The organism is Staphylococcus ratti, assembly GCF_020883535.1.
Classification (GTDB): Bacteria; Bacillota; Bacilli; order Staphylococcales; family Staphylococcaceae; genus Staphylococcus; species Staphylococcus ratti.
Genome location: NZ_CP086654.1, coordinates 2,191,517 through 2,249,187, shown reverse-complemented (window position 1 = coordinate 2,249,187; position 57,671 = coordinate 2,191,517). Strand labels below are relative to the sequence as shown.

Below are 57,671 nucleotides of genomic sequence, written 5' to 3'. Positions count from 1 at the left end.
TTTTTGAATATAATAATGATGCACTTACTATCAAAAGTTTGGGTCAGAGAGGTCTTATAACTGTAACAATGGCGGTGTAACGTTAATATGCGTTTTACCTATAAGTATTTACGATAGCCTATTCATTTAAAGTGATGCTGGATATTGGGAAATTGTTTTCATCATAAACTTTAATGTTATGACGCGCTAACATTGCTGTAAATAGACCGACGCCACTTTTTTTGTTCCCATTGAATTCTCCTGAGTAGATGGTGGTCGATCCGCATGTAGGGCTGTTTGACTTCAATATTAAAGTAGTACAATTCAGTGCTTTACAAGTTTTTAGAGCTAATGCAGCACCTTTCAAATAGTCTTGAGTAACATCGTTGCCTTTAATGTCTATAATTTTAGCTTTATGATTTAAAACATCATGGCCATCTCCGCCGACGATTTCTACAGGTTCTCGTGGAATAGAAAGACCACCTAAAATTTCTGGGCATATCGTTTGAGCTAAACCACTATCCACGAGTTTTTTTAATTCTAAATTAAAGGTATTACCACCGTCATAACGTACATTTTCTCCAGCTAAACACGCGCTAATTAAAATCATAAGGCACCTCCAATTTTTGAAATTCTAACGGTTTATTTTCTTAATCATATCATTAAAGTGAATTTTAAAGACATAGTGTACAAAGATGGATTTAAATATAATGAATCACACTAGTCTCATGCATAAAGGTTGAAAAATACCAATTTGCATAAAGTCAGGTTATTTCTTTACAAAACCAATGATTACTATATAATTGAGAATGAATATCAATTAAAAATTTGAAAGAAACTGGATACATAAATGTTGGTACGTGATGATGCTCAAGTGCCAATACGATACATTGAAGAAGCGGAAAATATACGCATGAAATATTGTGATTATACGAATTAAGAAAGAAAAAAACATTTCTAAGTTGTGTAAAGGAGAGATGAGATATGTTTATGGCAGAAAATTGTTTGAAATTAAAAAAAGGAAGTTCAGAAAAAATTGCGAAACGTTTTCAGAAAAGACAAGGTATTGAAAGTATTAACGGATTTAAAGATATGCTCGTTACGATAACGAATCAAACTGAGGATTACGATGAAGTTAAAATACTTACAATTTGGGAGGCAGAATCGGCTTTTAAAGATTGGCTAAATTCCGATGTTTTTAAAGAAGCGCATCAAAATGTGAAACGAAGTAATGAAGATGAAGAGAGTCCAATACTTAACAACAAAGTTTCAACGTATACGATCGCTTACAAATATGTACAGTAGTTAGATAAATAATAATAAAAACAAATGAAAAGGCTAGAAACGATGTTAAAACGTTTCTAGCTTTGTTGTGTGAAATCACATCTAAATATATCAATATCGGCGATTTTTGATGGCGTTGTGTTATATCAGCGTTCGACATATTTGTATGGCTGTTACCAAGTCTGATTTTAATTTCTGTTACAATAGGTCTAAATGCTTTTGAAATAGGAGTGGCAATAATGGGGTACAAAGTAGTTCTACTTGATTTTGATGATACACTAGTAGATTTTCATGATGCAGAAGTGAAAGCGTATGCTTATTTAATGAATCGGTACAACGTCCCAGAGGAAAAACGCAATTATGAAATGTTTAAAAAGATTAATCAAGCACATTGGGAAGCATTCCAACGTGGCGAAATTACTAAAGCTGAGGTGTTAAGTCATCGCTTCATAGAAACATTTCATCACTACGGCATGGCCATTAATGGGCACGAAGCGGACGTGACATTTCGCGATGGGTTGGCGACAGCTAAAATTAAATGGTTAGAAGGCGTTGGAGCAGCGTTAGACTATTTAAAGTCTAAGTATACATTGGCGATTGTGATAAATGGTGTAACAGATACACAAAAGCGCCGAATTGCGCAAACGAACCTTATGTCCTATATTGAGCATCTTTTTGTCTCAGACGAAATGGGAGCACAAAAGCCGAGTCATCAATTTTTTGATATTGTATATGAAACCATGCCCAATTATGAAAAAGATGATTTTGTGATTATTGGCGATTCGCTCACTTCAGATATACAAGGTGGTATAAATGGGGGAATAGATACGATTTGGTATAATCATCGCCAACTTGAAAATAACACGCCTATCACACCGACCTATACTTTAAAATCGATGAAAGCGATCGATCAAATATTATAAAAAAGTGGCAAGAGACTCAATTAGAGCCTCTTGCCATTTTTTTGTAGTAGATAAGTCTGAATATTGAATTAAAATTACCAACTGTCCATTGAATAAAGCACTAAGAATGAATTTTGTCATGAAAGGTTCACACATTGTTGACGTATTTCAATGTACTATTAAAAATGTTCAGTTTTTATAATTTCTATTTTTTATACTAGTCCAGTTCGGTATAAAGTCTTTTTATTTAATAGCCATTTTCTCTATTTATTATTTTAGAAACTTGATCATTATACTCTTTTTGTGAAAGGCCTTGGAAGTCTTTTTGATAAGTGAGGTCTCGAATTTCTTGCTGTGCTTGAGGTGACATGCCATCTGTTGAGAAGTCAGTACCTGGCATTTGATTTAAATCGATTTTTCCATTGTTTGGTGTTTCATTTACGTTACCGTTAGGTTGATGTACAGGCGCTTGTTGTGCGTTGGTTGTTTGATTTTGTGAGATATTGTTATTTTGAAGGTTGGCTGTATTGGCATTAGCTACAGGTTGCTCTGTTGAAGTAGCCTCGGCTGTGTTCGGTTCTTTTTTCTTAGTCTTCGCTTCCTTCTTTTCAGTTGTTTCAGTTTTAGGTTTTTTCTCTTTTTCTGAATCTTTTTCATGTGATTGACCACAAGCAGCAAGCGTAAACAATAACGTCATGGATAAAGCACCTATAATAGTACGTTTCAAAAAAATCCCTCCTTTTTACTTTATTTTACACCTCTTTTATCATTATTAAAACATATTTAACGCATTTTATAAATTTTAGAAAAGGTCTTTTAATTACATAAGCGCACACACAAAATTTTTAATTGACAATGATTATCACTATTGACAGAAAGATTTAAAATAAGTATTATGTTTTTAAATCGTCATCATTACGATTTGTATATTGAACAATCGCTTTTCAAAGGAGATTAGTTAATGAAAGATATTGTTCATTTTTCTAAATTTAATCCGTCTGGAAATATGACGGTGTTAGTAGATTCAGAACATCGAAGGTCTGACTATGTGACCATTGCCAATCAATTGATGCAAACGACGCATGTATGTTGTGAGCAAGTAGGATTTGTGATTAAGCCTCAAACACATACGGAGCGCTATACGTTACATATGAGTGGTAATGAGTTTTGTGGCAATGCGACTTTATCGATGTTGCATTACTTGAAAGAAAGGGACTTAGTCGAAAATACACAGTTGTTGCTTCAAGTTTCGGGGGTAATGGAACCGACACCTTGTGTGATTCACGGTTTGGGAGATTATGAAGCGACGTTACCGCCTCATGAATCACATGCGTGGACGACTGTAAGGATGGGTGAAGATACGCTTCAAGCGTTGAAAATATGTTATGCGTCTTATTGCCATTATGTTATTCCGATTACGTCTTACGATGACAGTAGGCGTGAAGATGTCGAGACGTTTGTGCGTTCAGAAACATGGGCGAATCATTTTAAAACGATTGGCATACTATTGTATGACGAACAGCAACATCAATTGTATCCGCTTATTTATGTGCCGGAGCTTGGAAGTCTAATCTGGGAACAAAGCTGTGGTTCAGGAACGGGTTCCATTGGTGTTTTTGAAGCGCTTAAATCAAATGGAAAAGCTGATGTACGGGTTTATCAACCAGGGGGCGCGTTGCGTGTATGTGCAACGCTTAATAAGAAGTCACAAATTTCAATAAGGGGTCATGTAAAAACAGTAGCAACTGGATTAGCTTATTTAGAATAGGAGAATATTATGAAGCAAAATATCCAAATCGAGACAGAAATGGAACTGGAATTGGAATTGGCGACATTTTATCGTAATTTTGTTGCCCATTATCAAAAAGTAGCCCTCAACTTTGAATCTATTTCAGAGCTAGAAAATGAAGTAGATCGGTTCAGTCGATACATACTTAATGAAAGCAATACTTTACGTTTTCATGACTGGCAAACTACACAAATGCGTCCGCCTAGTATCGTCCCGGCACTCGCTGATATTACAGCTAAATGTGTAAAATTAATGGAAGTGCTGCGTGCGAAGCGTTTAATTTTGGGAGAACAGACAGATACGACGTATTTCCAAAACATTGAGCATTGTATTCAAGAAGAATTTGGACAATTCGAAATTACGTCGAATGACACTGTATTGTTAGTCGGTTCAGGAGCTTATCCTATGACGCCGATTCAAATTGCTAAAGAAACTGGCGCAAAAGTGGTTGGAATTGATATCGATGCTGAGGCGATTGATTATGGTCGTCAAGTGATTGAAGCGTTAGCGCCAAACGAGCCGATTGAATTATATCAAACGACGGTGGATCAACTCCCGCAAATTAAAGACGTCACACACGTTATTTTTAGTTCAACCGTCCCAGTGAAATATGACATTTTAGCGCAACTTTATGCGTTAACAGGACCAAATACAGTCGTTGCGATGCGTTATGGGAACGATTTAAAATCTATTTTTAATTATCCTAAACGAGATACTAATCCGAAGCAATGGGTGTGTGTAGATGAAGTGATTCAACCGGATCAAATTTTTGACATTGCTGTGTATCAAAAAGCGGATATTGCGAGAGGTAGCTAATGATGCCACAGCGTATATTAATGTTAGGAACAGGTCCTGTAGCAGTACAACTCGCAGTTTTATTTCATCGCTACAACCAAGCAGAGGTGACATTTGTAAGTCGAAGTCACGTTTCAGAGCGCTCACAACAATTTGTTGACGCTTTAGCGCGCGATGGTTTTGTCAAAGCATCCGTTCAAAATGCTAGCCATCATAGTTTAGAAGGCAGCATTTCCAATTGTAAAGTTTTTGAATCTTATGACGTTGTAGAAGGCACATACGACTTTCTCGTATTAGCTTGTACGGCAGATGCGTATATTGACACGTTAAAACAATTGCCGGAAGCCGTTTTAAAATCGGTAAAAGGGGTTTTACTCGTTTCTCCAACGCTTGGATCCAATTTAATTGTAAAGGCACAATTGGAGGCGATACAGCCGCATATAGAAGTGGTTAGTTGCTCAACGTATTTGGGAGATACACGTGTGACGGAGCACAGTCAGCCGAATTGCGTTACAACGATGGGTGTTAAAAAGCATTTGTATTTTGGATACTCTCATCCATCTTCTATTTTGAAGTCACTTTTAGAACGTTTATTCACACAAGTGGGTCTTCCTGTCACCTATGTTTCAACACCGATAGAAGCCGAGTCGCGCAACAGTTCGTTATACGTACATCCTGCGTTGTTTATGAATACGCATGCGCTTAAAGCTATTTTTTATGGCACGGACGTTCCTTTTTACGTTTATAAATTGTTTCCTGAAGGGCCTATTACGATGGACTTAATTCATGAAATGAGGTGCATGTGGCAGGAAATTTCAAATATTTTAAAAGTGTTAAACGTCACGCCATTAAACCTTCTGCGTTTTATGGTAGAAGAAAATTATCCTTTGCGCGCTGAGACGATTTCGAAACAACATATTGAGCAATTTGAATCGCTTTCTGAGATAGAGCAAGAATATTTATTGTACGTGCGTTACACGGGTATTTTAATCGATCCGTTTTCACAACCCGATGATAAAGGATTTTACGAAGACTTTTCTGCAGTTCCTTTTAGAAAGATTTATCAAAATCAAAAAGGTGTGTGGGAAATTCCGCGTATGCCTCACGAAGACTATTATCGAACTAAAATTATTCAAGGGCTCGGACAAGCGCTCAATGTAGAAACACCGATGATTGACACACTACTGACACGCTATGAAACTACGCTTCAACATTTTCACAAAGCACATCCGAACTTAAAGAAATCACAGCAATTTTTCCCTAAAACATTTGATGAAGAGATGATTTGTATACACCAAGGACTTCAAGGACGTTAAGGAAAAGTGGAATGAAAGGAAAAAGATTATGAAAAAGACATTTAAATGGTTTATTTTAGCATTAACAGCACTCGTCGTATTAGCCGCTTGTGGGAACTCAAAAGCATTAGAGCAAAAGAAAGAGGAGAAAAATCTTACGTATGCCACTTCTAAAGATATTGGGGATATGAATCCACATGTTTATGGAGGTTCTATGTCTGCGCAAGGTATGGTTTACGAATCTTTAGTCGATAATACGCAAAAAGGGATTCAACCATTACTTGCGAAATCATGGGATGTTTCTGAAGACGGTAAAACGTACACATTTCATTTAAGAGAAGGCGTTAAGTTTCACGACGGTACACCATTTAACGCTGAGGCTGTGAAAAAGAATTTTGATGCGGTTCAAGCCAATCAATCACTCCATTCATGGATTAAGCTTTCAACGATTATTGATAAAACTGAAGCTAAAGATGACCATACGTTTGTATTAAAATTAAAAGAGCCTTATAACGCGACGCTAGAAGAGCTTGCGATGACACGTCCATATGTCTTTGTCTCACCAAAAGCCTTTAAAAATGGTGGTACGAAAGATGGGTTGAAAGCATTTAGTGGAACGGGCCCATACCAACTTAAAGATCATCAAAAAGACGAAAGTGCCACGTTTGAACGTAATGAAGATTACTGGGGTGGCAAACCAAAACTTAAAAGCATTGTAGCGAAAGTCTTACCAGCTGGTGAAACGTCTTTCTTAGCATTACAAAAAGGTGAAGTGAACTTTGCTTTTACGGATGACCGTGGAACAGACAATGTCGACAACGAAGCAGTGAAAAAATTGACAGATTCAAACGATTATCAGTTAAAACGCAGTCAGCCAATGAATACGAAAATGATTGTAGCGAACTCAGGTAAAAAAGGAAGTCCAGCAGCGGACAAAGCAGTACGTGTAGCGCTTTGGCAAAGTGTGGACCAAAAGAGTATTTCTGACAAGATTTTAGATAAAACAGAAAAACCTGCCCATACGTTATTCTCAAAAAATGTACCGCATGCGAATGTGGCATTAACTCCACGTCACTTTGATTTGAAACAAGCTGCTAAAACGTTAGATGAAGCAGGATGGAAGCAGAAAAAACAAGGTGAATTGCGCGAAAAAGACGGTAAAAAGTTAGAAATGAAATTGTATTATGACAATAACTCAAGCTCACAAAAGCAAGAAGCGGAATTTATCCAAGCAAAAGCTGAAGAAATTGGTATGAAGTTACACATCGTAGGTGAAACGTCAGATAAAGTGGCAGAGCGTCGTACATCAGGTGATTACGATTTACTATTCAACCAAACGTGGGGCTTACAATACGATCCACAAAGTACCATTTCAGCATTTAAAACAGATACAGGATATAAATCTGCAACATCAGGTGTTGAAAATAAAGCGGCATTATATGCCAACATTGATTCAGCTTTAAAAACACAAGATGCGAAAGAGCAAGATGCAAAGTATCAAGATATTTTATCGACTGTTCATGATGAAGCCATCTTTATACCGATTTCACATGGTGGTATGACAGTCATCGCACCGAAAGATTTAAAAGGTATTTCATTTAAGCAATCACAATATGAGTTGCCATTTGAACAAATGGATTATAAATAAGGAGTGACATGATGGGATACAGTATCGTTAAACGTTTATTACTGACCCTGCCGCTTCTCATAGTCATTAGCTTTTTAACTTTTGCATTGACGCGACTCTCTGATGAAGATCCAGCCGTTGTTATTTTGCATGCGCAAGAAGTTCCGAATATTACACAGAGCTTGATTGAAGAAACGCGAGCAAAATATGGCTTAGACGCGCCATTTCTTGTGCAATATTGGGAGTGGTTAAAACAAGCACTACAATTTAAGTTTGGGCAAAGTTTCGTCACAGGGGATGAAGTGAGCACACGTATGTGGCCAGCATTTTTTAACACATTAAAATTGACGCTAGTATCGAGCGTTGTCATTATTACGATGTCAATTGTATTAGGCACTTTAACAGCACTGTTTCGTGGCACATGGTTTGACCGTGTGACACGAAGCACTGCTTTCGTATTAACAGCAATTCCTTCTTATTGGTTAGCGGCGATCTTGATGATTTATGTTTCGGTAAACATGAATTTATTACCGACATCGGGTCTAACCGGTCCTGAAAGTTATGTGCTCCCGGTTTTAACCATCTCATTAGGTTATATTGGCATTTATTTTAGAAATGTGAGAAGTGCGATGATTCAACAATTAGATCAAGATTATGTACTTTATGCGCGTGCTATGGGTGTAAGTTTTCCAACAATCGTGATACAAGTGATTCGCAATGCGATGCAAGTTGTTGTTTCTATCTTCTGTATGTCTATTCCTCTGATATTAGGTGGCTCTGTGGTGATTGAAAATATTTTCGCATGGCCGGGAATGGGACAGTTAAGTGTAAAAGCAGTCATGGAACAAGACTTTCCAATTATTCAAGCTTACGTGTTAATTATTTCAGTGCTATTTATTTTATTGAATACACTTGCCGACATCATTAATATGTGGCTCAACCCAAAATTAAGGGAGGGCGATTAAATGGTAGTACTTCAACGATTATGGCAAGACCGTGGTGCAAAAGTTGCACTATTTGTAATTGGTCTGTATTTAGTGTTAGGTATTTGTGCACCGTTAATAACGCCTTATACGCCTACTGCTGTAGATATTCAAAATAAATTTGCTGGTATGTCTTGGGCACATTGGTTAGGTACAGATCACTTAGGCAGAGATATTTTGACGCGCTTAATTTTTGCGATACGTCCGAGTTTAATGCTAGTACTTGTCGCTTTGTTATGCGCTGTGTGCATCGGAATGTTGTTAGGCTTTATAGCAGGATACTTTGGAAAATGGATTGATAAATGCTTAATGCGCGCATGCGACGTTATGTTATCTTTTCCGACATATGTGATGACGTTAGCATTAATCGGTGTACTAGGTATCGGCTTAAAAAGTATTTTTGTCGCATTCATTATTACGCGTTGGGCGTGGTTTTGCCGTATTATCCGCACTAGCGTAATGCAATATAGAGACTCTGATGATGTAAAGTTTGCGCGTGCGATAGGGTTATCACACACACGAATTATTTTGACGCATATTTTACCGTTAACTTTAGCGGATATTGCAGTCATTTCGTCTAGCTCAATGGTGTCGATGATATTACAAATATCAGGATTCTCATTTTTAGGATTGGGTGTTAAAGCGCCAACTGCAGAATGGGGCATGATGATGAATGAAGCACGAAAAGTCATGTTCAGTCATCCTGAACTTATGTTTGCGCCAGGAATTGCGATTATTATTATTGTACTTGCGTTTAACTTTTTATCAGATGCCATTCAAATTGCGGTAGATCCTAAATTGTCAAAACAACAAGCAAGACAACGCATGAAACGAGGAGTGATCTCATGAGTCAGCCACTTTTAGATGTTCAAAAATTAACGTTAATCGACAGCAATACGAATCATGTCCTCGTCCATCATTGTTCATTTCAACTTGAAAAAGGCAAAATTTTAGCCATCATCGGGGAAAGCGGTAGCGGTAAATCGATCACGTGTAAAGCGTTACTCGGTTTAAATGACCATAATATTCAAATGAGCGGGCAAGCGCGTTTTAATGAAGTGTCACTGTTAGAACAATCAGAAGCACAGTTGCGACATATTCGTGGTAATGATATTGCGATGATTATGCAACAAGGGGGTACAGCCTTTAATCCGTCATTTACTTTAGGGCATCAAATGCGGACGATTTTAAAACATCATGATATTAAAGATAAAAAAACACAACATACGTTGATAAAGTCTTATTTTGATATGTTAGGCTTGCATGATTTTGAGCGAATTATGCGCGCTTATCCACACGAATTGTCCGGAGGCATGCTACAACGTTTGATGATTGTAATGGCACTCGCTTTAAAACCTGAACTTATCATTGCGGACGAGCCTACGACAGCGCTCGACGTAATCACACAATATGAAGTTTTAAAAGAATTTCAACATATTAAAGAAACGATTGGCTGTGCAATGATTTTTATTTCGCATGATTTGGCTGTCGTAAAACATATTGCAGATGAAGTTTTAGTGATGAAAAATGGCGATGTGATTGAATATGGCCCGGTTGCCGAAGTACTTGATCGTCCGAAACATGCGTACACACAATATCTTGTGAATGCCCGAAGTCAACTGACAACTTATTTTCAAAAAGTAAGAGGTGACACATCATGCTCGTCGTAAAAAATGTAAAAAAATCTTATCGTGATCAAGGGCGTCGACGATATCGAGAAGTCGTCAAAGGTGTCAGTTTTACTTGTACTAAAGGTGAGAGCCTTGGCATTATTGGAGAGAGTGGAAGTGGGAAATCCACACTCGGACGTATGGTTTTAGGCATCGAAAAACCTGATAGTGGACGAGTTGAAATTGATGAACAGTGCGTTTGCAAACGTGATGTAAGAAAAGGTCGGTTGAGTGCGGTATTTCAAAATTACAAGTCGTCATTACATCCGTACTTTAACGTCGAGCAACTATTAAAAGAACCTTTACAACAGTTGAAGTTAACTAAGCAAGAGCGACATCAAGAAATGGTGAGGTTACTTGAGGCGGTTGGGTTAGATGAAAGTTTCTTAAAACGCTACCCGCAAATGATGTCCGGTGGTGAAGCGCAACGTGTTGCTATTGCAAGGGCAATTAGTACGAAGCCAGATTATTTAGTATTAGACGAAGCAATTAGTGCTTTAGACATGTCCATTCAAACACAAATATTAGATTTATTAGTCCGTTTACGTGACGAATACAAGTTGAGTTATATTTTTATAACGCATGATATTCAAGCGGCTACTTACCTTTGTGATCGCCTATTTATTTTTAAAGATGGCGAGATTCAAGAAACTTTAGACAAACATCAAATTCATGATGCAAAACATGAGTATACGCGTGCGTTACTCGAAAAACAACTTATATATTAGGAGGCGACGTAATGAAAGGAGCGCTCGCATGGCCTTTTTTAAGGCTATATATTTTAGCGCTATTTTTCTTTAGTGCAAATGCGATTCTTAACGTTATGATTCCGTTAAGAGGGCACGATTTAGGTGCAACCAATACAACGATTGGTATTGTCATGGGCGCGTACATGTTGACGGCAATGTTATTTCGTCCGTGGGCAGGTCATGTTATTGCGAATATCGGGCCAATCAAAATATTGCGCTGGATATTAGTGATCAATGGGATTGCACTCATCATGTATGGCTTTACGGGATTAGAAGGTTACTTCATTTCCCGGGTAATGCAAGGGGTGTGTACAGCATTTTTCTCTATGTCACTACAAATTGGTATTATCGATGCCTTGCCTGAGGAAGACCGTGCTCAAGGTATTTCCCTATACTCTCTATTCTCATACATACCTGGAATCATCGGACCACTTATCGCTGTTGGCATATGGCAATTAGACCAAATGAGCTATTTTGCGATTGCTATGATTGTGATTGCGATTACAACGGGCGTCTTTGGTTTTAGTGCGACGTTAGATACAAATGTTCAAAATGACACGCCAACGCGTGAAAAAGAAACATTACCATTCGGTCCGGTGACAGTGTTTGTACAGTTTTTCAAAAACGAATTTTTATTTAAAGCAGGCCTAGTTATGTTAGTAGCTTCCATCGGTTTTGGTGCAGTCGCGACTTTCATCGTGCTTTACACACAAACGTATGGCGTAGGTCACGCAGGTATTTTTCTCGCCATTCAAGCAATTACTGTCGTTTTAGCGCGATTTTATTTGCGACAATATATTCCTTCTGATGGACGTTGGCATGTAGGATTCATGTTGAAAGTGATGAGTTTATTAACTATTGCAGTGTTAGGGATAAGTGTAGGTCATATTGTTGGGGCATTTGTGTTATATATAAGTGCAGTGCTGATTGGTATTGCTCAAGCGCTCATTTATCCGACACTCACGTCGTTTTTAAGTTTTAAATTACCGAAGCACGGGCGTAATATGTTGCTCGGTTTATTTATCGCAACGGCAGATTTAGGTGTTTCACTTGGATCAGCGTTAATGGGACCGATTGCTGACTTAACAAACTATGCAATGATGTATCTCATTTGTGGTATTTTACTTGTTGCGACGACACTTTTTTGTATAGAGCGTCGAACACGTTTTATAGAGAAATAAATCCAATAAATAAAAAAATAGCGGTGAAGCCATTCTATAATGATAGAGTGCTTCATCGCTATTTTTTATAGCTTTATAACTAATCAATTTCTGGTTTTTGCCAGTCACTGTATGGTTTACATAACAAACATTGTTGTTTTTTCTATAAAGTTATATTTTATGTTATTTTAGCTTTTGTTTCACTAAAAAAACCAAAAAATAAGATAAAAAATAAAAAAGCATAGAGAAAGATTGAAAAACTGCACATAAACAATGTATATTAGTAAGGCGAGCTTATTAAAAAAAGACCGGAAGTGGGGTTCCGGCCTACACTAATAGCACGTGCTAAGAGGGTTTATTGCTGTTAGAAATTGAAATAATTAGGATTGTCTGTATCAAAACTTGGAAAATGATAGACATTCGAACAACTTTCAATTTCTAACATGTAATAATTATAAAACATGAACATTAGAAACAAATTAAAAATGCTCAAATTATTTAACTTTTTCTCTGTATGTAAAAAGTAATTTTAAGAATAACAATTAGGCATCTAGAGCGTTCGCATACTTTGAGGGTGCAAAACTTCTTTTTTGAAAAATTTCCTTTCGTTTACACTTTAAATTAAGTATGTTAACATGATGAACGTTGAAAGTTAAAGTGAATGATAGGGAAGTACAAATTGTGTTTTCTAGGGTTCCGTATTCGTTAGTTGAACGAATAGACTGGTCCGAGAGAAAACCCATGTGAATGTGAGTTCGCATGACACGGAAGGACAAAAGCCTGGGAGATTTATGTATACATAAGTCTCTCAGGTTCTTTTTTTGAAGGAGGTAGGAGGATGAATTGGATCAAACTCATTATAGGTGCATGTTTTGAAGTGGCTTGGGTAATCGGACTCACACATGCGACACACCTTTGGGAATGGGCACTGACAGTCATCGCCATTACATTCAGCTTTATATTATTGCTGAATGTGACCAAACAGATTCCAGTAGGTACAGCATATGCTACGTTTGTTGGTTTAGGAACCTCAGGTGTGACATTGGTAGATTTTCTAGTTTTTGGTGAACCTTTCAATGTAATGAAGCTGATGCTCATTTTTGTATTGTTATTAGGTGTCATTGGATTGAAATTAGCAACGACTGAAACTGAGGAGGCGAAGTAAATGGCATGGCTAATTTTAATTTTAGCGGGTGTATTTGAAATGTTAGGCGTGGTATTTATGAATATTTACGCCAAAACCCAGAAAAAAATTGCAATTTTAGGAATAGCTGTGACATTTGTATTAAGTTTTTCAACTTTGTCACTAGCATTGCATACAATTCCAATGAGCACAGGTTATGCCGTTTGGACAGGTATTGGTGCAGTTGGAGGAGCACTGATCGGCATCGTATTTTATGGAGAAAGCAAAAATATATTCCGTCTCGTATGTATATTTGTCATTCTTGCGAGCACAATAGGTTTGAAATTATTAAGTTAAGCATTTGGATGATTTATTGATAAAGGAAGGGAAAAAATGAAATTTATTATTAGTTGGTTATGTATGAGTATTTTAGGGTTTCTTGGGTTAATGTTACTTTCGATTGTGGGTCATCATTTTGATTGGATGAACACCGTTTTAGGGGCGGTTTTATTTGGCTTATTAATAACGTGGACATGTCATCCGATTAAGCCTAAAGATTTTTTAGGTCAACATAGAGTGTGATTTGACGTTTTGATTATACGTTCATAAGGAATAATTATCATATAGATGTTAATCACATATGAAGGGTGGGAGAAGATGAATCTTATTAATTTACTTTCTGCCATTGGTTCTATTGGGACATTTATTATGGCATTATTCTATTTTGTTTCAGTGTCGATACAGCTGTATCAAATGAAAATGAGTTTTCTGCCTGCGTTAGGTTTTAACCAAATCTTAATGACGCATCAAGGCGAACATCTTACGATTAGAAATATGACGACTACCGAGTACCATCAGCAAGGTGATGGCTTTTTAAAGCTTTATAATATGGGAGCTGGAGCGGCAAAACAGTTAAAGATCGATATTTATATCGATAAAGGTCATGTGTTACAAGAGAAATATGTCAGTATTCTTCCGAGTAAAGAAGGCTATATGTTGCCGATGAATGATGAAGTATTTAAAGAATTAAAACGAACAGTTCAAAATAATGATTATGAATCTAATTTAAAAATTAAAATTCAATTTAAGCATAACGTGAGTCGCAAAGCACAGACGATGTATTTAAAAGGGAAAATAAACTACTTTAATCGTCATGAAGATTGCGACGTTTATGAGTTACAATTCATTCAAACAGATGAAAAAGATAAAATGTAAAAAGCACAAACGCCAAGGTAGTTATGACGTTTGTGCTTTTTCATGTTCATATAGAAGTAAGGCTAAGGCGGTGTCTAAATGAGGTGTAGCAATGTGATGAACTTGGGCGCGCTTTTGAATGTACCCTTGTATCGCATCAATTTCTAATGGTTTTTGATGGGTAAGGTCGTAATACATACTCGTTCCCATATCTTCGGGATAGCCTTTGTAAATTGTCATGATATCATCTGTTAGTGATGGTTCGAATTGTAAGCCGTCTGCTTGAGCAACACGAAGGCCTTCATCTATTAAGTTACGGCAAAGTTGTGCCATTGAGGGATACTTTAATACTTTTGAAGTATCGCGTCCTAAAGCGGTCACAGTATTAATACCAAGATTGACAAGGAGCTTATACCATATGTTATGTTCAATGTTACGTTCGAGTGTCAGTTCAAGTTTTGATGAAGTTAATATTTGTGCAAGCGCGCGCGTATGAGGATCCTCTTGAACGTGAAGACGATAGTCTCGAAAATGTGTCACGTGGGGATGTGTTTTTTGTCCGCTAATGTAGACGACAGCAGGATAAACGTAAGGATGCGCGATTTTATCATGTTGACCGTAACCATTTTGCGCTAAAATGATGCGCGTCTCTTTGTGACACAAGCGTTCTATATCAGCTAAAATCGCATCTAATTGTGTTGTTTTTACAGCAACAATAAGCCAATCATAATGTGTGTTTGTATGTTTTAAAGCTTTGACAGAAACAGCATGTTGTTCAGACGTAGCATACTCATGAAAGGTCAGTGTTTCATCACGCTTTCCTAAAAGATCAACCTGAACAGAAGTGTTGGCCAATGCCATTGCTATCGATGTGCCCACGGCTCCTGGGCCGATAACCGCTAAAGTAATCATTTTAGTTGCTCCTTTTGTTGAATTAGATATACTTAGTATGAAGTATATCAAAAAAGGGTGAGAAGTGTTGAAAACATTAAGTCAATTACAACAATTGAAACGCGATAAAGAGAAAATTACGATGGTCACTGCTTACGACTATCCAAGTGCAAAACAAGCTGAAGCAGCTGAAATTGATATGATCCTTGTAGGTGACTCACTTGGTATGACGGTCTTAGGCTACGAGAGTACTGTTGAAGTTACTTTAGACGATATGTTACATCATGGACGAGCAGTAAGACGCGGTGCACCAAATACATTTGTTGTAGTGGATATGCCATTCGGTTCAGTAGGTATCGATGCGACTACAGATATACAAAATGCGATACGTTTGTATCAACAAAGCCAATGTAACGCATTAAAAGTAGAAGGCGCACATTTAACACAATTTATTAAGCAAGCTTCACAAATGGGCATTCCGATTGTGGCACATTTAGGTTTAACACCGCAAAGTGTAGGGATTTCAGGATATAAATTGCAAGGTGCGACGAAAGATGCAGCCGAACAACTGATTCAAGATGCAAAAGCGGTTGAAGCAGCAGGGGCAGTGGCAATGGTACTTGAGGCAATTCCAAGTGATCTTGCGAAAGTCGTTTCTGAACAATTGACGATTCCGACCATCGGTATAGGTGCAGGTAAAGATACGGATGGCCAAGTGCTCGTTTATCACGATATGTTAAGTTATGGTGTAGAACGCTATGCAAAATTTGTAAAACGATATGGCGATTTTTCAGTAGGGATTGATGCATTAAAAGCATACCATCAAGAAGTTAAATCAGGTGCGTTTCCTTCTGAAGAATACATGTATAAAAAGCAAATTATGGGTGAATTGAATGACTGAAGTAATTACAACGATTCAAGAGATGCAACACCTTACTTCAAGGTTTAGATTAGAAGGTAAAAGTATTGGTTTTGTACCAACGATGGGCGCCTTACATGAAGGCCATTTAACGATGATACGTCAATCTATTGAATACAATGACATTACAGTGATTAGTGTGTTTGTGAATCCACTTCAATTTGGCCCTAATGAAGATTTCGACGCGTATCCAAGACAAATCGAAACTGATGTGGAAGCAGCACGAATGATCGGTGTCGACTATGTATTTTACCCGACTGTTGAAGAAATGTACCCGCATACGTTAGACATTACGTTAAAAGTGGGACGATTAGCATCTGTTTTAGAGGGGGCAAAACGTCCTGGTCATTTTGACGGTGTGGTTACGGTAGTGAATAAGCTATTTAATATTGTACAGCCGCATGTTGCTTACTTTGGGAAAAAAGATGCTCAACAACTTGCGATTGTTCAAAAAATGGTGGAAACGTTTAATCATCCCGTTGTTATTCAAGGTGTTGATATTGTTCGTGAGAGCGATGGACTTGCGAGAAGCTCACGGAATGTTTATTTGACTGAGGAAGAGCGTCAACAAGCGCCACACTTGTACCAAAGTTTACAACTTGCGAAAGCGATGTATGATCATGGAGAGCGACAGAGTGCGGCGATTATTGAAAAAGTGACAGCATATCTTAAAGCGCATACGTGCGGCAAAATTGAAGAGGTTGCCGTATACAGTTACCCAGAATTAGTACAACAAAATACCATTTCTGGACAGATATTTATTTCGTTAGCGGTAAAATTTTCGAAAGCACGATTAATTGATAATATTATTATTGGAGATGAAGTTAAATGATAAGAACGATGATGAATAGTAAAATTCATCGCGCACGTGTGACAGAATCAAATTTGAATTATGTAGGGAGTATCACGATTGATCAGGATATTTTAGATGCTGTAGATATTCTTCCAAATGAAAAAGTGGCGATTGTTAACAATAACAATGGTGCACGTTTTGAAACGTATGTGATTGCTGGAGAAAGAGGAAGCGGTAAGATTTGCTTGAATGGTGCGGCTTCAAGACTTGTAGAAGTGGATGATGTTGTGATTATTATGACGTATGTCCAGTTAAACGAACAAGAGCTTATCCATCATGCCCCTAAAGTAGCAGTGATGAATGAGAAAAACCAAATAGAACAAATGATTTTGGAAAAAGAAAATACGGCTTTAGTATAAGCCGAAAAATAACAGAGGTCCCATGAAAGTTGTGTCAAAAGCACAATTTTCATGGGCTTTTTTAATTTAATGAATGTAATTGTGTGAACGGACGGCGCTTGCAGGAATAGTACGTGTTGATGTGATGTATGGCGCAATGTAGTTCATCTCTGAAATTAAAATACTGCCATCTAAGTTGACGCGTTCGACGTAAGCGACGTGGCCATAAGGCCCTTCATAATTTTGCATGATAGCGCCGACTTTAGGTGTTTTGTCGACGGTAAATCCTTCGCTTGCAGCTTTAGCCGCCCAATGACGCGCATCACCCCAGAAAGTACTTATCGTTTTACCTGCTTGAGCACGTTTGCTAAATACATACCAAGTACATTGTCCAGCGGTATAGAGATTATTTTTATTTGTATAAATCGGCTGGTCAATGATTTTCCCATTACCTAACGCAAGGGGTTTCCCATCTTCTGTTCGTGCTTCTTCGTTAAAGTTAAGAATTTGTAATTCGTCGTATAACGTATCTGTATTAATGGACGTAATAAGTCCGCGTGCATCTCTTTTAAAAGCTTTCTTGCTCGGTGCTTCGGATGGCGCCGCTGCATTTTCGCTAGGTAAAGAAGGTGGTGGTGCTATTGTAGTAGGGATGTTTTGAGATGTGGCGCTCCTTGCTGGCGTTGAAGGGGCATCGCTATTCCAATATTTATCCGTCGCATGTCCTTGTTGTCTATAAGGCGTGTGTGGTGTAGTTTGCGTGCTGTTTGAATTTTTAAATGAATTAGCATTGGAGTCGTGAGTACCGTAATGATAAGTGTATGTACCATCTTGGCGCACATTAAAAGTGGCGTTAGGATGGCTTTTTTGATCTTCTTTCAATGATGCGTCTGCTGACGTATCAAGCATTGTTGTTCCCAGTAATGTAAGTGTCGAAAAAGTTGTGATACATTTATAAAAATAATTACTCATGTTGTAACGCAGTTCCTTCTCTATGAATTTAATGTTAGTATACACAAAAATAATAAAAAGTGGAATGGTAATTTATATATTAAGTAGAAAATGAAGTTAGACACGCTACTTTTACGTAATTATAGGATGAGTTACATTTTCAAACTGAAAAGATTAAAGTAAGTTAAAACAAACTATTTACATCAAGAATAGATTTTTGTATTCTAAATAGGAAGATTGAGTATAAAAAAAATAATCAATTTTTTTACGTCTAATTTTCAACAATGTAATTCAACCAAAACATCTAGGAGGTTATTTATTATGGCAATGATTAAAATGAGTCCTGAGGAAATCAGAGCAAAGTCACAAGCTTATGGGAACGGGTCTGAACAAATTCAACAAATTTTATCTGAATTGACACGTGCTCAAGGTGAAATTGCTTCAAACTGGGAAGGTCAAGCATTTAATCGCTTTGAAGAGCAATTCCAACAATTAACACCTAAAGTTGAAAAGTTTGCTCAATTATTAGAAGAAATCAAGCAACAATTAAATAGCACAGCTGATGCTGTACAAGAGCAAGACCAACAATTATCAAACAACTTTGGCTTACACTAATTACGTTAAGACATCGTTGATGGTGTGTATATGACTGCAATAGATTTTGCATCATATCGCACTTTGTGCCTTTAAAAATTCATAATAATGGAAAAGGATTAAAAGGCTTTTTACAGTGAGACATAGATCAAATAAAACATTTGAAATTTGTCTCACTTTTTATTTTATTAAGCGGGAAAAATGAGAGGATCAACAAGAATGAAAAAGAAGAAATGGATTATTGGTGCATTAACAGTTTTTCTATTAGTATCAGTCATTTTAGCCTTAGTCATTATGACGCAAAATAAAGAAACTAAAGAAAACATAGACCAAGCAAATAAGAGTAAAGAAAATAAAAATGTCAAAATTGCTATTGTTAATGAGGATCAAACGACGATGTATAACGGCAGCAAAGTCGAGCTCGGGAAACCTTTTGTGAAGATGCTTTCTCATGAGGATTCGCATGATTTTGAAACGGTATCACGTCACGTTGCAGAAAACGGTTTGAAAAACGGACAATACCAAGTGATGATTGTGATTCCAAAGGACTTTTCAAAATTAGCCATGCAACTTGATGAAAAATCACCTTCTCAAATGACAATACAATATAAAACTGCTGTCGGCCAAAATGAAAGTGTTGCACGAGAAACTGAAAAAGTAGTGGGACATCTTTTAAGTCAATTCAACGAACGTTTAATTCAAATTTATTTATCTAGTATTATCGACAACTTACATAATGCGCAAAAAAATGTAGATGACATTATGACACGTCAAGGCAATGTGGATCAAAGATTTACTAACTTTTTAGTGAATCCATTAAATGATTTTCCAAAGCTTTTTACCGATTTAATGGTACATTCCATTTCGGCAAATAATGATATTACACAATGGATTCAAGAATATAATCGCTCATTATTAAGCTCAGATGCTAAAACGTTTCAACTACCTTCTAACGAAGGGGTATCCAAACTTGTAAATGATCAACAAGAAACGTTTGCCCAATATCTGTCAGATTTTGAAAAAACGTTAGATACGTACCAGTCACAAAAAGACAGTGTGGATTTAGAGAGCTATATTCAGCAATTGCAATCTACAGATGAAGGATTAAAACAATATCAAGATGCTAGTAAAACTTCAAAAGACACTTATGAAGAGGCATTTAAATCACATCTGGACGAAGTGAAAAAAGACGTGGCGTCTCAAGAGTCACCATTTACAGATGATATGCTTAAAGAATATAAAGAGAAGCTAACGGAATCTATGAAAAAGCAACTTTCAGAAAACGAAGAACTTAATGATGCGATTTCACAGATTAAAGATCAAAATAAACAACTGCGTAATGAATTAGTTCAAAGTATGTTGTCTACGATACAAAAAGATCCAGCACAACAAAATGATATGTATATCGCGGATATGTCTCCTAGCGATTTAACACGAATCGGTTTGAGCGATGCAAAAGTAGAAGAATATCAGAAAATCTTAAAGCAATTAAATCGTTTCAAGCGTAGTTATAATCGTAAACATCCTGACAATCCAATTGTATAAGAAGCTTACAACGATGATTTAAAAGCAGAAGATACGTCATCATTAAAGACTAAAGGCGTGGATATTGAACGTAAAGAAACAATCAAAAGTAAAGACATTAACCAACTCTCAGTGGCGCTTGATAAAAACTTTACTTTTGAAGGTACGATTAAAGTAAACGGAAAGAACTATGATATTAAAGATCAAGACGTTAAACTCGATACAACGAAAAAGACTTTTGATGTCGAAGTGAAAGGTACAGCTAAATTAAAATCGGGAGAATCGCATGAAAAAGCGTTTCTTAAAGATAAAATGATGCATTTACAACTTGTATTTGGCGCTGCGGATCAAACAGGAGACCATGGTACGACATCAGACAAACATAGCGGTGTGAGCGTTGTCGATATCTCAATGCACCATCATTTAGACGGCCGTTTAATTCATGCAGATGTTAATGAACAGTTACGAGCATTAGATCGTTTTGCAAACCATTACCAAATTTATCAAAGTCAGCATTTATCACCAGACGCACCAGAAATTAACAGTGATGCGATTATCGAAATGCTAGTCGATGAAGTGATTCAGGACATGAAAGACTTTAAAACAGACAAATCTGCCTTGCTAGAACAAATCGATAATTTAGATAAAACGTCTAGTGACCTTATTTCTGAAATGATGAAAGGCCAAGAAGGCTTGCTTGATAATCAAAAAGATATAAGTAAATTAATTCAAACTTTAGATGAAACGCATCAAAAGGTAAAAGAAAATCCTGAAAAACCTGAAGTGGATAAAGCGCAACAAGACGGGTTTGTCACACTTTCAACAAAATTAGATGATGATATTCAAACACTTTCTGAAAAGAGTACACAATTATTAAGCGATAGCCAAAAATCTCAGGCGACAGCGAACACTGTAAGTTCTGAGTTGAACCAATTAGATCGAAATGTAGCTCAGTTACATGCGAGTGGACGTGCACTTGGAGATCGCGCGAATGCGATTAATAGAAATATGACAAACAACGCGAAACAAAATAAATTGTTTGCAGATCACTTTGCGAAAGTATTAAAGAATTCTAAAGAAGGCGATAGACAAAATGAAGCGTTAAAAGCGTTTATGAGTCACCCAATTCAAAAGAAAAACCTTGAAAATGTACTGGCAAGTAGTGATGAGAAAAATACGATTTCACCAAGTATTTTAGTATTGTTGATGTATTTATTATCGATGATGACAGCGTATTTCATATACAGTTATGAAAATACAAAAGGTGCATTGCAATTCATCAAAAATGATTTCGGAAAGCACAACACAGTATGGAATAGTGTGGTTAACACAGCTTTAATTTCAGCTATAGCTGCTGTTGAAGGCATTATAATTGGTCTTGTTGCAATGAATCAATTCGATATTTTAGACGGGTATCGTTTGAAATTTATATTAATGGTTCTCGTAACGATGGGCGCGTTTGTGCTAATGAATACGTACTTGTTTAGACAACTGCGCACGATAGGTATGTTCATCATGCTCGCATTCTTAGCCATTTATTTCGTTGCGATGAATCAAGTTGGCATAAGCCCAACTCAAACGACAATCGGAAAAGTATCACCATTATCGTATATCGATGCAGCATTCTTTAATTTCTTGAACGGCGAACAATCTGTTGTATTCGTCATGGTATTACTTGGCGTCATTGCCATTACAGCATTTTTACTCAATCTCGTCATTAAACCTATAACGAAAGTGAGATTATTCTAATGTTGCTAGAAAGTTTGTTGGCGCTGTCTATCATTGGTAATACAGCACATAATGGGGGATTAGAAATTCATGTCGAAGAAGAAACTAAAGAACGGGTTAATAAAGATTTAGATCAGTATAATACCCCATTGTTTAATCAAGAAAGTAAAGCATTGAATGATGAAATTAAAAAAAAGAAAGACCAACATCAACAACATATTAAACAATCTATGTTTGATAAGCATCAGCGACCGCCTTCTCACGTTGCTGATACAAAACGAACATTATTCGAAAAACAAGAAGAGACCTCAACTACAAAAGCCCCATACATTCAACAAGATCAAGAGAAAAACATCTTGCCCTACTTTTTGATGAGTGTAGGGGCTCTTTTTACTGTAGGGTTTGCATTATTAACTATATCTAAATGGAGAAAGCGTGAGAAACATGATACAACATAAACGCGTGACGGTTGATTTTACTCATTACAACAAAGGGTCATATGATTTAGCCTTACCAGTGTTAGTACCAATAAAGACATTAGTCCCTTTAATCATGGAAAGCTTAGATATTACACTCACGACACCACCAAAGTATGTCAAAGTGACAACAAAACATCACTTACTCGTTGAAAACGATCGATTAATCGATTTTCAAATCGCTGATGGTGACATTTTAAAAATGATTTAGGAGGTTACACTAGTGTCGGAAAAGAATTTAAACGAATTTACATCTATAGAACCGGATTTAACAACAAAACAGGACACACGCGCATATATTAGGGATATACCAAAATCTGCCGTAAAACCTGAACATTATCATTTAATGTATTTATTAGGACAACGGGCGACGCACTTTTTAGATGGAGAAGTGACTGAACTTCAAGACTGTTTTCAAATCAATTATCATGTTCACGAAAATGTAGTGACTTACGATGCAATTAAGACGTTATCGACTAATGAAAAACTACGTTATTTGTTGAACATTGCAAAGTTAGAAGAATTACAACAAACAAGGTATACCTATCAATTAGAGCCGAATGAACTGCACTTTACGAAAAATGGTTTGCCGCTATTAAAGACAAGAGGTCTACGCAATGTTATTGAACCGCTACCATACTCAGAAGAGGAATTTTTAACACGTTATAAAGCGTTAATTATCGAGGTTTTTAATGATAAGGTTCAATTTGAAAGCTTAGTAGAAGGCAATTTAGACCTTTATAAAGGAACGCCATTTGAACAGCAAATCATACAAGCTAAAACGTTGAAAGCATTAAAAGAGGTGTTGCAGCAACACTATAATAAGCAACAAACGATTCATCAAAATCAATATACGTATGTCCAAAAGAAATACCACGCATTATTCAAATGGGGCGGCATTGTTGCAACAGCGCTCACGTTAGCCTTAATCGCATTTTTATTGTATTTGTATTTTTCAGTAATGAAGCACGATGCTCAAGTTGAAGCGGGGTACCAATCTTTTATAAAAGAAGACTATACGCAAGTGCTGAATGACTATGAAAATGTCGATGCTAAAAAGTTAGATAAAGAAGCACTTTATGCATATGCTAAAAGTTATGTTGAAACGAATAAACAAGGCCTTGAGAAAGACAAAAAGAGCAATGTATTAAATCATATTACGCCATCTGCGAACAAAGATTACTTATTGTATTGGGTTGTGTTAGGACAAGGGGATATTGATGAGGCCCTTAATATTAGCACTTACCTTGAAGATAACGATTTAACAAAACTCGCGTTAATCAACAAGTTAAACGATATTAAAAATAATCCAAAACTATCATCTGAAAAGCGAAGCGAAGAAACGAAAAAATACAACGATCGTCTTCAAGCCATTTTAGATAAAGAAAAAGAAGTGAAAGACGAGAAAGCAAAAGAACAAGAAGCATCAGCTAAAAAGAATGACGAACGTCTCAAACAACAAGAAGAAAATGAAAAGAAACAAAAAGAACAAGCACAAGAAGACCGTAAAAAGCGTCAAGAAGCTGAGAGAAAAAACTAACACATAAGAACTGAGGAACTTCTATGAATAAGTTGATAATACGATTCAATAATCAGTTGAGATGTCTCAACTTACAATCACGGAAAACCTATACGATTAGTAGTCATCCCGATGCCAACATTACTTTTAAAGGTATGCAATCAGAAATCGTGTTGAAGCAAACCCAATCTGGGACATGGTATGCGAATGACTACCCTTTACAATCACATGTTTCATTGAATCAAATTGACATGACGCTATTTACAGATAACGATATTCACGCATTTTACTATAAGTCTGAACCAATTATAACGATAGGTCCGAACCCTTACGATGATGTATATATGCTTGAGATGCAAAATACGTTGATTGTGAAAGGAGCAGATACTTTTAAAGAAACACAATCCGTACAACTCGTGTATGACACAGATAGCGAATTGTTTATCAATTACGATCTTCAAACGATAGGGCCTTATCAGCTCGAAATAGGTGACCATCTTTATTTAGAAGGCATGATGATTGAGTTAAGAGAAGAAGGGTTTCATCTTATCACGAAACATCGCGTTGAAAGCCAGTTAATGCGTATGGATGTGGCATATCCAAATGCTTCAGAGCCACACTATCATGACTATCAACGTTCGCCGCGCATTATTCATCGTGAACCAAAAGAACCTATCAAAATTGAGCGACCACCACAACCTATACAAAAGAACAATACGGCGATATGGCGCTCAATTATTCCACCACTAGTGATGATCGCATTAACAGTTGTTATCTTTTTAGTGCGTCCTATCGGCATTTACATCATTATGATGATCGGAATGAGTTTGGTTACGATTGTATTCGGAATTACCTCTTATTTTTCTGAACGTAAACGCTACAAAAAAGAGGTTAAAGAAAGGGAACAAACCTATCTTAACTATTTAAGAGAAAAGACTTCCCAAATTCATAAATCGATGAATCAACAACGTTTTAGTTTGAATTTTCATTTTCCAACATTACATGAAATTCAAGAGATTGTAGAGGCAAAAGCGCCAAGAATTTACGAAAAAACCGTACATCATCACGATTTCTTACATTATCGTTTAGGTGTTGCAGATATTGAAAAGTCTTTCGAAGTAGATTACCACGAAGAAGAATTTAACCAACGCCGAGATTTTCTATTTGATGAAGCTAAAAAGTTGAATGATTTTTATCAAAAACTTGAACAAGCGCCATTAGTTAACGACTTAACTCATGGTCCAGTAGCTTATGTTGGAGAACGTCGCCATATTATTGCCCAACTAGAACAAACATTATTACAACTTGCGACGTTCCATAGTTACCATGAAATTGAATTTTTAATCGTTATGGATGAGCACGAGTATCCGTCGTTTAAGTGGACGAGATGGTTACCGCATATGAATTTACGTCAACAAAATATTCGTAGCTTTGTGTATAACCAACGTACGCGTGATCAAATTTTAACGTCTGTTTATACGATGATTAAAGCACGCGTGCAACTTGTTAGAGAGCAACAACAAGGGGAACAAACTTTGTTTACGCCACATTTAGTGTTTGTGATTACCGATATGGCACGGGTATTAGACCATGTCATTTTAGAATACATTAATCAAGATTTAACGCCTTATGGTATTTCGCTTATTTTTGTAGAAGATGTCGTGGAAAGTCTTCCGGAACATGTTAAAACGATTGTTGACATTAAGAGTGCAAATGAAGGCGAATTGTTGATGAAAAAAGGTGAGCTCGTCCAAATTCCATTCACACCGGTTGCGTCGAATGGTGTTGATAAAGGGTATATTGCACGTCGCTTAGCTAATTTAAATCACGTCGAACAAATGAAAAATGCTATTCCTGAAAGCATTACATTTTTACAAATGTATCAAGTGGAAGCTGTAGAAGAACTTAACGTTCAAAAACGTTGGCGTGAAAACGAAACTTACAAAACAATGGCAGTACCACTAGGGGTAAGAGGGAAAGATGATATTTTATATTTGAACTTACACGAGAAAGCACATGGTCCGCACGGGCTAGTTGCAGGGACGACCGGTTCAGGTAAGTCTGAAATTATTCAATCTTATATCTTATCTTTGGCAGTTAACTTTCATCCACATGAAGTCGCATTTTTACTTATCGACTACAAAGGTGGAGGTATGGCGAACTTATTTAAAGATTTAGCGCATCTTGTAGGGACGATTACGAACCTTGATGGAGATGAAGCCATGCGTGCATTGACATCAATTAAAGCCGAACTTCGACGACGTCAACGTTTGTTTGGTGAGCATGATGTCAATCATATTAATCATTATCACAAACTATTTAAAGAAGGTATCGCAAAGGACCCCATGCCACATTTATTCATTATTTCGGATGAGTTTGCGGAATTGAAATCGGAACAACCAGAGTTTATGAAAGAGTTAGTTTCTACGGCGCGTATCGGTCGTTCACTCGGCATACATTTGATTCTTGCTACACAAAAACCATCCGGGGTCGTAGACGATCAAATTTGGTCGAACTCCAAATTTAAATTGGCGTTGAAAGTACAAGACAAGCAAGACAGTAATGAAATTTTAAAAACACCGGATGCTGCGGACATTACATTACCAGGCCGTGCCTACCTACAGGTTGGTAATAATGAAATCTATGAATTGTTCCAATCAGCTTATAGTGGTGGCACTTATGATCAAACAGGAGCGCACGCTGAATCAGAAGATCAAACCGTTTATTTGATTAATGACTATGGACAGCTCGAAGCGATTAATAAAGATTTGAGTGGATTAGAAGAAGTGGTGGCTACATCAAATGAGACAGAGCTCGAAGCGGTCATTCGCCATTTGCAAGATGTCACAGATACTTTAAAAGTACCGCGTGTCAAACGACCTTGGCTTCCGCCGCTACCTAGCAATGTCTATCAGAGTGAGCTAACAGAGACCGCATTCCAGCAACTATGGTCAGAAACGTTAAAACCTGTCACGCTCACACTTGGGTTAAAAGATGTTCCAGAAGACCAATATCAAGGGCCACTAGAACTTAAATTAAATCAAGCAGGTCATGTTGCAGTAATTGGTAGCCCAGGGTATGGACGTTCGACATTTTTACACAATGTTATTTTCGATATTGCACGTCACTATCGACCAGACCAAGCGCACATGTATTTATTTGACTTTGGGACGAACGGCCTAATGCCTATGGTAGATGTGCCACATGTAGCAGATTACTTTACGGCAGATCAAGAACAAAAAATCGAAAAAGCACTTAAACGTATTCATGAAGCGATTAGTGAACGTAAAAAGCTATTAAGTGAGCATCGTGTCGTCAACATTGATCAGTATCATCAGTACACAGGCAACACGGTACCAAACATATTTATCATGATTGACAACTATGACACGATTAAAGAAACAGCATATCAAGAAAGCTTTGAAGCAATGATGATGAAATTGACACGTGAAGGTCTTGCCTTAGGTATTTACCTTGTATTAACAGGTTCTAATACGAGCAGTATTCGTACTCCTATCTACACGAACATTAAAACTAAAATCGCACTATATCTTTTTGAGAACAGTGAGATTACCAACGTTATTGGTTCGTATAAAAAGGGCGTGAAAGATGTTAAAGGACGCGCAGTGATTAACGATGATAATACGACGCAATTCCAAATCGCAATGCCATTTAAACCTGAAGACGATCTGTCTTATAACGATCAAATTCAAAATGAAATTGCAGTGATGAAAGAAAACTTTGTAGGTGAGACACCAGAAGGCATTCCAATGATGCCTGAAAAAGTATTGCGTACAGAATTAGAAAAAGCATATAATTTAGAAGATATTGTAACGAAATCACATCAAATTCCATTAGGATTGGATTTTGAAAATGTCAAACTTGTAAGCTTAGATTTAAATATGCCAAGTATCGTGACGGCGATTAAGCCTATTGAACAAGATTATTTAAACGAATTAATCATTGATTATTTAGAGCTATATAAAAAGCAAGAAACCGTTATTTTAGTAGATGCAGACGAAAATATGGAAAAATTCTCTAATAAAGTGACATCTTATTATTCTAGTGCATCCGATTTGGCTATGATTCGTAGTGGATTTAATCAAGAAATCGAGGCCAGAAAATCCGGACAACGCTCGAGCGAAGATAAAAAGGTTGTATTTATTAACAATATTAAACGTTTCGTTCAGTCTACTGGAGTTACAGAGGATGAAATTCGTCGACTGTTTAATGAAGCACCTACTTATAACATCATCATTATCGCAAGTGGTTTATACACAGATACTATCGGTGCTTTTGATAAACAAAGCAAAATGATGACACGTATTGTTAACCAAGCTATTATAAGTCACAAAATTTCCGAGCAAGAGTTTTTACCTGTGAAAAACCAATATGGAGAACCTGAACTTAAATCAAAAGAAAGTTATTTAGTGAAAAATCAAGAGTATCAAAAACTAATGCTAATGGAGTGAAGCATATGGTAATAAAGTTGGGCGAGACAGACGTCACAGCGTTAATTAATAATATGAAAACAAAAGCCAACAGTTTGACTGTTTCTGATAGTGAAGTGAATTTAAGTAAAACAAACTTGATTACATTTACAGAATATAAGGATATGTTTACAAACTATAAGGCAGCTTTTGATAACTATAAAAGTATTGTCACACAAGATGCAGAGGCGATGTTGGGGGCAGTGCAAGCTATTGTAAAAAATGACCAAGATAATGCCAATCAAATTAACAAGCTAGATTAGGGGTGAAAGGATGGGAAAAGCTGACATTCTCGGACAATTGTCGTTGAAAAAAACCCTTTTAGGTACTTTAGATGGTAAAATTAATAAATTAAAAAAGGATTTAAGTACTTTAGAATGGGTTTTGGAAAAGGTACAAGAACATCATAAAGATTTTAAAACAACTATGGATGATTGTAATAAAACAGAAATATCGACAAGCCATTGGAAGGGACAAACGAAAAATAAAAGTGATAAACATCGTGAAGACTTAGAGAAAACCGCTGAAGAAATTGATAAAAAATTTCAAGACGCAATAGATCGATTAGAAGAAGATATTATGAATAAAAAATTTGAAATTCAAGTAGCCAATGCTGAAAGGACAATGGTAAGCGGTATAATTGCAACGTTAGAATCAGCGTTAGTATAGGGGGTGGAAAAATGAGCGTCAAGGTAGATATGAGAGAAGTTCATAATATGAAAGATGCAATTACGAAAGAATTGAGTAAAACGAACAGTGATTTAGAGTCTTTAAAAGGTAGTATGTCTAAATTGATAGAAACAAAGCAATTTGAAGGGGCTACCGCAACAAACATCAAAGATTACACAAATACGTTTCACAATCAAACAATTGAAAAGTTTAAGAATACAAACCAAAATTTTGTCCAAGATATCTCGAAATCCATTAATAAATTCAGTGAATCCGTAGATAACCACGAAGAAGCAATATTGGTTGAAGATGAAATAGAAAAATATAAAACCGATATCATTAAAAAAGTTGCCAGTATGAAAGAAAGTGTTGAGTATGCCAATGTTAATATTGAATATGCGGGAGGGTTAACGACAGCTAAAAAGATAAGCTATGAAAATTTAATAAATGATAAAAATACTTTTAAAGACTATATCAACACCACACTTGAGAAGTTGGAAGATTTTGATGCGCTGAATTCGATTGATGGTGACATTACCAATAATGCTATTACAGAACTTAAAGGCTTAACATCGTACGTTAAAAAAGGCTTGCCGGCCAATCGTTCGACAATAAAGAGTACTTCTAAAAAGATAGAACGTGCCATACTACACCATAAAACAAGAGAAGAACTCGTCAAATTTCAAGAATTTCTAGAAAAAAATAGTGATTATATGAATAGGGTACCATCTAAATCTAGAAAGGCCGTAAAAGCATTCAAACAAGCTGGACGAGAATTATTGGCTTTGAAAGCAATAGGTAATGGAGACGTAATTGCTGGCTACAATAAGTTTATGAGTGTAAGAAACGTTGATAAATTAATAGATAGTATGTCTCATAAACAATTACAAAAAATGGCCTTGTTTATGCATACAGATGCAGATAATATTAAACTTAAGAATTTGTTAAAAAGTTCCGGAGAATTTGTAAAAAATAATCCTTTTAAAAAAGGTAATCTTGTTAATTGGATGACGAATGTCCAAAATTATAAAAGTAAAAGTTCCGAACTCTTAAAAAATGAGTTGAAAGATAAAAACTTCCAATATAAGTTTGGCGATTCAAGGAAATTTTTTGATACTGCAGAAATGAAAAAAGCAGCTTCGACAGAATTTAAAAATACATTTTCTTCGCAAAACTTTAGAGATCATATTCTAAAAAAAGAAAACCTAAAATTTAATAAAACGCCACTTACAAACGTAAAGAATTATCTTGGAGAAGGCGTAAAAGGATTGAAAGGCGATTTCTCATCGAAAAACATTTTAGGGAAATTCCAACTCTCCATGAAACTAGGAGGGAAAGTACTCAAACCGCTAGGTGTGGCAGCAGCAATTACGGATAATTTAGATGAAAAATCCACTCAGGAAAAGCTAGTAGGTATGGGTGTGGACCTAGGTGCTATAGGTGCGAGTGCTGCTGCAGGAGCCGCAATAGGAACCGCCATACCGATACCTGTTGTGGGAACACTTTTAGGCGCTGGAGCAGGCATTTTGGTTGGAGTAGCCATGGAGGCTAAGCTTCCAGGTTTTGATAAATCCGCAACAGAGTTAGCCAAAGAAGGTATTAATAAAAGTATTGATGCCCAAGTGAATACTTTTAAATCGGGATGGAATTTAGCATCGAAAGGACTAAAAACAATTTTTAATTAGAGGTGCAATAATGTTAGAAACGTATATTACAAATTTAAAAAAGTCTTATATGAAACCGTTCGTAATATTTTTAATGATTTATATTATTTCTTTAAATGGATTGGCCCTCATGGGAACACAAGCGTGGGCAAAAGTACCTATCATTATTTACATTGTACTGGCAATATGGTTTGTTTCATGCTTAGTTATTATAAAACAAGACAGTTTTAATAATATAAAAGTTGATGAACCTTCAGCGTTAAGATATTTAGTAGTCAATGTATTTGTAGGGTATATACAAGTGGTGGCACTCTCAGCAGGATATGTGATATGGAGTGCGCATACGCATTGGAACGTATTAAGCCATTGGCTAGAAATGCAGGTTGCCATTTTCATGTCACTTTTAGGTTTAATCATCTTTTCGCTTAATGAGTTCCATATCGCAGTAAAAAGCGCTAAAAGATGGCTAAATATGATAGCTATTTTATTAAAGTTGGGTAGTTTTGGTATCTTGATTTATCTTAATTTCACGTTACCAAGAGCTGGTGATGAGAATTTGTTTATTTGGACGCTTGTTATACTTATTATTTGCATAGACGCTCTACTAGTAAGATCTTTCTTTAATTATGCATTATATGTAAGAACACTTAGTGGTGAACTCAAAGCGCCAGACATTGAAGCTTCAAATGAAGATGAGTTGGAAAAAGGTGAAGCGTAATGGATGTAGGAATGCTAGTAATGCCACATTGCGCAAAAATCACCTTTGAAATGGATGAAGACGGCGATTGGTTAGAAGGGTTAGATACTGTAAATGCATTCTTTATGGATGAGGATGTTTATCCAACAGGACCGATTATTTTTAAAAGAGAGACGGTAGGTTTGGGTGAAATTCAGTACACAGCATATCTTGCATTGAACCAACCGATTAATGATATACCTGAATTCAATATTGAATATGTAGATATGCTTGAAGTTGCACCTACGATTTCAGAACGTTGTTTTGAAGAAGAGGAATTTGATTTTGTTTATAAGAAAATTGAATTCTTTTCTGAAGAACATGGTTTTCATCTTGTGAATCAACCATACTATCATGTCATGATTGATTATCCAGGAGGTAAAGTATTTGAAATTCATGCAGAAATTGCATCAATAGAGGACTTGGACGATGAATAAAACAAGTTATAGTTCAATAATGTTAAAGAATGTAGCGTATAAAACCTATGTGGACGTATCGGTTAATGATTTAGAAGCTTTGTTTCAGGATTTTCTTAAATGTTGTATAGATAGAGAAGCTGAACCAGCAGGGGATTTAACTTATTCGGTAACACACGTGGATGCAGAAAAGCGTATGAATATCTATATCTTTATGCCAGTTACTAGAGGCTTTAAATCCGATGGAGAACTAGGGTTTCGTAGTTATTTTATGTTAAATCAACTATTACATGGAAGAATTACTTCGGATAATTTTATTGAAGATGAAATCGCCTTATTAGAAGAAATGAATACTTTTGCTAAAGAAAATAATCTCACGTTTGTCTCTCCATATTATCATACGCTAAAAACAAATTATAAAGGCACTTATGCATGGATAGATGTAAAAGCCAAAGTATACGAAAATGAATCGTTAATCGATGATGCGCTATCAAAAGGTAACATCATATTTGGTGATGATGCACCATAAGAATAACAACAGATAAGGAGAAAAAATAATGGAAAAAAACGGTAATGCTTTAAAAACTTGGGCATGGGTATTTATTGTACTTACAGTAATTACGCCACTTTTTGCGATTGGAAGTATTATTTGTAGTATTAAATATAAAGCGTACGATCCTGAAAAAGGTGCCAAATTGTTAAAAATCTCAATTATCGTAGCTATTGTTGTAGTAGCGCTTACCCTTTATATGACTTTACGAATGATGTAATACTTAGACATAGGAATGGCTAGCCGTTTACTACATACGAGAAATTGAAAAAGCATATAAGTAGTCCAAATTGAAAGGAAATTTTCATGTTTTTCAATACTAGCCATCCTTTGGGGTGGGACGATGAAATCTAATTGATTTCTGTCCTACTCTAATTTTTGAAATGAAACTATAACGTGATAAATATAATTCAGGAGAAATATTATGATATATATTGTATTGATTGGTTTATTTGTTGTTTTTTATGCCGTTTTCACTACGAGTTATTTTAAAGTTGACGGGTTACCTTTATTAAGTTTAATTATTGATTTAGGAATTATCGTTGCATTCATCATTTTTTATTTTATAGGTGGGTATCTAGAGTTAAACGATTTGCATAATTATCTTATGTTTACTTACTTTGGGTCATTTGTGTATATGTATTTCGCAATTAAAACATTTTGGATAAAACCAAGTTTATTAAAATATATGGTTGAAAAAGACAATAATCCAGATGAAGAACAATTAGAAACTCAAGAATTAGATTTACGTACAGCACGAATTCGAGCGATATACTATTTTATTATCGCTATCTTATTAATGGGTTTAACACATATTCACATGCACCCTGAACTTCAAGAAGATTTAACTTCGATGAATCCACTTTTTGTATTTATAGGACTTATTATCATTATCATTTGGTTGATTTTAGATGTATATCGAAAAATAAAGTATGGTGTATTTCTATTTAAGACGATAGTACCTCTTGTAGTAACTATCTATATTTTTATAAATACTATCACTATGTAAGAAAGCAGTGTGGTATATATGCTAGAAACGTATATTACAAATTTAAAAAAGTCGTATCTGAAGCCATTCGTAATATTTTTAATGATATTTATTATTTTTTTAAATGGTTTAGGACTTATAGCAACGCAAGCATGGGCAGAAGTACCTATCATTATTTACATTGTACTGGCAATATGGTTTGTTTCATGCTTAGTTATTATGAAACAAGATAGTTTTAATAATATAAAAGTTGATAAATCTTCAGCATTAAGATATTTAGTAGTTAATGTGTTTGTAGGATATATACAATTGGTGGCAATCTCAGCAGGATACGTAATAGGGAATGCATATATGCATTGGAATGTAATAAGTTATTGGCTAGAAATGCAGGTCGCTATTTTCATGTCATTGTTGGGTTTAGTGATATTTTCACTTAATGAGTTCCATATTGCGGTAAAAAGCGCTAAAAGATGGTTGAATATGATAGCCGTTTTATTAAAGCTAGGAAGCTTTGGAGTCTTAATTTATCTTAATTTCACAGCGCCAAGAGCTGGCGATGAGAATATGTTTATTTGGTTATCTGCTCTATTTATTATTGGAATAGACGGCCTATTAGTAAGATCTTTCTTTAATTACGCATTATATGTAAGAACACTTAGTGGTGAACTCAAAGTGCCAGACATTGAAGCTTCAAATGAAGATGAGTTGGTGGAGTAATCATGTTAGAAACGTATATTACAAATTTAAAAAAGTCTTATATGAAACCATTTATAATACTTTTGATGATTATTACTATTTTTTGTAACACATTAGCACTTATAGTAACGAAAGCGTGGGCAGAAGTGCCAATAATTATTTACATTGTATTGGCGATATGGTTTGTTTCGTGCTTAGTTATTATGAAACAAGATAGTTTTAATAATATAAAAGTTGATGAACTATCAGCGTTAAGGTATTTAATAGTGAATGTATTTGTAGGGTATATACAAGTGGTGGCACTCTCAGCAGGATATGTGATAGGAAATGCGTATTTGTATTGGGATGTATTAAGCTATTGGCTAGAAATGCAGGTTGCCATTTTCATGTCGCTTTTAGGTTTAATCATCTTTTCACTTAATGAGTTCCATATCGCAGTAAAAAGCGCTAAAAGATGGCTAAATATGATAGCTATTTTATTAAAACTGGGAAGCTTTGGTATCTTGATTTATCTTAATTTTACGGCGCCAAGAGCTGGAGATGAGAATTTGTTTATTTGGGGGCTTGTTATAGTTATTATTTGCATAGACGCTCTTTTGTTAAGATCTTTTCTTAATTATGCACTCTTTACGGACGAATTACGTAATGGCCCGACAAAGTTTGAGAATAAGGATTCGGCCAAAGAACCATTGGAATGAGAGTACTAATGTTAGAAAGCTGCTGCACGAATGCATAACTATAAATATATGGAGCAACGCGTTAATAAAAATAATGGAGGTTGAAACAATGGATTGTTTCAATCTCCATTATTTTTATTTTCAAATGTATTTGTTGGAAGGTGACTTTTTCAATTTCTAATATGTTTACTGTTCTCCAACGATGTTTATGAATCATATGTTACCAAAACATGTTTTTTTAGGGTGTTCAGTATAACTTTAATAAATTTCTCATTTTAATTTATAAAACTTCTTAAATTAAAAAGTCTTGTTGCTATAAAATGAACAATTTGGTGTCGTTCTTTCTTAATTTTTTTATGATTTATGTATTTTTCGTTGCCTTTTCAAAAATAATGTGACATACTCATATTTATTAGTATGACATATTAAAAATTTTGAGGTGAATCAGTATGACAAAATACATTTATGCTTTTGATGAAGGTCAAAAAGACATGAAGGATTTGCTTGGTGGTAAAGGGGCCAATTTGTCAGAGATGAAGCGTCTGGGGTTACCTGTTCCAGATGGTTTTACAATTACGACAGAAGCATGTATTGAATACTTAAAACAAGGTGAAACACTTCCAGAAGCGGTAATGACGCAATTGAAAGAACAATTAGCGGCTTTTTCAAAACGCACCAATAAAGCTTTTTCTGATGATCAAAATTTGTTGTTGGTCTCTGTTCGAAGTGGAGCGAAAATTTCGATGCCAGGTATGATGGATACGATTTTAAACTTGGGATTAAATGATGAAAATGTTGAAAAATTAGCGCATAAGACGAACGATGCACGTTTTTCTTACGATTGTTATCGTCGTTTACTTCAAATGTTTGGGGAAGTTGTATATAACATTCCTATGCATGCCTTTCATACATATTTTGACGGCTATAAAAAAGAACATGGTTATGAGACTGATGCAGATATTCCAGCAGAAGGCTTAAAAGCCATTTGTGAAAAGTACAAAGAGGTTTATTTAGAAGAAGTGTATAAACCATTCCCTCAAGCACCTCTAGATCAACTTTCTGAAGCGATTGAAGCGGTATTTAAATCTTGGGACAACGATCGTGCTCGTGTATATCGTGATTTGAACGACATTCCACATGATATTGGGACGGCCGTGAATGTTCAAGAAATGGTATTCGGTAATAGTGGCGATCAAAGTGGTACTGGTGTCGCATTTACACGTAATCCAGTTACAGGAGAGGCGAAATTATTTGGTGAATATTTACTGAATGCACAAGGTGAAGATGTTGTTGCTGGCATTCGTACACCAAAAGACATCCAAACGTTAAAAGATCAAATGCCTCACGTACATCAAGAATTTGTAGAGGTTTCGGAACAATTAGAAGCGCATTATAAAGATATGCAAGATATTGAATTTACCATAGAAAATGAGAAGTTGTATATTTTACAAACACGAAATGGTAAACGTACTGCAAAAGCAGCAATGAAAATTGCGGTAGATCTTGTCGAAGAAGGTGTGATTTCTAAAGAAGACGCGATGACGAAAGTTGACGTAAAATCAATCGATACGTTACTACACTCAACTTTTGAAGCACATGCATTGGCACATGCTGAAGTGGTTTCTCAAGCAGGGTTGCCTGCGAGTCCGGGTGCTGCGGTAGGTCACATTGTGTTTACGGCTGAAGAAGCGAAGGTACGAGCTGAACAAGGTGAGAAAGTCGTTTTAATGCGTCCGGAAACGTCTCCAGAAGATATCGAAGGTATGATTGCGAGTGAAGCGATTGTAACGACACATGGTGGGATGACTTCGCATGCAGCTGTTGTCGCTCGCGGTATGGGTAAATGTTGTGTGACAGGTTGTTCTGACTTGGAAATTAATACGACTGATAAAATTATTACGTATCCAGGTGGTACTTTACATGAAGGAGATAAGGTTTCAGTAGATGGAGCGAACGGTGATATCTATGCGGGAGAAGTAGAAACGACAAGTGCAGAGCATAGCGAGGAATTTGAACAATTTATGCAATGGGCTGAAAGCATTGCGCGTTTGAATGTGCGCATGAATGCTGAAACGACAGTGGACATTGAAGCAGGCTATCAATTTAATGCGAAAGGTATCGGTCTCGTACGTACGGAGCATATGTTCTTCGGTGCGGAGCGTCTTGTTGAAATGCGTCGCTTCATTTTATCTTCTGATGAAGCAACACGTATTCAAGCATTAAACCAAATTCGTGAATATCAAACAGAAGATTTTGAACAAATTTTCCGCTTGTCAGGAGATCGTCCAACGATTGTCCGTTTATTAGATCCGCCACTACATGAATTTTTACCTAAAGCAGGTGAAGAAGTTACTCATGTGGCACAGCAACTTGGTATTTCAGAAGCAAAGTTAAACAAACGTATTGCAGAACTGCATGAAACGAATCCTATGTTAGGTCATCGAGGCTGCCGTTTAGCAATCACGTACCCAGAACTTTATGTTATGCAGGCGGAAGCGATTATGAAGAGTGTCGTACGTCTTAAAGAAGAAGGGATTCATTGCCAACCTGAAATTATGATTCCGCTCGTATCGACAGTAGAGGAATTTACAACATTAAAAACGCAAATTGTTCAATGTATCGATAATATTGAGCAACAGTCAGGTCATAAACTGAACTATTTAATAGGAACAATGATTGAAACACCACGTGCTTGTATGGTTGCAGGTGCACTTGCGAAAGAATGTGATTTCTTTAGCTTCGGTACGAATGACTTAACACAGCTCACGTACGGTTTCTCCAGAGATGATGCAGGTAAGTTCATTAATGACTACATTGCAAATGGCATTTTGGAAGTAGATCCATTCCAAACACTTGATGTCCACGGTGTTGGCGCAATGATTCAAACTGCGGTAGATCAAGCTAAACGAGCCAAACCAGCTATTAAAATTGGAGTTTGTGGTGAGCTTGGCGGTGACCCTAAATCTATTCATCATTTTAATGGTATGAATATTGATTATGTTTCATGTTCACCTTTCCGCGTTCCAGGAGCTATTTTAGCGACGGCGCAAAGTGTTGTTGAAAGCGGGCGATAATGTGACACAACATCAGCTTACAATTTTTGTCGTGTCGGATTCAATCGGCGAGACGGCACAGCGTATGATACATGCAGTGATTAGTCAGTTTCCGGATTTAAGAGACATTGAAGTGAAAAAGTTTTCGTTTATTAAAAATGAAGAAGATTTGCTTAATGTGTTAAAGCTAGCAAAGACAAAAGGCGCTATCGTCGTTACGACGCTTGTCACTGAAGAATACAATGCGGCAGGCCAAGACTATTCGAAAGCGCATGGTATTCCTTATGTCGATTATATGTCTCCCCTCATGGCATTAATCGAAAACAAAACAGGGTTAGACCCTGCGAAAGAAACAGGTCGTATTCGCAAACTCGATGATGATTATTTTAAACGTATCGAGGCGATTGAATATTCCGTGAAGTACGATGACGGGAAACATTTTACGGACATCGGAGAAGCGGACGCGCTGATTGTGGGGGTATCTCGTACCTCCAAAACACCGCTCAGCATGTACTTAGCCAATAAAGGATATAAAATTGCCAATCTTCCTCTCGTTCCGGAAGTAGGCATACCGGAAGATGTATTTAAACATCAAAATTTGAAAGTATTTGGTTTAACGGCGAGTCCTCAATACATCATGAATATTCGCACAGAACGCGTAAAAGTATTAGGCATGACTGGTAAAGCAAATTATAATGATCTCGAACGTATAAAAAAAGAACTCGCTTATGCGGAAGAAGTTTTTAAAAGGTTGAATGCAACGGTAATCAATACCGAATATCGTTCAATTGAAGAGTCTGCTTTTTATATTGAAAAATTTCTACAATAACCTACAAGACAACGTTCTAAGTGCCTCCACGCTTAGGACGTTGTTTTTAATGGGTTGAGCTTTAAAGACTAAGAAGAGTGGTGCATCAACATACGTTGTAACAGAACTTAAATTTTTTAAGAATGATTGCTAATTGCATAATATTATGGTATATTTTCAACAATTCGTCTAAAAAACTTTACCGCTTTAAAGTGAAAGGGAGGTTATTCAGTGTCTAAACAGTCACAGTGGAAGTCGTCGACGGGATTTATACTTGCTAGCGCGGGTTCTGCGATTGGCCTTGGGGCAATGTGGAAGTTTCCATACATGGCAGGAATGTATGGTGGCGGCGCATTTTTATTGATGTTTCTTATTTTTACTGTTTTAGTAGGATTGCCATTATTAGTAATGGAATTTACAGTAGGGAAACTGGGACGTACCTATACGACAGAAATCTACGGTAAATTAACAGGAAAAAAATGGCTCAATATTATCGGATGGAACGGAAATTTAGCTGTATTTGTATTGTTTGGTTTTTATAGTGTCATTGGTGGATGGATTATTATTTATATTGGTATTGTATTATTACAGCTACTTCATATTCTTCCAACAAGCCTCCATGATATTCAATTTGAAACGATTATTAGTAATCCGGTGTATACATTACTTGGGCAATTTATATTTATTGGACTGACGTGTATCATTGTGATGCTAGGTGTCGAGAAAGGTTTAGAAAAAGCGTCAAAATTGATGATGCCATTATTGTTCATTTTTTTACTGGTTATTGTCATTAAAGCACTTTCATTAGATGGTGCGATGGAAGGCGTACGTTATTTATTACAACCGCGTGTTGAAGACATTACGATGGAATCGATGTTATTCGCTTTAGGGCAATCCTTTTTTGCGCTTTCATTAGGAACGACAGGGATGATTACGTACGCAAGTTATGCACCTAAAGCAATGACGATTAAAACATCAGCTTTAACAATAGTAATCATGAATATTGTGATTTCAGTGCTTGCGGGCTTAGCGATTTTTCCAGCCTTGCAAACGTTTGGTTACAAACCGGAAGAAGGACCGGGATTACTTTTTAAAGTATTACCGCTTGTATTTGAAAGTATGCAATGGGGTGCGTTTTTCTATATTGTCTTTTTAATTTTATTTTTATTTGCAGCGCTTACCTCTTCTATTTCGTTACTTGAGTTAAATGTATCTAATTTTACACGCAATGATAATCGGAAACGCTGTAAGGTAGCATTTATGTTTAGTGTGGCTGTTTTCGTAATCAGTATCCCAGCAATGTTATCTTTTGGGACGTTGAGCCATGTAAAATTTGGTGCAGGTACGATTTTTGACAATATGGACTTTTTAGTGTCGAATTTATTAATGCCTCTAGGCGCATTGGCAACGACGTTAGTTGTAGGCTATGTCATTGATCTAAAGTCTCTCAAAGAAGGCTTTGGACCTGACCGCTTCAAACTTATTTATCCATGGTACGCTTTAGTGAGGTATGTCTTACCTTTCGTGATCTTAATCGTATTCATATTACAATTGATATAACCCAACAAACCCATGCGGCACTCAAGCGCGCATGGGTTTATTTGTATATTTTAGTCTTTTGCCACGAACACGTACCTGTAGCTGCAAAATAACATAAGTCATGTATCATTTGGTGGCTGAGTTGATACTCATGATGAGTAAGTGACAGTCCATGAGCGGTTAAGATATCAAGGTGCCCTAACCAAAATGGCACATCTAAAATATGGTAACTTGTCGCATAGTTAGGGTGACTAGGCCGTGACCAAGCAAAGGTAGCCGTCCATGTGGCGGTGACTTGTGCTAACTGTTGGGTCAATCGTTGGATAGGCTGGTGGAAATAATATTTTGTAATCCAATCGCGTTGTTGCTGTGCTGTTTGTATTTGATGCGTTGGAGGGACGTCTAAATTTTGGCGGCGTAGCACTTTTTGAAATTGTTGAGGGGATAAGGTATGACGTTCTGATTTTATATAAATATCGCCCTCTGATTTTGTTTGTCCGATGAGTACCGGCAGTCTTAAATGTTCAAAAGTGTGATGAAACGAAGCGGTTTGAATAGGAGCATATAAAAATTCAAGCCCTTTCGTTTTGCCATATTTCATTTGTTGGTGGGCCATCAGAGTTAAAATATGATTTGAAGTCAGTTGATGCCAAGGGGGGTTCGGAAAGTATTGTGTTTTAAGCGTTTCAAATTCTTGTGCTTTTCGTTTCCCTTCACGAGAGGACATCCACTGTAAAGGACCGCTCAATAAGACAGCACGATGGATCATAGCGTGAGCAGTCTTATGAAGCAATAAAGCTTGAATGCTCATTGCGCCGGCAGACTGTCCCATAGCCGTGATGAACTGAGGATCCCCACCAAAATCTGAAATATGTTGATGCACCCATTGGAGTGCGCAAATTTGATCGGAAAGTCCTAAGTTATTATCCCAACTGTCATTGATTGAAGCCCAATCAAGAAAACCAAGTGCGCCCAGTCGATAGTTAAATGTCACGACAATTACCTTTTCTTGTGAGACGAGATGATGGGGATGATAAAGATCTTGAGCACTATGGCCATTCACAAAACTGCCGCCGTAAAAGTACACGACGACAGGGAGGCAATCGTTAGGTGATGTTTGTTTCGGGCGCCATACATTTAATGTTAAACATGCTTCATCTTGCTTGTAGTGTTGGGGAGAAACATTGAAAAAAGCTTCCAATGAATTCGGCGGTTGAATCGGTACAGGGCCAAATTCTAATGCTTGAAAGCCGTCTAAAGTACCGTGATAGGGTTGAGCAGCTTTAAAGCGTAAATCACCTATTGGCGCTTTAGCGTAAGGAATGCCTTTAAACACTTCATAATGTGGATAGCGCACACCGCTAATTGTACCTAGCTCAGTATGTACATATGTCAATGGCGTCACCTCTATTCTAAATATTGAGCTTTAAGCTCTGGCTTGTAATAAATACCCATCCCAGTTTTGAGCTTTTTAAAACCACAACGCTCATAAAAAGATTTATTGCCAAGTGTGCTAATTAAATGGATACAGGAAACTTGGCCAATGGATGAGACCAGTTGATGAACGATACGTTGGCCGATACCTTTATGTTGATGTGAAGGGCGGACAACAACATCATAAATTGCTGCATTAAAGGCACCATCTGATAACGCGCGACCACAACCGACGAGCCAATTTTCTTCATAAACGAATACGATATGCGTGCTCTTATGATAGATGCACGCTATTTTTTCTGGGGTATGTCCGTTCCAACCTACTGATTTATATAATTGAGTAAGTGCTGTGATGTCCGTATCAAGAATATCTGTTTTTAACTGAATACGCATATGTTTCGCTCCTTTTATTTAGTATAACGTATTTTGTTGTTATTTATTATCAGAATAGTGAGAAAGTAATGAGATGATTGAATTAAATCGCTATATATAATATAACTCTTATTTGAAAACTAAGGATTAAAGAGGGATGGTATGGTTTTAAAACAATTGGATTTAATAGGGCACACACCTCTCGTACAATTAGAACATTATAGTACAGAAGATGTGCAAATTTATGCGAAGTTAGAAATGTTTAATCCGGGCGGGAGTATTAAAGACCGTTTAGGAAAACATTTAATCGAGCAAGCGCTAGCTAAAGGGGATGTGAATGTAGGTGGAACGATCGTAGAAGCGACAGCCGGAAACACAGGGATAGGACTGGCGATTGCGGCAAAACCTTACCATATGAACTGTGTCATTTTTGCACCAGAAGGATTTTCAGAAGAAAAAATGGAAATCATGCGTGCCTTAGGTGCAACAATTTATCGCACACCTAAAGCTGAAGGGATGAAAGGCGCACGTCTTAAAGCACAAGCCTATGCTGAAGAACATCGTGCCTTCTATACAAATCAATTTGAGACACAAGAAAACCCAAAAGCTTATCAACATACATTGGCTACTGAAATTCTCCAAGATATATCAGATATTGATTGTTTCGTGGCGGGTGCAGGTTCTGGTGGCACATTTTCTGGAGTGGCAGAACGTTTTAAGCCTTTAGGAATACGATGTGTTGTCGTGGAACCGACAGGCTCTATTTTAAGTGGTCAAGCACCGGGGAAACATGATACTGAAGGTATTGGTGTTGAAGTATGGCCACCATTTTTGAAACGAAAATGGGTAGATGCTGTAGAAGTTGTAACAGATGAACGTGCGTTTCACCATGTAAAAGCACTCGCGCGTTATGAAGGATTGTTAGTCGGCAGTTCCTCAGGTGCAGCACTGGAAGGAGCCTTGCAAACAGCTAAACGATTGAAAAAAGGAAAAATAGTTGTCGTGTTTCCGGATGGAAGCGACCGTTACATGTCTAAAAATATTTTTACGTATGGGGGAATAAAAGATGAATAAAAAAACGTTATTAATCCATGGTGGGCAAACAACAGATCCATATACTGGTGCAGTAACGACACCTATTTATCAAACAAGTACTTACGAACAAGATGAGATTGGTGCATTGCGTCAAGGATATGAATATTCACGTTCGGCCAACCCTACACGAACGTCGCTAGAATCAGTCATTGCTTCACTTGAGCATGGCACACATGGGTTTGCTTTTGGTTCAGGAATGGCTGCGATGAGTGCAGTAATCATGTTGTTGAACCAAGGAGATCACATTATTGTAGGTTCTGACGTGTATGGCGGTACGTATCGTGTTATGACAAAAGTGTTCAATCGATATGGCATAACATTTGATTTTGTGAATACGACGCGTATTGAAAATATAGAAGCACATATTCAAGAAAACACCAAAATGGTATTTATCGAAACACCTTCTAATCCATTGTTACGTGTCACGGATATTCAAGCTGTTAGCCAACTCGCAAAACAACACGGATTACTCACAGTAGTAGATAATACGTTTATGACGCCTTACTATCAAACACCATTAACACTTGGTGCAGATATTGTAGTGCATTCTGCGACGAAATATTTAGGTGGGCATAGTGATGTAGTAGCAGGTCTTGTTGTAGTTCAAGATGAGAAACTCGCAGAACGGGTAGGCTTTATTCAAAATGCGACAGGAGGCATTTTAGGGCCTCAAGATAGTTACTTACTCGTTCGAGGTATAAAAACTTTAGGACTGCGTCTTGACCAAATCGAACGTAACACTTTAGCAATTGTAGAAATGTTGAAACAACATAAAGCTGTCGTGAAAGTTTATCACCCAAGCTTGGAAGATCATTTAAATGCCGATGTTCATCGTCGTCAATCAGAAGGTATGCCAGGGGTAGTATCATTTGAAGTTCAAGATGCAGAAACTGCTAAAAAATTAGTGACTCAAACGCAATATTTTACATTGGCTGAAAGTTTAGGTGCAGTCGAAAGTTTAATCTCAGTGCCTAGTTTAATGACGCATGCATCGATTCCCGCTGATGTCCGTGCAAAAGAAGGCATTGCGGATGGTCTCGTACGTCTTTCATTAGGCATTGAAGACACAGAAGATTTAGTAAATGATTTAGAAAACGCACTGAATGCTACGCTGTCAAAATAAACAAGGTTAAGAGCAAGTTAGGGGCAGGGCGATGAAATCAATAGTTTTTGTTTGTAACATTTTTCTCTCAATTTACAATTAAGAAGATGCTGTTAAACCCTTTTAGAATATAATCCAGAGTGGCAATATTCATTTTAAATGTAAATTAGGTAGATATATTTGTAATAAGAATGTTATATAACGGACATATGTTTTTCTTCTCACTCTGTGTATAATAAATGTGTATATCACTAAAAGTATGACTTATTACATTATTTAGGAGGGGAAGCGCGTGCGTAAAAAATTAATCGCAGCAGTGATTGGGACATCAGCTATAACAGCTGTAGCTGCACATGATGCAGAAGCTGCAACGTACCGTGTTCAAGCAGGCGATTCATTATGGTCAATTGCGAACAAATTTAACATTTCTATCGCTCAACTGAAGTCTTACAACGGTTTGGATTCAAATCTTATTTTTCCAAATCAAGTATTAAAAGTTTCAGGTGACAGAACGTCATCTAATACAACGAGAACAACAAACACAACAACAACGAGTGCTACGTATACAGTACGTAGCGGGGACACTTTATCTTTAATTGCATCACGATATGGGACAACATATCAAAACATTATGAATTTAAATGGGTTAACGAGCACAGTCATTTATCCTGGCCAAACGCTCAAAGTCCGTGGGACAGCGCCAGCAAGACCGTCAACACCAACACCGTCTCCATCGAGACCATCAACGCCTAGAACGGCAACAACGTATACCGTTCAAGCAGGTGATTCATTATCTGCAATCGCTGCACGTTTTGGTACAACATACCAAAATATTATGAACTTAAACGGGTTAACATCATTTTTGATTTTCCCTGGACAAACATTAAAAGTGAGTGGGAATGCAGGATCAGCTTCAACGCCTGTCACACCAGCACCTTCTGGATACTATTCTCCAGTGTTCAACCATTCTAATCTTTACGATTGGGGTCAATGTACATGGCACGTTTTCAACAAACGTTTAGCATCTGGAAAAGGGATTAGCACATATTGGTGGAATGCGAATGCTTGGGATGACAATGCGACACGTGATGGTTATACAATCAACAACCGTCCAGCTGTAGGTTCAATTTTACAAACAGATATGGGTTACTACGGTCACGTAGCTTACGTAGAACGCATTAATCCTGACGGCAGTATTTTAGTTTCAGAAATGAACTACAGCGCAAGCCCAGGTGTACTCACATATCGTACAATTCCTGCATACAGCGTAGCGCAATTCAAATATATTCATTAATCAGTTCACATATAAAAACGGTAATACCTCGGCTGAGAACAAAGTTAGTTCTTTTTGGGGCATTACCGTTTTTTTATTTATGATTTGAATTTTTTAAAATAATAGGCACTCGTAATAGAAATGATGCCAAAAAGGATAAATGCGATAAACATCCATGTGTTGGCGTTTAACGTGAATCCATGGTTAAGATAAATAAGGCGTGTAATTTCAGACGTGTAGTGCTTAAATGGGTTCCAAGGCAAAATATACTGTTGATAAAATTTTGGAACCATTGCAAATGGCAACATCACAGCTTGCATTGAAAAGAACACGAACAATAAAAAGAGCGGTGCAGCGATGATGCCTACCCAAACCATGATGCCTAGGACAAGTAAGGAAAAACCAGCAACAGCTAAACTAATAAATAACGCAGTTGCCAAAGGATTTGGGAAATTGAAATTCAGCACACCATGCAAGAAATAAACATAGGCAAAAGCGCCTAGTGTACTTGCGGCGAAATCAATAAGCAAAGTCAAGCCAGCGAACAGTAGACGTGGCTTTGGATGCGCTGACGTTTTGTTCTTTTTATAGTTAAAGTAAAGTACGACTGCTGTGATCATAGATGCGAGCCAAACAGGCATAAACAGAACCATGCTGGCATTACCATTTGCTTGGTTTGATTTAATAGGATGATAAGCAGTTGATTGTGCTTCTACCGGATGCGCGATCGCATCGAGTTGTTGGGAAGGAATAGATACTTTGTTCTGTGCTAAGGCGTTACTATTTTGTTTGCTGACAGTCGCATTAATACGTTCTGTCATTTGGGTGAGCGCTTGTTGTACTACGCGTCCTAATTGACCTTGTCCGCCTTCGTCATAATAGGTTGCCATTGTTGCTTTCTCGATTTGTGGTATTTTCGGTGCTTGTTGTTGTAATTGTGCCGCCATTTGAGGCGGTATTTCTCCAGATGCTACTTTTGTAGCCATTTCTTGTTGCTTGTCTTTCATAATAATGGACTGAGCAGGACTTAATGCATGCGCACTAAAGTGTTTATCAATGACGATCGCACCGGCGTACGTGCCATTTTTCACTTGTTTTATTGCTTCAGCTTCACTGCTAACTTTATGCCAATCCAAAGTGCTTTGATCATTTTCCATCATTTTTTGTTCAATTTGTTTTCCGATTTCGATCTTTTTACCTTGGACTTCTGTCCCTTTATCTAAGTTGACTATTGCCATAGGAATATCATGAGGTTTAGGATTATAAGCTGGATAAAATGCCGTAGCAAAGATTAATAATATCAGTGTTGTGATTAAGGGTACAACCCAAATGCGTTTATTTTTCAATTGGAATCACTCCTTTTATACAACGGTATGTTGTTTAATTGTCATAATGTTATTATAAAGAGAGAGAAAATAGAAACAATACGCAATGTATAAACATCTATTGCTTAAGCAACAAATTTGATGTGAATGTTGGGAAAGTAGGGTTGATTATGGCAGATCGTCGCGTACGAAAAACACAAGCAGCGATAAAAACGGCGCTAATTACATTATTAAAAACAAAGGAATTTGAGCAAATAACGATTCAACACATTGCAGACGAAGCGGATATTAATAGGGCAACATTTTATCAGCATTACTTAGATAAATATGATTTGTTGGATAAAATTGAAGATGAAGTTTTATTACGGTTACAACAAAATTTCCAAAGTTATGCAGAAAATATTTTGACAACATTAAAAGAAGAGCGAGAAGCGCACTTAGTGGCACTGTATAAAGGTATTTTAGAAATTATATCAGCGGATATCGTACGGTACCAAGTGTTGCTCAATATACATCGTAATGGAGAAATGGAGCAAAAAATAGGACAGACCATTTCTGGAAATTTAAGGAGTATTTTTCCAGAAGCAGAGACCATTAATGGTGTTCCGTTTCGCTATTTTCATGCGTATATCGTAGGAAGTATGTTTGCGGTAATAAAAACGTGGATTTTAGATGAGGCGCGTCCATCTGTCGATGAGCAAGCACAATATATTTTCCAATTGTTGTATCAAGGTCCATGGCAAAATATACTTAACGAAAGTCAAGAGGGAGCGGGACAGAAATCTATTTGATTTCGTTGTCCCGCCCCGACAAGGCTGGCTAGGGTTGAAATGAGCTATTAAGCGAAAATTCAATTCAGACAGCTACTGTGCTTATTAAAAGTTAGCATCTCAATATAGAAGCGGGACAGAAATCGATTTGATTTCGTAGTCCCGCCCCGACAAGGCTGGCTAGGGTTGAAATGAGCTATTAAGCGAAAATTCAATCCAGCCAGCAACTGTGCTTTTTGAAAGATACCATCTCAATATAGAAGCGGGACAGAAATCGATTTGATTTCGTAGTCCCGCCCCGACAAGGCTGGCTAGGGTTGAAATGAGCTATTAAGCGAAAATTCAATCCAGCCAGCAACTGTGCTTTTTGAAAGATACCATCTCAATACAGAAGCGGGACAGAAATCGATTTGATTTCGTAGTCCCGCCCTCCTTTAAGGTTGAAAGCGCGTTTTACTTTAAACATGTAGCGCGGTCAACACAATATAAAACAACGTTTATGAAGTCGCTTTGATTGATTTATAACGCTCGAACGATGCTTTTAATTGACGTCCTAATGATACTAAAGACCATACTTTTGCAATTTTACTTTTAGCACCGAATGTGAGATAGAAGTCAAGCAACATATCGCCTACGCCAATACCTAATGACAAGTAGCTTAATTGCTTGTTTTTGTTTTGGAAGTTAGAAGCGTTGTATGAGTCAATTGCGACTGTCGCACTTGAAAGTACAAATGAAACTGCACTTAACGTTGAGTTGTCTTTTTTAGCCATAATCATTCTCCTTATAAATACGTAGTCTTTGTAATAGTATAACATGTCGATATAGAATGTCATCTTTAACGGAATTCCGTCTCTAGTAGTATACCCACATACGTCTAATTTATGAGATAAAAATAGATGATATTGATAGAGGCTTTTGTTAGAATGAGTTCATAATAATAAGGGAATGTTTTTATAATGATTTAAAATTATAAAAACGATAAGGAGTATTTGAAAATGAAAAACATCACAAAAACATTATTAGTGACTGGATTATCTGTTGGTTTATTAGTCGGTGCTACTGGCGCTTCAGGACAAAGTTTCGACAATGCTCATGCAGCAACAGCACACCAAACACCTTATTATACGTATAACGGACAATTTAACATTCCGAACAACAACGCTTTAGATGACAACAACTTTTATCGAGGATTAAAAGCAGATCATTTCATTTTTAATGGTTTAAAAGTGGGAGAAGTTACAAAAGCAGACGTTTTTAAAAATTTAGGTTCTGGTTTTAAAAGATATTATGGTGAAAAAGACTTAACATTTTATGAAAAAAATGGCATTATTGTAGGGTTTGACCATAAGGGTAAACTTGTCAATTTGACGTTACGTATTAACCATATTAAAAATAGTGCCAAGTTAATTGAAAAGCACGTGAAAAAAGGCGAAATTTACAATACTAAAACAACACAAGTTGCTTTTTATCCAGGCAACACAATTGTTATAAAAGCAAAATAAATTGTTTAATTATAAAGATGGGGGCGGGACAACGAAATCAAATAGATTTCTGTCCCGCTTCTATAATGAGAAGGTAACTGCTAAAAAGTCACAGTAGCTGTCTGGATTGAAAATTCGCTTAAGGCTCATTTCAACCCTAGTCAGCCTTGTGGGGGTGGGACGACGAAATCAAATAGATTTCTGTCCCGCTTCTATAATGAGAAGGTAACTGCTAAAAAGTCACAGTAGCTGTCTGGATTGAAAATTCGCTTAAGGCTCATTTCAACCCTAGTCAGCCTTGTGGGGGCGGGACAACGAAATCAAATAGATTTCTGTCCCGCTTCTATAATGAGAAGGTAACTGCTAAAAAGTCACAGTAGCTGTCTGGATTGAAATTTCGCTTAAAAACTAATTTCAACCCTAGTCAGCCTTGTGGGGGCGGGACAACGAAATCAAATAGATTTCTGTCCCGCTTCTATAATGAGAAGGTAACTGCTAAAAAGTCACAGTAGCTGTCTGGATTGAAATTTCGCTTAAAAACTAATTTCAACCCTAGTCAGCCTTGTGGGGGCGGGACAACGAAATCAAATAGATTTCTGTCCCGCTCCCTGTTTTATTCTGTTGGTTTGATGTAACGTGCAAGATGTTTAGCGGTTACTGATTCTGGGACGTCTAAAAGGGCATTAGGAGGGCCGCTGTACAGAATGTGACCACCTTTCGTTCCGGCGCCTGGACCAACGTCTACGATCCAATCGGCTTGTGTCATCATTGTAAGGTTGTGTTCGATAAGTATGACAGTGTTCCCTTCAGCAATCAATTGTTCGAAACGTGCCTGTAAAATAGGAATATCATCTTCATGTAATCCTGTTGTAGGTTCGTCGAAAACAAAAATCTTCTGCGTCACTTTTTCAGTGAGGTAACGACTAAGTTTGACACGTTGAATTTCTCCGCCTGAGAGGGTATCTAAAGATTGGCCAAGTGTCATGTAGTAAAGCCCTGTAGATTGTAAAGCTTTTAAACGTGAGAGAATAGTCTCTTCGTTTTTGAATAGGTCAATTGCTTCTTCCACGGTCAATGCCAATATATCTGCAATAGAATTTCCGTCTACTTTTGCTTCTAAAACTTCTTGTTTATAACGTGTACCGCCACAAACTTCACAAACTTGAGAAAAGTCCGGCATAAATGCTAATTCGGTTTTTAATACACCCTTACCATTACAGTTTAGGCATGCGCCTTCTGAATTATAGCTAAACATGCTCTTTTTTAGGCCTGTTGCTTTGCTGAAAAAGGTACGGACGTCATCAAACACATCCATGTATGTTAGTAAGTTAGAACGTTGGGATGCATGCACAGGTTTTTGATCTATAAAAATAGTATCTCTTCGGTGTTCAAACCCTGCTTTAATAAGCGAACTTTTCCCAGATCCTGCTACGCCCGTTAATACGGATAGCGCTTGCTTTGGAAGTTGAACGGATACGTTGTGTAAATTGTTGCGTGTAATATTTTCTAATTTGAACCAATGGTCGTAATCAGAAGAGACGTTCGGTTTGAGTTGGTGGCATCGTGTCAATGCTTTACCCGTGTCTGTTGATGAGGATAACAGTGCAGGGTAGGTCCCTTCGAATGTAACTTCTCCACCATTTTTACCAGCACCAGGTCCGATGTCAATAATGTGATCTGCGATTTTGATAACATCTGGATCGTGTTCGACGATAATGACGCTATTCCCTTTGTCGCGAATATTCAACATAATTTGATTAATTTTCTCTATATCTTCAGGATGTAACCCCACACTAGGTTCATCGATAATATAGACTAAGTCGGTAAGTGGACTGTTTAAATGACGAATCAGTTTGATACGTTGAGATTCCCCACCTGAAAGCGTCGTCGTTTCGCGTCCTAACGTTAAATAATTTAAACCAATATAGTTTAACGCTTCTAATTGTTTGAGCAAGGGTTTGATGATGAACGCCGCTTTCTCACTACGGATTGCTTTAAGAAAAGGGAGTGTTTCTTCAATCGTTAATGCGGTAAATTCTGCGATATTCATCCCATTGATTTTACAGCTAAGCACTTTAGCATTTAAACGTTGTCCTTTACATGTCGGACATTGATGTGTCGTTACGACACGTTGGACATCTTTTAAAAATCGTTTTTTCTCAAAATTATCGTTAATTAAAAAGGAACGTCGAAAACGATGAATCAATCCTTCAAACTTTGCTGTTCTCGGCCAATTTGAAGGCGGATTTTTAAGTGTTGTAGGTTCTGTATATAAAAATGTGTGCATTTCATCTTCTGTATAATCTTTAAGCTTTTTGTCATTATCAAATAAGCCGGAATAGCGGTAACGTTTACCGCGCCAACTGTCCGGTTTAAATGAAGGGAAATTAATAGCGCCTTCGTTTAATGATTTTTCATAATCCAACAGTTCGTTTAAATCGATATCTTCAACGTAACCTAGCCCTTGGCATGTTTCGCACATACCATTCGGATTATTAAAGGAGAAAACATCAGAATAACCGACAAAAGGCTCGCCGATACGTGACCACAATAAACGTACAGAAGCGTAAATGTCCGAAATGGTTCCTACTGTGGAACGCGAATTGCCTCCGAGACGCTTTTGATTAATGACCATCGCGACGGGTAAGTTTTCAATTTGATCGACGTCAGGTTTGTCGTATTGTGTCAGTTGATGTTGAATATAACTCGAATATGTTTCATTTAACAGTCGCTCAGATTCAGCAGCGACAGTGCTAAATACGAGGGAAGACTTACCTGACCCTGAACGCCCTGTCACGACAGTTAATTGATGTTTAGGAATTGAAACGGTTAAGTTTTTTAAATTATTTTGGCGTGCGCCACGAATACGTATATGCGTCATGTCATTCACCTCATTGTTTCTTTACCCTAAAGTCCGATGTAGATGCGTCTAAACGATTCGCTTTTAAATTAAAAGGTAGACGTTCGTGATGTTGAATGAGCCAAGCAGTGATGGCTGCAGTAATCGGAATACAAATCGCAATCGCAATACCACCAAGTAAAATGGTTATTAATTCTTGCACGAACAACTTCGCATTAATTAAACGACCAAATCGATAATGTAAATTAAAGAACCAAAAAACCAGGGTCATTGAACCACCAATAAACGCGAGGTAGATGGTATTTGCAGAAGTGGCTAATATTTCACGTCCTACGCGCATACCTGATTCAAAAAGTGTTTTTGATGATAATGTTGGGTTGGTTGCATAAAGCTCGTACATCGGTGAACTGATGGTAATAGCCAAATCGATGACAGCCGCAATGACCGCAAGAATAACGACAAAAATCATAAATTGTTCCATGTCGATACCGATATTCATAGAAAAAATATACGTTTCATCTTGTTCTTCTTGTGTAAAGCCTTGAAGATGACCGAGATGAACTGAAAAATAAATGGCTCCGAGCATAATCACGGTTGTAACGAAACTTGAAATAAAAGCTGCAAATGTTTTAATATTGAAGCCGTTTAAAGCGAATAAGTTAATCGCAGCAACTACAATACAAAAGATGAGAGTGACAATGTAAATGGGTACGCCGAAAATAATGATGATAATCGTAATCACTAAAAGTATAAAGTTTAAAAATAAAGTTCCAAAGGCGATAGCGCCGGATTTCCCACCAAATATCACCATTAATAGAAATAAAATAAGGGCTAAAATAACAACAGCATTCATCGCATTTCACCACCTTGCCAACGATGCCAAAGTTGCATCAATGCAATTGTGATAGGAATGGTAAGAACAATGCCAATGCCTCCAGTAATGGCACGTGCAATTTCTAAAGACCAATTCATCGAAATACTATAAGTTAGCGTATTGGCATTTTTTAAATAGAGCAATAACATTGGGAGGCCTCCTGCTAAATAGGAAAAAAGCAGAATATTTGTCATCGTTCCCATGATGTCACGTCCAATATTACGTCCTGCAATCATCCAACGTGTGCGTGAAATATGGGGTGACCGTTGAATGATTTCGTGCATACCACTTGAGATAGTAATGGCTACATCCATTACGGCACCGAGTGTGCCCACCATAACAGAGGCTAAGAAAATGGTGTGCGGTGGTAATGTTAAAAAGCTCATCGTTTCGTATTTGATGCCTTGAGCGTGTGTGAGCATAATGACTGCCCAAGCAATGCCGACGCATAGCCAAGTGCCTATAAGTGTACTTGCAATCGTAACAAGTGTGCGTTTGTTCCAACCGATGACGAGCCAAAGGGTAATCGAAGTAGCAATCAATACGGCGATGCTCATCACACTAAATAAGTTTAACTGTGTATGTGTATTGTATATGCCGATGGCGACTAAAATGGCTACCGTATTTAAAATGAGCGATAAAATCGATTGTATGCCTACACGTTGTCCAATAATAAGCAAGGCAATAAAAAAGACACTCAGCACGATAGCAATTAATGTATCGCGCTTTTTCTCTTGAATAAAATGATCTTGTGCATGCTTGCCGATATGTAGTAAGACTTGATCGCCGGGTTTGTAAGCTTGTTCTTCTGTTTTAGATTGGTTATACAGATGATGAACCGTAAGCGTTTTACCAGCATCTTTCGTATTGAGTAATTGGACTTTCAGTTCATCTGTTATTTTAATATCTTTATTATGATGTTCATCGATAGAAGTTTTTGGGTGATGTTTTGAAACTTCTATTACTTTTCCAATGGGAGACGCATAAAAACGTGCATTAAAAAAAGTAAAGGTAATCGTAGCAATGGCTAAAATAATGCTGACTAAGAGCACCAAACCAAAGGAACGATTTTTATTAAAACGTTTCATATTGTATCTCCTTTTAATGATAAGTTGAATGTTGTTGCAAATGTGAAGTTAACATCGCAATAATGTCATGTTGTGCGGGTTTATCATTTTCTTTGCGATAAACGAGCGAAACGGTTTTTTTCAAATCAAGATGGGACAAAGATATTTTTGTCCATTGATGTGTATGACTATATAGATTTATATAAGATGGTGCAATTACAAAGCCTTTTTCATGTTGCAAAATAAAACGTGCAAATGGCGTAGAATTGCAACGATAGACCGGTAAGTGTGCTTGTGTTTCAATGCGTATTTTAAAGTCTTCTACTACAGGCTCGTGAATATATAATTGATGTTTTAAGATATGTGATAATGGAGGATTTGGAACAGTCATTAATGGATGGTGTGACGGTCCACACAAAACATAAGTTTCTTCAAATAAAGGTTGTATAGTGTAAAGCGTATCATTGATATTGGCATTTGTGATAGCAATATCAATTTCATTAGTATCTAGTGCTTGTTTTATTGCGTTTGGCGCAAGTAATGTTGGAACAAGTGAAATTTCAAGTTCGGATTCGATTTTGTCTAAAACTTGAGGCAAAATTTGACCTATCGCTCCATCGACATAGCCGATGGTAATGGTACTGGAACGTATTTCTTGGTGCGTTTGAAAAAAGGCTAAAGTTTGTTCGACTTGCTCTAAAATGGGTAGTGCGGTTTGAAGGAGATGTTTTCCTTCTGTAGTTAAACACACATTGCGTCCTTTTCGGTGAAATAGCGCAGTGCCTAATTCATTTTCTAGATTGCTAATATGTCGACTAATGGCCGATTGCGCGACATTCAATTCTAGAGCTGCTTCTGAAATGTGTTCACGTTTGGCCACTTCTATAAAATATTTGAGTTGTTTTAATTCCAATAGACTCACCTCATTTGTTTTATATTATCTCAAATTGAGATGATTTTCATCTCAATTATATATTGATGTGATAAATGACCTTCTATATAGTTGAATGTATTACTGGAAGGAGGTGTCAGAAATGTCTAACAATTCGTCGATTTTTCAAAAAGGACTCTATGACTCACGTGACGAACACGATGCGTGTGGTATCGGTTTTTATGCCAATATGGATAATAAACGCTCACATCGTATTGTCGAAAAATCATTAGAGATGTTACGCAGACTTGATCATCGAGGTGGGATTGGTGCAGATGGTATAACTGGTGACGGTGCTGGTATTATGACGGAAATCCCGTATACGTATTTTGAGTCGCACGTGCCGTTCGACCTCCCGCAAGAAGGGGCTTATGCGGTGGGGATGTATTTTACTAACCAAGACATTTCTGATTCAGCACATGCACATGTGATGGCAGACATTTTTAAGTCTGAAGGATTGGTATTGCTTGGGTTTCGTGATGTACCTGTCGATGTGACGTGTTTGGCATCGCATGTGGTTGAAACAATGCCAAAGATTCAACAAATGTTTATTGCGAATCAAAACGCCTCGCAATTTGACCGTGCGTTGTATTTAGCGCGTAAACAAATTGAACAGTATAGTACGAAGGCACAACTCAATCTTTATTTTACGAGTTTATCTCGCCGTACGATCGTTTATAAAGGTTGGTTGCGTTCCGATCAAATCAAAAAGGTATATTTAGATCTTCAACATGAAGCTTATGTTTCTAAATTTGGTTCTGTACATTCACGCTTTAGTACAAATACGTTTCCGAGTTGGGAGCGTGCACATCCGAATCGTTTATTAATGCATAATGGAGAAATTAATACAATTCAAGGCAATGTCAATTGGATGCGTGCACGTCAACGTCGTTTAATCGAAACGGTATTTGGTCATGAAGCGTCAAAAGTACACGGTATTTTAGATGAATCTGGAAGCGATTCAGCTATCGTAGACAACGCGCTAGAATTTTTAAGTTTGGCAATGCCACCGGAACAAGCGGCAATGTTACTTATTCCTGAGCCGTGGTTGTATAACGAAAGTAATGATGCCAATGTACGCGCATTTTATGAGTTTTATAGTTATCTAATGGAGCCGTGGGATGGCCCAACAATGATTTCATTTTGCGATGGGGATAAATTAGGTGCTTTAACAGATCGTAACGGCTTGCGACCCGGGCGCTATACCATTACGCAAGATAATGAAATCATCTTCTCGTCAGAAGTAGGTGTAGTGGATGTAGATGAAGCGGATGTTGCGTATAAAGGACAGTTGAATCCAGGAAAATTATTGCTTGTGGACTTTTATAAAAATAAAGTCATTGGCAATGAAGCATTAAAACAATCGATTGCGAATCACTATCCTTATCAGTATTGGTTAGAACATGAACGTCTAAAGTTAGACCTAGAATCGATTTCATATGAGCCGTCTACGTTATCTGATGACGATGCTTTTCGTCAACAACAGCGCTTTGGCTACACTAAAGAAGAGATTGATAAATATTTAACAGAACTGATGACAGGTGGAAAAGACCCAATTGGTGCAATGGGGTATGATGCGCCACTTGCAGTTTTAAATCACCAACCGGAATCGCTGTTCAATTATTTCAAACAACTTTTTGCGCAAGTGACTAATCCACCTATAGACGCTTATCGCGAAAAAGTGGTGACTAGTGAATTGACTTATTTAGGTGGCGAAGGCCAACTCTTAAAGCCAGGTCCAGATGCATTAAAGCGTGTCCAACTTGACCATCCGGTTTTGACAGAACAACAACTGCAGTACATTGCTTCTGAGGCATTAACAACAGCTTATTTTTCAACGGAATATCAACAAAGCTTAAAAGAGGCGCTAAACAACTTAGGGGAAGCTGTTATCGAAGCTGTACAACAAGGGGTAGAAGTTGTTGTTTTAGAAGATCGTTCGGTTTTAGAAGAAACAGCGTATGCCATGCCGATGTTGCTTGCGGTGAGTCACATTCATCAATTGCTTATACGTCACGATTTACGTATGCAAACGAGTATTGTAGCGATGTCTGGGGAAATGCGTGAGGTTCATCATCTTGCGTGTTTAGTAGGTTACGGTGCGAATGCTGTCGTACCATATCTTGCGCAAAAAACCATCGCTAAGTTAACGGAACAAGATCGTATTCAAGGGGAAGTGGCGTCTAATGTCGCGCGACTGAATACGACTTTTTCTGAAGGTTTGATTAAAGTGATGGCTAAAATGGGCATTTCAACTGTCCAAAGTTATCATGGGGCACAAATTTTTGAAGCAATAGGCCTAAGTGATGAGGTCATTGACACATATTTCCCTGGAACGCCCTCAAAGCTATCTGGGATTTCAATCGATACAATTGATGTTGAAAATCGGCGTCGACAGTCATTTGACAAAGCGCATCTAGAACCAGGAAGTACATTTCAGTGGCGTCAACAAGGT

General features: G+C 37.1%; 55 protein-coding genes, 1 pseudogene and 1 riboswitch (2 of these 57 running past the window's edge). Of the genes and pseudogenes, 44 read left to right on the top strand and 12 right to left on the bottom strand.

Going from position 1 to position 57,671, the window contains the following annotated elements; all coding sequences use genetic code 11:
* Positions 1–80 carry the 3' portion of a hypothetical protein gene (locus LN051_RS11010; protein ID WP_229292545.1) on the top strand. It extends 91 nt beyond the left edge of the window, so the window shows 80 of its 171 coding nt (coding positions 92–171); the start codon falls outside the window, past its left edge; the stop codon is at positions 78–80.
* Positions 81–118: 38 nt separating this feature from the next.
* Here LN051_RS11010 and LN051_RS11005 read toward each other — a convergent pair whose 3' ends face one another.
* Complete coding sequence (locus tag LN051_RS11005; protein ID WP_229292544.1) at positions 119–589, bottom strand: 2-thiouracil desulfurase family protein; 471 nt, start codon at positions 587–589, stop codon at positions 119–121.
* Positions 590–963: 374 nt separating this feature from the next.
* On the opposite strand from LN051_RS11005, the gene LN051_RS11000 reads away from it, so the two are divergent.
* Entirely contained in the window at positions 964–1,284 is a 321-nt protein-coding gene (locus LN051_RS11000) for an antibiotic biosynthesis monooxygenase (protein ID WP_229292543.1), read from the top strand.
* Between the two features lie 218 nt (positions 1,285–1,502).
* Positions 1,503–2,186 (top strand): YjjG family noncanonical pyrimidine nucleotidase, encoded by a 684-nt coding sequence (locus LN051_RS10995; RefSeq protein WP_229292542.1) that lies wholly within the window; start codon positions 1,503–1,505, stop codon positions 2,184–2,186.
* Positions 2,187–2,412: 226 nt separating this feature from the next.
* Here LN051_RS10995 and LN051_RS10990 read toward each other — a convergent pair whose 3' ends face one another.
* A complete protein-coding gene (locus tag LN051_RS10990; protein ID WP_229292541.1) occupies positions 2,413–2,892 on the bottom strand; it encodes an LptM family lipoprotein in 480 nt (159 codons plus the stop codon).
* A 234-nt stretch (positions 2,893–3,126) separates the two neighbouring features.
* On the opposite strand from LN051_RS10990, the gene cntK reads away from it, so the two are divergent.
* From cntK to LN051_RS10925, 13 genes are all read left to right on the top strand, one after another.
* Positions 3,127–3,933, top strand: coding sequence for a histidine racemase CntK (gene cntK, locus LN051_RS10985; protein ID WP_229292540.1), 807 nt, complete (start codon positions 3,127–3,129; stop codon positions 3,931–3,933).
* A 9-nt stretch (positions 3,934–3,942) separates the two neighbouring features.
* On the top strand, positions 3,943–4,770 hold the full coding sequence (gene cntL / locus LN051_RS10980) for a staphylopine biosynthesis enzyme CntL (protein WP_229292539.1): 828 nt from the start codon (positions 3,943–3,945) through the stop codon (positions 4,768–4,770).
* A gap of 2 nt (positions 4,771–4,772) precedes the next feature.
* On the top strand, positions 4,773–6,065 hold the full coding sequence (locus LN051_RS10975; RefSeq protein WP_420854010.1) for an opine metallophore biosynthesis dehydrogenase: 1,293 nt from the start codon (positions 4,773–4,775) through the stop codon (positions 6,063–6,065).
* A 28-nt stretch (positions 6,066–6,093) separates the two neighbouring features.
* A complete protein-coding gene (gene cntA, locus LN051_RS10970; RefSeq protein ID WP_229292537.1) occupies positions 6,094–7,692 on the top strand; it encodes a staphylopine-dependent metal ABC transporter substrate-binding lipoprotein in 1,599 nt (532 codons plus the stop codon).
* 11 nt (positions 7,693–7,703) lie between these two features.
* On the top strand, positions 7,704–8,636 hold the full coding sequence (opp1B, locus tag LN051_RS10965) for a nickel/cobalt ABC transporter permease (RefSeq protein WP_229293682.1): 933 nt from the start codon (positions 7,704–7,706) through the stop codon (positions 8,634–8,636).
* On the top strand, positions 8,637–9,503 hold the full coding sequence (cntC, locus tag LN051_RS10960) for a staphylopine uptake ABC transporter permease subunit CntC (protein WP_229292536.1): 867 nt from the start codon (positions 8,637–8,639) through the stop codon (positions 9,501–9,503).
* Positions 9,500–10,324, top strand: coding sequence for a staphylopine uptake ABC transporter ATP-binding protein CntD (gene cntD / locus LN051_RS10955; protein WP_229292535.1), 825 nt, complete (start codon positions 9,500–9,502; stop codon positions 10,322–10,324). The genes cntC and cntD overlap by 4 nt, the downstream gene beginning before the upstream one ends.
* Positions 10,312–11,052 carry an ABC transporter ATP-binding protein gene (locus LN051_RS10950; RefSeq protein WP_229292534.1) on the top strand — a complete coding sequence of 247 codons (741 nt, stop codon included), beginning with the start codon at positions 10,312–10,314 and terminating at the stop codon, positions 11,050–11,052. Before cntD ends, LN051_RS10950 begins: the two co-directional genes overlap by 13 nt.
* A gap of 11 nt (positions 11,053–11,063) precedes the next feature.
* The gene (cntE, locus tag LN051_RS10945) at positions 11,064–12,254 is read left to right on the top strand and encodes a staphylopine family metallophore export MFS transporter CntE (protein ID WP_229292533.1); all 1,191 of its coding nucleotides are present in this window, start codon (positions 11,064–11,066) and stop codon (positions 12,252–12,254) included.
* Positions 12,255–12,910: 656 nt separating this feature from the next.
* A riboswitch (guanidine-I (ykkC/yxkD leader) is annotated at positions 12,911–13,022 on the top strand.
* A gap of 49 nt (positions 13,023–13,071) precedes the next feature.
* Positions 13,072–13,398, top strand: coding sequence for a DMT family transporter (locus tag LN051_RS10940; protein WP_229292532.1), 327 nt, complete (start codon positions 13,072–13,074; stop codon positions 13,396–13,398).
* Complete coding sequence (locus tag LN051_RS10935; protein ID WP_229292531.1) at positions 13,399–13,713, top strand: DMT family transporter; 315 nt, start codon at positions 13,399–13,401, stop codon at positions 13,711–13,713. It begins immediately after the preceding gene.
* Between the two features lie 36 nt (positions 13,714–13,749).
* Positions 13,750–13,938: a hypothetical protein gene (locus LN051_RS10930; RefSeq protein ID WP_229292530.1), complete on the top strand. Its 189-nt coding sequence runs from the start codon at positions 13,750–13,752 to the stop codon at positions 13,936–13,938.
* A gap of 75 nt (positions 13,939–14,013) precedes the next feature.
* Positions 14,014–14,571, top strand: coding sequence for a hypothetical protein (locus LN051_RS10925; protein ID WP_229292529.1), 558 nt, complete (start codon positions 14,014–14,016; stop codon positions 14,569–14,571).
* A gap of 21 nt (positions 14,572–14,592) precedes the next feature.
* Here LN051_RS10925 and LN051_RS10920 read toward each other — a convergent pair whose 3' ends face one another.
* A complete protein-coding gene (locus LN051_RS10920; RefSeq protein ID WP_420853978.1) occupies positions 14,593–15,462 on the bottom strand; it encodes an oxidoreductase in 870 nt (289 codons plus the stop codon).
* Between the two features lie 67 nt (positions 15,463–15,529).
* Here LN051_RS10920 and panB point away from each other — a divergent pair, with 67 nt between their 5' ends.
* From panB to panD, 3 genes are read left to right on the top strand one after another with little or no spacing between them, the layout of a single operon-like run.
* The gene (panB, locus tag LN051_RS10915; protein ID WP_229292528.1) at positions 15,530–16,342 is read left to right on the top strand and encodes a 3-methyl-2-oxobutanoate hydroxymethyltransferase; all 813 of its coding nucleotides are present in this window, start codon (positions 15,530–15,532) and stop codon (positions 16,340–16,342) included.
* On the top strand, positions 16,335–17,192 hold the full coding sequence (gene panC, locus LN051_RS10910; RefSeq protein WP_229292527.1) for a pantoate--beta-alanine ligase: 858 nt from the start codon (positions 16,335–16,337) through the stop codon (positions 17,190–17,192). Before panB ends, panC begins: the two co-directional genes overlap by 8 nt.
* Complete coding sequence (panD, locus tag LN051_RS10905; protein WP_229292526.1) at positions 17,189–17,572, top strand: aspartate 1-decarboxylase; 384 nt, start codon at positions 17,189–17,191, stop codon at positions 17,570–17,572. The genes panC and panD overlap by 4 nt, the downstream gene beginning before the upstream one ends.
* Positions 17,573–17,638: 66 nt before the next feature.
* Here panD and LN051_RS10900 read toward each other — a convergent pair whose 3' ends face one another.
* The gene (locus tag LN051_RS10900; protein ID WP_229292525.1) at positions 17,639–18,523 is read right to left on the bottom strand and encodes a CHAP domain-containing protein; all 885 of its coding nucleotides are present in this window, start codon (positions 18,521–18,523) and stop codon (positions 17,639–17,641) included.
* Positions 18,524–18,823: 300 nt separating this feature from the next.
* On the opposite strand from LN051_RS10900, the gene LN051_RS10895 reads away from it, so the two are divergent.
* The 19 genes and pseudogenes from LN051_RS10895 (at position 18,824) to LN051_RS10800 (ending at position 40,650) form a co-directional block, all read left to right on the top strand.
* Positions 18,824–19,117 (top strand): WXG100 family type VII secretion target, encoded by a 294-nt coding sequence (locus LN051_RS10895; protein ID WP_229292524.1) that lies wholly within the window; start codon positions 18,824–18,826, stop codon positions 19,115–19,117.
* Positions 19,118–19,315: 198 nt separating this feature from the next.
* Positions 19,316–22,369, top strand: a pseudogene (esaA, locus tag LN051_RS11535) (type VII secretion protein EsaA).
* Complete coding sequence (essA, locus tag LN051_RS10880) at positions 22,369–22,806, top strand: type VII secretion protein EssA (RefSeq protein WP_229292521.1); 438 nt, start codon at positions 22,369–22,371, stop codon at positions 22,804–22,806. The pseudogene esaA and the gene essA overlap by 1 nt, the downstream one beginning before the upstream one ends.
* The gene (locus LN051_RS10875) at positions 22,793–23,035 is read left to right on the top strand and encodes an EsaB/YukD family protein (protein WP_229292520.1); all 243 of its coding nucleotides are present in this window, start codon (positions 22,793–22,795) and stop codon (positions 23,033–23,035) included. The genes essA and LN051_RS10875 overlap by 14 nt, the downstream gene beginning before the upstream one ends.
* 12 nt (positions 23,036–23,047) lie before the next feature.
* Complete coding sequence (essB, locus tag LN051_RS10870; RefSeq protein WP_274704564.1) at positions 23,048–24,364, top strand: type VII secretion protein EssB; 1,317 nt, start codon at positions 23,048–23,050, stop codon at positions 24,362–24,364.
* A 23-nt stretch (positions 24,365–24,387) separates the two neighbouring features.
* Positions 24,388–28,815 carry a type VII secretion protein EssC gene (essC, locus tag LN051_RS10865; RefSeq protein WP_229292519.1) on the top strand — a complete coding sequence of 1,476 codons (4,428 nt, stop codon included), beginning with the start codon at positions 24,388–24,390 and terminating at the stop codon, positions 28,813–28,815.
* A 5-nt stretch (positions 28,816–28,820) separates the two neighbouring features.
* On the top strand, positions 28,821–29,096 hold the full coding sequence (locus LN051_RS10860) for a DUF5344 family protein (protein WP_229292518.1): 276 nt from the start codon (positions 28,821–28,823) through the stop codon (positions 29,094–29,096).
* 10 nt (positions 29,097–29,106) lie between these two features.
* Positions 29,107–29,502 (top strand): YwqH-like family protein, encoded by a 396-nt coding sequence (locus LN051_RS10855; protein WP_229292517.1) that lies wholly within the window; start codon positions 29,107–29,109, stop codon positions 29,500–29,502.
* A gap of 11 nt (positions 29,503–29,513) precedes the next feature.
* Positions 29,514–31,187 (top strand): T7SS effector LXG polymorphic toxin, encoded by a 1,674-nt coding sequence (locus LN051_RS10850; RefSeq protein WP_229292516.1) that lies wholly within the window; start codon positions 29,514–29,516, stop codon positions 31,185–31,187.
* A 10-nt stretch (positions 31,188–31,197) separates the two neighbouring features.
* Positions 31,198–31,884, top strand: coding sequence for a DUF5079 family protein (locus LN051_RS10845; RefSeq protein ID WP_229292515.1), 687 nt, complete (start codon positions 31,198–31,200; stop codon positions 31,882–31,884).
* Positions 31,884–32,339, top strand: a complete 456-nt coding sequence (locus LN051_RS10840) for a DUF5085 family protein (RefSeq protein ID WP_229292514.1) — start codon at positions 31,884–31,886, stop codon at positions 32,337–32,339. Before LN051_RS10845 ends, LN051_RS10840 begins: the two co-directional genes overlap by 1 nt.
* A 19-nt stretch (positions 32,340–32,358) precedes the next feature.
* Entirely contained in the window at positions 32,359–32,847 is a 489-nt protein-coding gene (locus tag LN051_RS10835) for a DUF5085 family protein (protein ID WP_229292513.1), read from the top strand.
* Positions 32,848–32,875: 28 nt separating this feature from the next.
* A complete protein-coding gene (locus tag LN051_RS10830; RefSeq protein WP_229292512.1) occupies positions 32,876–33,088 on the top strand; it encodes a hypothetical protein in 213 nt (70 codons plus the stop codon).
* A 204-nt stretch (positions 33,089–33,292) separates the two neighbouring features.
* Positions 33,293–33,877 (top strand): DUF5080 family protein, encoded by a 585-nt coding sequence (locus LN051_RS10825; protein ID WP_229292511.1) that lies wholly within the window; start codon positions 33,293–33,295, stop codon positions 33,875–33,877.
* 18 nt (positions 33,878–33,895) lie between these two features.
* Positions 33,896–34,573, top strand: a complete 678-nt coding sequence (locus LN051_RS10820; protein WP_274704563.1) for a DUF5079 family protein — start codon at positions 33,896–33,898, stop codon at positions 34,571–34,573.
* Positions 34,574–34,575: 2 nt separating this feature from the next.
* Complete coding sequence (locus LN051_RS10815) at positions 34,576–35,250, top strand: DUF5079 family protein (protein ID WP_229292509.1); 675 nt, start codon at positions 34,576–34,578, stop codon at positions 35,248–35,250.
* 428 nt (positions 35,251–35,678) lie between these two features.
* A complete protein-coding gene (gene ppdK / locus LN051_RS10810; protein ID WP_229292508.1) occupies positions 35,679–38,303 on the top strand; it encodes a pyruvate, phosphate dikinase in 2,625 nt (874 codons plus the stop codon).
* Between the two features lies 1 nt (position 38,304).
* Positions 38,305–39,111: a pyruvate, water dikinase regulatory protein gene (locus LN051_RS10805; RefSeq protein WP_274704562.1), complete on the top strand. Its 807-nt coding sequence runs from the start codon at positions 38,305–38,307 to the stop codon at positions 39,109–39,111.
* Positions 39,112–39,321: 210 nt separating this feature from the next.
* Entirely contained in the window at positions 39,322–40,650 is a 1,329-nt protein-coding gene (locus LN051_RS10800; RefSeq protein WP_229292507.1) for a sodium-dependent transporter, read from the top strand.
* A gap of 37 nt (positions 40,651–40,687) precedes the next feature.
* On the opposite strand, the gene LN051_RS10795 is transcribed toward LN051_RS10800, so the two are convergent.
* Both LN051_RS10795 and LN051_RS10790 read right to left on the bottom strand, forming a co-directional pair.
* Positions 40,688–42,025, bottom strand: a complete 1,338-nt coding sequence (locus tag LN051_RS10795; protein WP_229292506.1) for a carboxylesterase family protein — start codon at positions 42,023–42,025, stop codon at positions 40,688–40,690.
* Between the two features lie 11 nt (positions 42,026–42,036).
* Positions 42,037–42,456, bottom strand: a complete 420-nt coding sequence (locus tag LN051_RS10790; protein WP_229292505.1) for a GNAT family N-acetyltransferase — start codon at positions 42,454–42,456, stop codon at positions 42,037–42,039.
* Between the two features lie 141 nt (positions 42,457–42,597).
* Between LN051_RS10790 and LN051_RS10785 the strand changes: the two genes are divergently transcribed.
* The 3 genes from LN051_RS10785 to LN051_RS10775 all read left to right on the top strand — a co-directional run bounded on the left by LN051_RS10785 (position 42,598) and on the right by LN051_RS10775 (position 45,926).
* Positions 42,598–43,509, top strand: coding sequence for a PLP-dependent cysteine synthase family protein (locus tag LN051_RS10785; RefSeq protein WP_229292504.1), 912 nt, complete (start codon positions 42,598–42,600; stop codon positions 43,507–43,509).
* Complete coding sequence (locus tag LN051_RS10780; RefSeq protein WP_229292503.1) at positions 43,502–44,653, top strand: bifunctional cystathionine gamma-lyase/homocysteine desulfhydrase; 1,152 nt, start codon at positions 43,502–43,504, stop codon at positions 44,651–44,653. The genes LN051_RS10785 and LN051_RS10780 overlap by 8 nt, the downstream gene beginning before the upstream one ends.
* A 271-nt stretch (positions 44,654–44,924) precedes the next feature.
* Positions 44,925–45,926, top strand: coding sequence for a LysM peptidoglycan-binding domain-containing protein (locus LN051_RS10775; RefSeq protein ID WP_229292502.1), 1,002 nt, complete (start codon positions 44,925–44,927; stop codon positions 45,924–45,926).
* Positions 45,927–46,003: 77 nt separating this feature from the next.
* Here the strand turns inward: LN051_RS10775 and LN051_RS10770 are convergent, their stop codons facing one another.
* Complete coding sequence (locus LN051_RS10770) at positions 46,004–47,251, bottom strand: YhgE/Pip domain-containing protein (protein ID WP_229292501.1); 1,248 nt, start codon at positions 47,249–47,251, stop codon at positions 46,004–46,006.
* Positions 47,252–47,400: 149 nt separating this feature from the next.
* Between LN051_RS10770 and LN051_RS10765 the strand changes: the two genes are divergently transcribed.
* On the top strand, positions 47,401–48,021 hold the full coding sequence (locus LN051_RS10765; RefSeq protein ID WP_229292500.1) for a TetR/AcrR family transcriptional regulator: 621 nt from the start codon (positions 47,401–47,403) through the stop codon (positions 48,019–48,021).
* 476 nt (positions 48,022–48,497) lie between these two features.
* Here LN051_RS10765 and LN051_RS10760 read toward each other — a convergent pair whose 3' ends face one another.
* Complete coding sequence (locus tag LN051_RS10760) at positions 48,498–48,773, bottom strand: hypothetical protein (protein WP_229292499.1); 276 nt, start codon at positions 48,771–48,773, stop codon at positions 48,498–48,500.
* A gap of 225 nt (positions 48,774–48,998) precedes the next feature.
* On the opposite strand from LN051_RS10760, the gene isaB reads away from it, so the two are divergent.
* Positions 48,999–49,505, top strand: coding sequence for an immunodominant staphylococcal antigen IsaB family protein (gene isaB / locus LN051_RS10755; RefSeq protein WP_229292498.1), 507 nt, complete (start codon positions 48,999–49,001; stop codon positions 49,503–49,505).
* Between the two features lie 592 nt (positions 49,506–50,097).
* On the opposite strand, the gene LN051_RS10750 is transcribed toward isaB, so the two are convergent.
* From LN051_RS10750 to gltC, 4 genes are read right to left on the bottom strand one after another with little or no spacing between them, the layout of a single operon-like run.
* Complete coding sequence (locus tag LN051_RS10750; protein WP_229292497.1) at positions 50,098–52,365, bottom strand: ATP-binding cassette domain-containing protein; 2,268 nt, start codon at positions 52,363–52,365, stop codon at positions 50,098–50,100.
* Between the two features lie 10 nt (positions 52,366–52,375).
* Positions 52,376–53,197 carry a YibE/F family protein gene (locus LN051_RS10745; RefSeq protein WP_229292496.1) on the bottom strand — a complete coding sequence of 274 codons (822 nt, stop codon included), beginning with the start codon at positions 53,195–53,197 and terminating at the stop codon, positions 52,376–52,378.
* A complete protein-coding gene (locus LN051_RS10740; RefSeq protein ID WP_229292495.1) occupies positions 53,194–54,306 on the bottom strand; it encodes a YibE/F family protein in 1,113 nt (370 codons plus the stop codon). The genes LN051_RS10745 and LN051_RS10740 overlap by 4 nt, the downstream gene beginning before the upstream one ends.
* A 13-nt stretch (positions 54,307–54,319) precedes the next feature.
* On the bottom strand, positions 54,320–55,207 hold the full coding sequence (gltC, locus tag LN051_RS10735) for a glutamate biosynthesis transcriptional regulator GltC (RefSeq protein WP_229292494.1): 888 nt from the start codon (positions 55,205–55,207) through the stop codon (positions 54,320–54,322).
* A gap of 112 nt (positions 55,208–55,319) precedes the next feature.
* Here gltC and gltB point away from each other — a divergent pair, with 112 nt between their 5' ends.
* Positions 55,320–57,671 carry the 5' portion of a glutamate synthase large subunit gene (gene gltB, locus LN051_RS10730; RefSeq protein WP_229292493.1) on the top strand. Its footprint extends 2,148 nt past the window's final position, so the window shows 2,352 of its 4,500 coding nt (coding positions 1–2,352); its start codon is at positions 55,320–55,322; its stop codon lies beyond the right edge, outside the window.

What these genes read in the sequence shown, in the direction of transcription:
- LN051_RS11005 (WP_229292544.1), bottom strand. Translation starts at nt 589, where the DNA reads ATGATTTTAATTAGCGCGTGTTTAGCTGGAGAAAATGTACGTTATGAC.
- LN051_RS11000 (WP_229292543.1), top strand. Translation starts at nt 964, where the DNA reads ATGTTTATGGCAGAAAATTGTTTGAAATTAAAAAAAGGAAGTTCAGAA.
- LN051_RS10995 (WP_229292542.1), top strand. Translation starts at nt 1,503, where the DNA reads ATGGGGTACAAAGTAGTTCTACTTGATTTTGATGATACACTAGTAGAT.
- cntK (WP_229292540.1), top strand. Translation starts at nt 3,127, where the DNA reads ATGAAAGATATTGTTCATTTTTCTAAATTTAATCCGTCTGGAAATATG.
- cntL (WP_229292539.1), top strand. Translation starts at nt 3,943, where the DNA reads ATGAAGCAAAATATCCAAATCGAGACAGAAATGGAACTGGAATTGGAA.
- LN051_RS10975 (WP_420854010.1), top strand. Translation starts at nt 4,773, where the DNA reads ATGCCACAGCGTATATTAATGTTAGGAACAGGTCCTGTAGCAGTACAA.
- cntA (WP_229292537.1), top strand. Translation starts at nt 6,094, where the DNA reads ATGAAAAAGACATTTAAATGGTTTATTTTAGCATTAACAGCACTCGTC.
- opp1B (WP_229293682.1), top strand. Translation starts at nt 7,704, where the DNA reads ATGGGATACAGTATCGTTAAACGTTTATTACTGACCCTGCCGCTTCTC.
- cntC (WP_229292536.1), top strand. Translation starts at nt 8,637, where the DNA reads ATGGTAGTACTTCAACGATTATGGCAAGACCGTGGTGCAAAAGTTGCA.
- cntD (WP_229292535.1), top strand. Translation starts at nt 9,500, where the DNA reads ATGAGTCAGCCACTTTTAGATGTTCAAAAATTAACGTTAATCGACAGC.
- LN051_RS10950 (WP_229292534.1), top strand. Translation starts at nt 10,312, where the DNA reads ATGCTCGTCGTAAAAAATGTAAAAAAATCTTATCGTGATCAAGGGCGT.
- cntE (WP_229292533.1), top strand. Translation starts at nt 11,064, where the DNA reads ATGAAAGGAGCGCTCGCATGGCCTTTTTTAAGGCTATATATTTTAGCG.
- LN051_RS10940 (WP_229292532.1), top strand. Translation starts at nt 13,072, where the DNA reads ATGAATTGGATCAAACTCATTATAGGTGCATGTTTTGAAGTGGCTTGG.
- LN051_RS10935 (WP_229292531.1), top strand. Translation starts at nt 13,399, where the DNA reads ATGGCATGGCTAATTTTAATTTTAGCGGGTGTATTTGAAATGTTAGGC.
- LN051_RS10930 (WP_229292530.1), top strand. Translation starts at nt 13,750, where the DNA reads ATGAAATTTATTATTAGTTGGTTATGTATGAGTATTTTAGGGTTTCTT.
- LN051_RS10925 (WP_229292529.1), top strand. Translation starts at nt 14,014, where the DNA reads ATGAATCTTATTAATTTACTTTCTGCCATTGGTTCTATTGGGACATTT.
- LN051_RS10920 (WP_420853978.1), bottom strand. Translation starts at nt 15,462, where the DNA reads ATGATTACTTTAGCGGTTATCGGCCCAGGAGCCGTGGGCACATCGATA.
- panC (WP_229292527.1), top strand. Translation starts at nt 16,335, where the DNA reads ATGACTGAAGTAATTACAACGATTCAAGAGATGCAACACCTTACTTCA.
- panD (WP_229292526.1), top strand. Translation starts at nt 17,189, where the DNA reads ATGATAAGAACGATGATGAATAGTAAAATTCATCGCGCACGTGTGACA.
- LN051_RS10900 (WP_229292525.1), bottom strand. Translation starts at nt 18,523, where the DNA reads ATGAGTAATTATTTTTATAAATGTATCACAACTTTTTCGACACTTACA.
- LN051_RS10895 (WP_229292524.1), top strand. Translation starts at nt 18,824, where the DNA reads ATGGCAATGATTAAAATGAGTCCTGAGGAAATCAGAGCAAAGTCACAA.
- essA (WP_229292521.1), top strand. Translation starts at nt 22,369, where the DNA reads ATGTTGCTAGAAAGTTTGTTGGCGCTGTCTATCATTGGTAATACAGCA.
- LN051_RS10875 (WP_229292520.1), top strand. Translation starts at nt 22,793, where the DNA reads ATGATACAACATAAACGCGTGACGGTTGATTTTACTCATTACAACAAA.
- essC (WP_229292519.1), top strand. Translation starts at nt 24,388, where the DNA reads ATGAATAAGTTGATAATACGATTCAATAATCAGTTGAGATGTCTCAAC.
- LN051_RS10860 (WP_229292518.1), top strand. Translation starts at nt 28,821, where the DNA reads ATGGTAATAAAGTTGGGCGAGACAGACGTCACAGCGTTAATTAATAAT.
- LN051_RS10855 (WP_229292517.1), top strand. Translation starts at nt 29,107, where the DNA reads ATGGGAAAAGCTGACATTCTCGGACAATTGTCGTTGAAAAAAACCCTT.
- LN051_RS10850 (WP_229292516.1), top strand. Translation starts at nt 29,514, where the DNA reads ATGAGCGTCAAGGTAGATATGAGAGAAGTTCATAATATGAAAGATGCA.
- LN051_RS10845 (WP_229292515.1), top strand. Translation starts at nt 31,198, where the DNA reads ATGTTAGAAACGTATATTACAAATTTAAAAAAGTCTTATATGAAACCG.
- LN051_RS10840 (WP_229292514.1), top strand. Translation starts at nt 31,884, where the DNA reads ATGGATGTAGGAATGCTAGTAATGCCACATTGCGCAAAAATCACCTTT.
- LN051_RS10835 (WP_229292513.1), top strand. Translation starts at nt 32,359, where the DNA reads ATGTTAAAGAATGTAGCGTATAAAACCTATGTGGACGTATCGGTTAAT.
- LN051_RS10830 (WP_229292512.1), top strand. Translation starts at nt 32,876, where the DNA reads ATGGAAAAAAACGGTAATGCTTTAAAAACTTGGGCATGGGTATTTATT.
- LN051_RS10825 (WP_229292511.1), top strand. Translation starts at nt 33,293, where the DNA reads ATGATATATATTGTATTGATTGGTTTATTTGTTGTTTTTTATGCCGTT.
- LN051_RS10820 (WP_274704563.1), top strand. Translation starts at nt 33,896, where the DNA reads ATGCTAGAAACGTATATTACAAATTTAAAAAAGTCGTATCTGAAGCCA.
- LN051_RS10815 (WP_229292509.1), top strand. Translation starts at nt 34,576, where the DNA reads ATGTTAGAAACGTATATTACAAATTTAAAAAAGTCTTATATGAAACCA.
- ppdK (WP_229292508.1), top strand. Translation starts at nt 35,679, where the DNA reads ATGACAAAATACATTTATGCTTTTGATGAAGGTCAAAAAGACATGAAG.
- LN051_RS10790 (WP_229292505.1), bottom strand. Translation starts at nt 42,456, where the DNA reads ATGCGTATTCAGTTAAAAACAGATATTCTTGATACGGACATCACAGCA.
- LN051_RS10785 (WP_229292504.1), top strand. Translation starts at nt 42,598, where the DNA reads ATGGTTTTAAAACAATTGGATTTAATAGGGCACACACCTCTCGTACAA.
- LN051_RS10780 (WP_229292503.1), top strand. Translation starts at nt 43,502, where the DNA reads ATGAATAAAAAAACGTTATTAATCCATGGTGGGCAAACAACAGATCCA.
- LN051_RS10765 (WP_229292500.1), top strand. Translation starts at nt 47,401, where the DNA reads ATGGCAGATCGTCGCGTACGAAAAACACAAGCAGCGATAAAAACGGCG.
- LN051_RS10760 (WP_229292499.1), bottom strand. Translation starts at nt 48,773, where the DNA reads ATGGCTAAAAAAGACAACTCAACGTTAAGTGCAGTTTCATTTGTACTT.
- isaB (WP_229292498.1), top strand. Translation starts at nt 48,999, where the DNA reads ATGAAAAACATCACAAAAACATTATTAGTGACTGGATTATCTGTTGGT.
- LN051_RS10750 (WP_229292497.1), bottom strand. Translation starts at nt 52,365, where the DNA reads ATGACGCATATACGTATTCGTGGCGCACGCCAAAATAATTTAAAAAAC.
- LN051_RS10745 (WP_229292496.1), bottom strand. Translation starts at nt 53,197, where the DNA reads ATGAATGCTGTTGTTATTTTAGCCCTTATTTTATTTCTATTAATGGTG.
- LN051_RS10740 (WP_229292495.1), bottom strand. Translation starts at nt 54,306, where the DNA reads ATGAAACGTTTTAATAAAAATCGTTCCTTTGGTTTGGTGCTCTTAGTC.